Genomic DNA, 57,671 nt, shown 5'->3' on the forward strand with positions numbered 1-57,671 from the left:
TCCGTCAATTCAAAAACGAATTACGCCAAAATGCTGCTTACTTTGGGTTAGCAAATGGCTTATAAGTTTTAACATTTCTTTGTTAAAAATCCCATGTGTATTAGGGCAACTCTAGCGGTTGCCCTTTTTTTATCTTATATGTAAATAAATTGTGTTTATTTTGAGTTTGTTTTTCTTTGTTTTTTAACGTAAAAAATCAAATAATCTTATCATATATGTAAATTAATCTTGCCAAAACTATCCACCCTTTGAGCTCAAATTTCACTTTTTTGACTAGCAAAACCTGCGCAAAGCCCCATTTTTACTATACTTGGAAACGAATGTTAAAAACTGAGTATATAAAAATGGTTCAAAAACTAGGCATATTTAAATAAGTGTTAAAATTGTAATTTTCTTTGACATTTATTAAATAGTAATACTAAAATACCATATACGTTAAAAAGAACGTTAGTATGCAGAATTTATACTCGGCACTAAATTTATTAAATGTATTGAATGAGAGGACACACATGAATAGAACACGAGTAGCTCTCGCCGTACTCGGCCTGCTAGGTGTAGCAGGTTGTGGTACTGACGGCACAAGCAATATCGATCCTAACGCGACTACTGAAGCGCCAGTGATAGTTAAAGAAGCAGCTAAGCCTACTTTGGTTGAAGCTGTTGATTTCAGCACAATTCCTGACATCGGTGTACATGATCCTTCAGTTATTAAAACTGAAGTTGATGGTGAGGTTACTTACTACATCTATGGTTCTCATTTAGCTGCAGCTAAGTCAACAGACTTGCTTACTTGGGAATATATTTCAAACCCAAGTTCACAAGAAGAAACTTTTGCTTTAGCAGATGGTACTTCTTACACGGCCAATACATTACAAGTGGATGACTCTCCACTATTCAACGTTTATACCTCTGAAATTGCTGAAGGTATTGAATGGACAGGCGGCTACCGTGGCAATTGGGCTGCAAATGTAATTCAAGCGCCAAATGGTAAATATTGGTTCTATTATAACCACTGTGCACAAGACAATCCGAACACAGAAGCTGTTGATGAAGTTTGTTGGCATCGTTCTTATTTAGGTTTAGCAGAATCTGATTCACCTGAAGGTCCTTTCGTCGACAAGGGTGTATTTTTACGTTCCGGTCATAGCACAACTGATGCTGATGAGAATGGTATCGCAGATGAGCTCGAAGCTTACCCACTAGACAATGGACAAACTACATATAACCCAGCGGTAGATCCAAACGTAATTGACCCTACAGCTTTCTATGATAAAGAAGGCAAATTATGGATGGTGTATGGCTCATACTCAGGTGGTATTTTCATCTTAGAAATGGATGAAACTACAGGTATGCCAGTGGCTGGGCAAGGTTATGGTACTCATTTAGTTGGCGGTGATTTTCGCTCTATTGAAGGCTCTTACGTAATGTATAGCCCAGAAAGTGATTATTACTACCTAATGTGGTCGATCGCTGGTTTTGATGTGAATGGTGGTTATAACGTTCGTGTAGCTCGCTCTAAAAACCCACAAGGTCCATACTATGATAAAGCTGGTGTTGATGTGTCAACAATTAAAGGCTCTAATGAAATTGGTACTAAGTTGCTAGGTGGTTTTGAGTTTACTCAAGAGTTAGGCGAAACGGCTGAAGCTTGGGGTTATCAGTCACCAGGTCACCACTCTGCATTTTATGATGAAGAAACAGGAAAGCACATTATGGTCACCCATACGCGTTTCCCTTCAACGTCAACTAATTACCCGACAGTCCCTGAAGCTCATGCTGTACGTACGCACGAAATGTTCGTCGACCGTGACGGTTGGTTACATATTTCTCCGCAGCGTTATGTTGAATTAACAGGCGAAAACCGTGTTTCTAAAGAAGAAACTATGGGTTATTACAAACTTATCGTACAAGGTAACGGTACCAACACGTCAGCGATTCGTTCGGTTCATATTGCATTAAATACAGACATGACTGTGACAGGTGATGATCCAGGTGTTTGGTTCTTATTGGACCCAGATACAATTCGATTGGAGCTAGAGTCTGGTGCATACGTTGGTGTGGTTAAATGGCAATATGATGGTGCTAATCAAAAATTAACACCTATTATTTCTGCGGTTGCAAACGATGGCGCTTCGATTTTGGCTACTCAAGTTAACCCTATTACAGCAACTGCAACTACTTTGGTGGAGATACAAGATGCGTTAGTTTTCCCAGAGCAACTAACTATCGATGACGAAGACTTTTCTTTACCAACAAAAGCAAAAGATGGCGCAGTGATCACATGGGAAAGCAGTGATGAATACTATATAGGTACTGATGGTTCTGTATTTATTCCAACGCCAGACCGTGGTAATCAAACAATTGATTTAGTCGCAAACATCTCATTAAATGGACAAACAGCGACGAAAAATATTTCGATTGAATTAATAGCTCGCCCTGAATTTAAAAATGCTGTCGCGCATTACAAGTTTGAAGACAATGTATCAGATAGTTTAGCTGGTTTTGCAGATGCTACAGTGACGACTAACAATATGTTAGTTGCTGGTGGTAACGAAGCTTATGCAGCTGGCCAATCAGGTAAAGCGTTCAGCTTTGATGGTGATACCGGGGTTAAACTACCTACCGACATTATTACATCTGACTCATATACAGTATCGTTCTGGAGTAACCCAACAGCTCTATCCACGCACACTCCTGCGTTGTTTATGTCTCCGATTGATTACTTCGATAGCTGGATTACATTAGCACCAAGTGCAGTGTGGTTCGCAGAAGGAACAACTGTTTGGTCTCGTTGGAAAGTTGATACAGCTTGGAATCAAATTGCTACTGGTCAAGCCGTTACTTATAACGATTGGACGCATTACGCCTTAACTTATGGTCAAGGCACCATGAAGTTATACATCAATGGTACTTTAGCTGGCTCTATGCCGCGTGAAGACTTCTTTGGTGGTGTAAATGGCGACCCAATTGGTGGTGATTTCGCACTTGGTGTTAACTATGGTTGGGATCCTGCTTATCAAGGTACTATCGACGAATTAATCGTTTATGACTATGAGTTGAGTAATCTTGATATCAATGGTGCGGCAATGAATAACTTGACGGACCCAACTCAGTTTACTGGATTTATTGCAGATGCATTAGATTTAGGCGATTTAACCGCAGTTAAATCTAGCTTTACCTTGCCTCGTGTTGGGCCATTTGTATCTGGCATTAGCTGGGCATCTGACAATGAAACCTACTTAAAGGTATTAAACGGCCAAGCAATTGTTACTCAGCCAGCGCCTTCAGAAGGTGACAAAGAAATTACCTTAACTGCAACAATTAAATACAAAGATTTAGTAGACACTAAGGTATTTAATGTAACTGTTAAATCACTTGCACCAGCTGAATATAGCTTTGAAGGTGATTTGTCAGCGAAAGATGGCGTTGCAGCCGATGGTAAAGTGACAGGTGACCGCATTGGCAATACAGGTGGGTCAATCAGTTATACAGATGGCGTAGTTGGTCAAGCATTATTACTTGATGGCACATCTGGTGTACGTTTGCCTGATAACTTGATTACGTCTCGCGAATACTCAATTTCAGTGTGGTTAAAACCAACTGTGATGACTGATTACACAACTGCATTATTCGGTGCATCTGATGCAAACTGGATTAGCTTTGTTCCTCAATTAAACAATACTGCAGCAGGCCCTCTAAATTCATCAGCGATTTGGGCTGCGACAGGCGGCTGGTGGAACGACTTTAACTTTGGTGAAAAAGTATTCGCCAATGGTGAGTGGACCCACATAGTAATGTCTGTAAACGGTAGCAATGCAAATATTTATGTAGATGGTGTATTAACCATTACCCATAACGAAACACCAAACTTCTTCGACACAGGTTTCACCAGTGTTTGGGGTATAGGTGTTAACTATTGGGATGTTCCGTTTAATGGTGCGGTTGATGAGTTGAAGTTCTTCTACGAAGCGGTTAACGCAGACAAAGTTGCAGAACTTTATTCTGAAGCTACGGGCGAATAATACAAGCGGGAGCGATTTTAAGTCGCTCCCTATCGTAAATCACAATTTAAAACAAGTGGTTACACACCAGTTGCAGAAAGAATTTAGGATAAGAATATGTTTAAACCTACATTAATTACTACAGCGGTTGCGAGTGCTTTATTATTCAGCTCGCAACAAGCAATGGCAGAAGAGGCGCAAGCCACTGCTGAAGAACAACAAGACGTTGAAGTTATTCAAGTCTCTGGTATCCGTGGCAGCTTAAGTCGCGCAATTAATAACAAACGTTTTTCCGAACAAATTGTCGATTCGATTGTTTCTGAAGATATTGGTAAATTCCCTGATAATAACGTAGTGGAAGCTTTACAGCGTGTGACCGGTGTTCAGGTTACTGGTCGCGGGGGCGGTGAGATTAGCACAATTTCAATCCGTGGTTTAACTGACGTGCATACAACTGTCAATGGTCGAGACGTGTTTACCGGCACTGGCCGTGCTGTAGCTTTGCAAGATATTCCGGCAAGTTTGTTGAATGCAGTAACAGTGTATAAAACACGTTCGGCTGCGCAAATGGAGCAGGGGATAGCGGGTTCTATCGACATTAAAACGCATAGACCATTTAATTTTGACGACAGCAAAGTTTCATTTGCTGCTCGCGCAAACTATGCAGATCAACCAAAAGAAATCGACCCAAATGTAAGTATGTTAGCGAGTACTCGCTGGGATACTGATTTCGGTGAAATGGGGGCATTAATTAACGTCTCATACGCAGAAACTAACTTCCGCGATGATGATATTATTGCTGGTGCGGCATTCCCGTTTTTCTCGGCAAATCCACCAAGTAATCACCAACCATACAAAATTATGAACTTTGGTGCGGCAAATGGGTATTGGAGCCCAGGTATGACAAACGGCATGCCGTATGCTGCAGGTTCAACTTTATCTGCAAATGGTGAAGATTTTGAATATTTGTTGGCTCGAGACGCGGTATTTGGTCGTGTATTTGAAGCAAAACGTGAGCGCCCGGCAGCAGTAGTTTCCTTCCAATGGGCACCAAGTGATGAGCTTGAGCTATTAGCAGAGGGTTTTTACACTGGTTACCGCCAAGCACAGCAAACTTCAATGTGGTTCACTAACACCTTTGAAGAAGATGGCAATAGCGGCAATCTACAAATCGATACACCAATTCTTTTTGATGGCACTAATATTGTAAAAGAGCGCCAAGTTTACGCGCCAAATGGCTTCCAATCTGGCGATGCAGCGACAGGTAAAACTGATAGCTACTTGTTTGCTGTTGGAGCTAAATGGACACCATCTTTTGATTGGGTTGTTAATGCAGAACTAATCGCTCAGAATAGTAAATTCCACAGTGAGTTTTTTGCGCAACGTTTTGATCGTAAAGCATATGGAATGGACGTTGATTTTAATAACGATGATGGTACTCCTGGTTTAACTTACTGGGATAACCCAGAAACAACAGTAAATGAAGCAGACATGGCCGAACCTGCGAACTGGCGTGCTGGCACAGTATATGACAACAGTGCAAGCTCAGAAGGTGATGCGGTTACTTTTAAGTTAGATGCTGAGTGGGATGCTGAACTAGCATTTCTGCAAAAAGTACGTTTTGGTGTGAAAGCTGAAAAACGCGGTGCAAAAGATTTTGTTCGTGAGCAAAGTGGTACACCGAGTAGTATGTCAGCATTAGAGTTTGCTGATGCATTAATTGCAGCGGGTGCATCTGGTACGAGCTCAGATTATTTCCATAGAATTGACAACTATATGGACGGCAGAGCAGATATTTTTGATAGTTATGTTACAGCGAACGGTTTATACAATATCGCTAATGGTGATGTGGTTCGCAGCGTGTTAGGTTATGAGCGCGCAGCTGAAGATATGCGTTTTGATATTCAAGAAACGTCATATGCCGCTTACTTGACTGCTAAATATAACTTTAATGATGTGGTTACCGGTGAAATCGGCGCTCGTTATGTAAATTACGAACAAGATATGGACTTCATCTCATCAACCGGTGAAGGTTCTGCTGAAGAGTTACTACCTAGTTTCTCGCTAAACTGGAATGTAACAGACGACTTACAAGCGCGTTTTGCGTACACAGAAACACTACGTATGCCAGCGTTTGCGTCATTAAATGCAAATCAGTTCTTCTATGATCCATTAACTGAAGGTGTATCATACGGTACGGGTAATGGTGGTAATCCAGACCTTCAACCTACTACATCAACAAACTACGACTTCTCATTGGAGTGGTACTTTGCGCCTGATAGCTCATTATATGGTGCTATCTTTAAGCGTGAGCTAGAAGGTATTGTTATTACTGGTTCTAAGATTGTGCGTCGTACAGGCGAAGATGATGTAGAACGTGATTATATCTTAACTGCACCAATCAATGATTCAACTGGTGAACTCAGTGGTTTAGAGGTAGGTTTAGTTTACTTCCCTGAAGGTTTACCTGATATTCTAGATGGTATTGGTATGCAAGCGAGCTATACGTCCCTTGATTCTGAGCAGACTACCAATGACTATAACGAAGATGGTACAGTGAACGCTGTTATCAATTCAAAAATGTCAGGTGTATCGGATAGCTCTTACAGCTTAGTTGGTATCTACGCTAAAGATGAGTTTGATATGCGCTTATCTTATACTTGGCGTGACACTTTCTATTCGCACAATGAAGCTCTATTCTTTGCTAACCCACTTCAATTCTGGAGTCGACCTGAGCAAAGCTTAGACTTCCAATTTAACTTGGATGTTACTGAGGATCTATCTGTATCTTTCGATGCGAGAAATATCTTAGATGACAAATACCAAAACCACTATGGTGAAACAACTTCACAGTTGTTCAATTTTGGTACAGCTATCTACTCTCGAGAGTTTGGTATCAGCGTTCGTTACAGCTTGTAATTTAACCTCTTAGGTTAATGTTTAACGAAACCCAGCTTAGGCTGGGTTTTTTACGTTTAATAATGGAATTATTTAATAAAGATGTTTAAACCTTCTTTAGTCAGTAGCGCAATTGTTACTGCTTTACTTGCTCCTTTCATCACTCATGCAGGCAACAACCTTTCCACAGGAATGCAAACTAGTGTAAAAAAAGCCAACATTGATGAAACGGTTAACCTGCATATGGTCGAATTGGTAAATCCAGAATCTACCACGCGATTCTCGGATAATACCCTAGTTGCTTCTTTAAGTAGGTTGAGCGGTGTGCAAACGGTAGACCATCCCAATAGTTTGAGTACAAGGCTAACGATACGCGGGTATGGTGATTTCCATACAAGTATTAATGGCCGGGATATATATGCAGCAAACGGAAAATCTATCGAACTAGCATATATTCCCATGAACCAACTTTCGCATGTCAGTTTGTCAAAAACACGCTCAGCAAGCCAATCAGAAACTGGTTTGGCCGCCAGTTTAAATTTTAATACTTATAGGCCGCTTGATTTTGCGGGGCAAACACTTGTTGTTAGCGGGCAAGCTGAATACCAAGAATCAGCAGAAGAAACTAACCCAAGCTTAAATGTGCTCTACAGCAATCGTTGGCAGCTTGGTAGTGGTGAAATGGGGGCTTTAATTAATGTATCCCATACTAAGAACTCTCAAAGACGAGATTCCGTTATAGTTGGTCCAGCATCTCCTGTAAACAACAACTGGCGTTATGACAAGGTTAATGTTTGGGATTGGAGCGATGATTTAAAAGACAATCCTGAAGCTTACTTTATCGGCCGTTCGGCCATTATCGGCGATTCTACTTATTCGAGTTTTGACACTCCCTCTGCAAACTTATCTATTCAGTGGGCAATAAATGACTCGATTGAATTGTTGTTGGAAGGTTTTTATCTTGGCCAACAAGCTGAAGTAGAAGCTTCTCGTTTCTTATTAGAAACCGAGCAAGGAAACTTTGTAACTAGCGCTAGAGCGCCACAGCAGCCAAATTTATATTCGGGTAGTAATTTTATACAACAACGTCAAATTATAGATCCAAGCGCAAGTGTTTTGGGCTTAGGTCACACTCAAAAAAGCGATTTTTCTCTAATTGCGTTTGCAGTTAATTGGCAAATTAATGACAACTTTTTAATCGAAAATGAACTTGTTGCTCAGCAAGGTACACAAACTCGAAATAGCGCATCACAACGTTTAGGCAGCGAATTTTATCAACTAGACGTCAATTTTAACAATGTGCACGGTATGCCCTCTATTTTGTTGGTTGATAATCCTGAATCGTTAACAATAGATGAATCAAATTTTGCTGCCATCGACAATTGGCAGCTCAGTTCTCTAACTGATTCAGCTTTACGGCAACAAAATAAAGTAACGACTGTTACTTCTAAAGCTAAATGGAAGTTTGATAGTTTTATCAAACAAATTCAATTTGGTATTAAACTTCAGCAGAGTGAAATTGAAGAGCTTTCTTACGATCATAGTGCTAATTATTTTAATGAAGCTATTCTCTCGGCCAGTACTCTAAACTTAACTGAAAATTATTTGGATGGCGAATTGTCAGGAATTGAGAGTTTTATCAGTCCTGATGGTTTGTTTTTGTTTAGTAATATAGACGCAATTCGCGACGAATTTGATTTTGAAACTCCTGTTTTGAGCCCTGTTTATCGTGTGGAAAAGTCACATCAAGCGGCGTATTTAACTGCTAATTATTCCTTAGGGCAACTGACTGGCGAAGCCGGGGTAAGGTATGTAAATTATGCTCAAGATCTATATTTTTTAACCACAGGAGAATCTACTGCATCTGAGTTGTTGCCTAGCTTTGCGTTGAATTGGCAATTGAACGCGGATATTCAGGCTAAGATTATTTACTCCAAAACATTAAAAATGCCGGAGTTTTCCGATTTAAATCCAACTATTTACTATAGCTCACCGTTAACTGATGGAGTAAGTTACGGTACCGGCTACGGTGGCAACCCTGATTTGAAACCAACGACCGCTACTAATATAGATATCGCAGTTGAATGGCAATTCTCTCAAGATGATGCCTTATATGCGAGTGTATTTAAACGTTCGATATCTGACGCCGTTACTCAAGGTATTCGTATGCAGACTCATACAGGTGATGATGGTGTCGAAAGAGGGTATTTGTTGTCGGGGCCGACAAATTATGGGGAATCTAAGGTTAATGGTTTAGAGCTTGGAGTGACATGGTTTTCTGATTTAGTTGATGGAGTTGCGATTGAAGCAAACTATACTAAATTGGATACTACATCTGTAACCAATTTAAGTGATTCTTCTGTAGATATTCGAGACTCGAAACCTAATCCGTTAACAGGCGTTGCTGAATCAAGTTTTAATCTAATTGCATACTATCAGTCTAGCGCTTTTGAAGCTAGGTTGGCTTATAGTCAGCAAGAAGATTCATTCTTAAGCCGAGAATCATCATATTATTTTGGTTCGACTCAAGTTTGGACAAATCCTAAACAACGATTAGATTTCAGGGTGAACTACCACATCAACCAAAACATCACTGTTAGTTTTGCTGCCAACAATATACTGCAAGAAAATGTGCAAACCCGTTATGGTAAAGAGGCTGCTGTTTGGAATAATCAGTCAACCATTAGCACATCTCGAAGTTTTGCTTTAGGTGTAAGTTTTAACTATTAGTTATTTTATATTTGTATCTGACGGCGGCTAACACCTTTATCCGTTAGCCGCCATCAATGATCGCTTAAACCTTGATACTAAAATTCAATATCAAACTTCCAGTGCTCAGCTAATCTTTTCGCTTCTGCTGCCGTTAGCTGAATAACAGCTCCATGTTTAGGTGAGCTGAAGTTAGTTGCTTGCATTACCCCTTCATTAAAACGACCTAAGTCTTTAAAAGTAACAAAGTCTGTGGTTTCTCGAAATGCAAAGTTATGCGGTTGAATGCCATAAACGTCGTACATCAATACCCATTTATTTTCGCCAATGCGTTGCCAAACATTTGGGGCTTCACTGGCTGTCGCTTCGCTGTCGTACCAAGCTGGATCATAGTTATAGTCTGAGTTGATTTTGTTTGAGCTGGCGAGTTTTATCCCAGGTGTGCCGTCATGTGGTGTATAAAACATATGATAGCTATCACCGATTTTGCTGATGTCAGCGTCGATATAAGAGACTTCTTTCGGGTATTGAAATATTAATTTAGGCTCGGTTGTTAAACGATTAAATTCATCGTTTACGTATGAGTAATACATTTTGTTAAGGCCATTGCCAAAACGCATTGTGTAGTACAGCATCATTTTGCCTGCAGCTTGATCATAAATTGTTTGTGGTGCCCAAGCAGCGCCAACTTCATTATAGCCATCGAAGGTTTGATCAATGCGTACTCTAGCGGTGGACCAATTGATTAAATCGTCCGATTTCATCAAAACAAAACCACGATTGTTACCCCAGCCATAATCATCTATTGGTCTTTGCCATTGGCTGTCACGCAACCCCTCGCGTTGAGCAAATATATGTAAATCTGTCATAGCTAGATAAAAGTGCCCATTTGGCCCACGATAAATGTGTGGATCGCGTATGCCGCGCTGTTCGGCGATGTCACCACCATTTATCACAGCTTTACCTTGGTTTATGTCAGTAAATGAATAACCATCTGTGCTCAATGCCATGTGCAAACTATGATCATCATCTTTAAAATAAACCAGCAAATAAGCCTGCATATCAGCTTCTGTGGTGGTTTTGTTAGTCAAAGTTGAACATCCGCTTAGCCCTAAACTAAATAGCGCGGCTAACCCTGTGAATATTAATAAGTGTTTTTTCATAATAAATTTTCTTGTTTGAGTTTATCCAATCTGCCTTCTGGCTAGAACTTTTGCCTATTAATATAAGACGGTGCGTACGTCAAAACCCATAACTATGTTGTTATTTGTTGTTCGCTATCAATAACCCAATGCAGATGGATTAGGCAAAGCTGTGGTTTGAGGTAAGTTGTCGTTAATTCTGCAATTGCTGATAGGTTCAATTGAAATAACACTTTTTGCTCTATCAACATCACCACATTTTTCACTTGAAATATTCGAATACTGGTACAAGTTAACAAAAACATTTGAGGTGAGACTGCCATTCGAAAATTCGTTTACGTTTACAATGAATTTTAAAATAACGTTTATATTAGGATGATAAACATACAGTTCCAATTTACTAAAATCAGGCGAATTTGGATAAGTAGTTTTATTCGCTATCATGCGACCATAAGCATCGTAATAGTAGTTGTATTGTCTTATTTGTTCGCCTACGCTAGTGAGCAAGATTGATTTATCCGCCGTGCCATCAATATGATAGTTAACTGAGGTGGCTAAAAATTCCTCTACATCATCAGTCGATACGTAAACTTCAGATTTTCGACCATTTTCGTTATAAACTAATCTTTCTTTGTAGTTGGACTGGCGGCTAATTTCTCCATTTGATGCCATAGTTCTAAGAAAATTTTCAACTTCTGAAATTCTATTATTGGTTGAATCCCACCCTGCTGTGCTTTCATTTGATTCGTATAAGAATAGGTTGCCGTCAGCAAGAAAATAGCGCTCTAGATAATGTTGTATAGTAGTAACTTTGCCTGATTTTCTTAAGTAATTGTATTCTTCGCCATGTTCTACTTCATATCTAAAGGCGTTAAATCGGATCACCGAGGTTAGGTTGTCATATTTGTCATAATCATAATTTGTTGGAGTCAAATCTGCTATCAACTGTTCTGATATCCATTTAGAATCAAATAAGCGCGAGAGTCCTGAATACGTCGTTTCTTCAGCAACAGAAAGGGTAAAACTTGTGTGTTTGTCGAGACGTTGATAATAAAGTTTGGCTGAAAGGGTTACATCTTGCTCTTCACCATCAGTGGTTGAAATGGTGAATACGTCTACCAGTTCATCCACATTTTGTGTTTTGATTGTTTCGTAGTGAAATTTATTCGGTTGGTATGTCCATTTACCGTCAGCGTTAATTGATAGCTTGCCATATTTACCTTCAACTTGGTTCTGAGCTACAAAGCTTGCTTCTAGATTACTGGTTGATAAACTGCCTGTTATTATGCTGTCTTCATACACCTTGTACGAGCTAGCGGTTTTACCACTTATTGAGCTAGATTGCTTTCCGCTGATTTGTTCTTGGTCTCCATCTTTGCTAGAAGAGCCACCACAACTTGCCACGGAAATTGCCAAAAAAAATACGCAGAATATTTTTAACATGTAAACGATCCTTGTTTTTGTTGGTTATTTATGATTTATTTTGATTGCTTGTGGAATTTTGTTGCAGTTGAATTTAATTGTTAAATTTATTGTTAATTTTTTGTTGCTAAATGAGGGCAGAGGGGAGTAGATGCTCCCCTTTAAAAATTAGAGTCCGAGCTCGGAGGTTGTTGGTAGGCTAGTGGTAGATGGTAATTCAGGTTTTGTACGGCAGTTACCGCGTGGAAATAAATCCATTACCATTAAGTCAAATTCACCACACTTTTCAATATCATCGTATTGGCTAACAGAGACGGTTATATCTTGAATCAACTGACCTGATTTATATTCATCAGCAGTCATCTGAAAGTATGTAATTGTGTCAATCTCGTTGTTATAAATAAAGAAATGAATACTGACAAGTTTGCTTGGTAGAAGGCTGGTTGCAATATCAGCTTGTACTCTGCCTTGGTTATCCCAGTTTCGTTCCACATTCAGAAGTGTCGTACCATCAGGCGCAAAAATTTCTAGAGTGTAGAACTCGGTGTGATCTGTATAAGTATATTCAAACTCTAGATAACCCTGCGGATTTTGTTCGTCTGACCTCGTTACTGTGCTGAGTTGATTATTGTCGTTATAATGAAATGTCTGATCACTTAGTATGTTGTCCAGTTCAGATCCAGAAGTGTCGTAAAAAATGGTTGTTACGGTCGACGTTTCTCGGTTTCTTTTGCTGTTATTCCAAAGCTCTTCTGTATTTGTTTCTATCTTGGAAAGCGTGCTGTCATCTTTATAGCTGACATTCGATATACTGGCAGTTGTGTATTCGCCATCCTGTTTTAGTGATATGGATGTTTGTTGAGATATATGACCTTGTTCGCTCCATTCAATTTGTGCTGTAAGATTACTATCATCTGAATATTGGTATTCGGTGTAAGATTGTCTTGCAGCAATGAGCTGCTGCAATTCACTGGATTGCAACAATTTAGCTATGTCAGCATACTCAGCTAGAGTAAATACACTTCTTGAAATTAATCTTTGGTACTGAACCTCAGGCTCTTTATCCGAGCTAATTTCAACTTCGAAGTCACCACATGCGCTTAACGCTGCACACGTTGCTATCAAGCCAATTCTTTTGAGCATTTAGATATTCCTTTTTGTTGTTTCTTATATTGCTGCGGTTAGTAATCTGCCTATTAGATCTGTTGGCAAGAATACTTGATAAAGCCACACAAAACTAAGCTTTTTAACTTTTTAATAATATGATAGCTTTTGAACCTTGGTTATTTTACTAAGTTTGCAGAAGTATTTTAAAAAACTGTTAAAATTACTAATCTTATTAATACTTATAAAACTATAATAAATAACGGACTTAAACTTTTATACGGACAGCCAGCATTAATATGGGTAAGTTATGCATCAAATAGACTGGCGTCAGCTCGCAGCTGACTTTAATCCTGACACACACTCAATCATTAACGGACAAGCTTATAACCCTAAGTCGGACAACTTATTAACTAAGTTTTCGCCTGTGGATAATCGCAGTTTACAATCTGTATTGTTATGCAGCCAATTGGATGTCGACATTGCAGTAAGTAACGCGCGCCAAGCTTTTAACGACAAACGTTGGCGCGGCAAAAGCATCAATGAGCGCAAAAGCATTTTGTTTAAATTTGCTGATTTAATTGACCAGCATACACAAGAGCTGGCATTAATGGATGCGCTTGAGATGGGAAAATCAGTCGAAAACTTGGTTTTTGACGATATTCCTGTTGGTGCGGCGAGTATTCGTTGGTTTGCTGAAGCTTTGGACAAAGCCTACGACAATTGCGCGCCACCGCGTGATGGTGCTTTAGGTACTATTACTCACGAGCCGTTAGGTGTGGTTTCGGCAATTGTGCCGTGGAATTACCCTATGATTATGGCGGCGTGGAAAATTGGCCCAGCATTAGCCGTTGGTAACTCTGTTATTTTAAAACCTGCTGAGCAGTCTTGTTATTCGGCAATTTTGTTGGGCAAACTCGCTTTAGAAGCGGGCATTCCTGAAGGTGTATTAAACGTCTTACCGGGTGACGAAGTTGCAGGCTCGGCTTTAGCATTGCATATGGATGTTGACGGGGTATTTTTTACTGGTTCAACCCGAGTTGGTAAACTCATCATGCAGTATGCAGCACAATCTAATTTAAAAAAGGTTGCGTTAGAGTGCAGCGGTAAAAGTCCGTTTATTTTATTAGATAGCTCCAAACAACTTGAGTTTGCCGCGCAAACTTTAGCTCGCCACATCTTTTTTAATCAAGGACAAATCTGTTCTGCAGCGTCGCGGTTAATTATAGATAAGTCTATGTTAAACGACTTTTTACCTTTGGTGATTGAACAAACTAAAGTTTATCAACCGAAAGATCCACTGAATATCGAAAGCCGAGTTGGCGCTTCATTCTGCCATTCGCATTTGGCTAATGTGCAAAAACAGGTTGACCACGCAGTCGCCAATGGCGCTGAATTAATTGCCGGTGGTAAAGCTATCGAACCCATTGCTGGTGGTGCTTACTATGCGCCGACAATTTTAACTAACGTGACTAACGATATGTCGATTGCGCGTGAAGAAATATTTGGCCCAGTATTGTCGGTTATTACGGTCGATTCTGAAGCGCAGGCGATTCAAGTAGCTAACGATACACCTTTTGGATTAGCTGCTGGTGTGTGGACTGATGATTTTTCCACTGCACATAGAGTAGCTCGCGAGCTCAAAGCGGGTAGTGTGCATGTTAATTCTTGGGGTGAAGATGATGCAACCGCACCTTTTGGTGGGGTGAAGCAGTCTGGCATGGGTAAAGATAAGTCTATTTGGGCTTTGCGCCAATATGCGGATGTGAAGTCTACTTGGTTTAAATTTGCTTAGTTCGGGTATAAAAAAGCCAGTATTAAGCATTAGCGACTCGATATTAAAAGCCGATTTGAATGCTGATTTTCTAAATTAGAAAATTATGCTTCAAGTCGGCTTTAGATTGATGCCAGCAGTTATTTAGCTGGCTCAGTTACACCTTCAGTCGTCATATGAATACGCTGAATTGTACCGTCTTCATTGTAGTGCATTTCTTCAACCGCTACAGAGCGACGGAAACGACCACCACTTTCTTGACCTGGCTTAGGTGGTAAACTACCAGTGTGATAGAAGAAGTAATCTTTACCTTTGAAAGTAATAACAGATTGGTGATTTGTTTCACTGTTACCAGCTAATTCATTTAACACACCTTTAAATTCCCACGGACCATGAATGCTCTTACTCATTGAGTAACAAATTTTCTCAGGGAATTCACACGCATAAGTTACATAATAATATTCATTTTTCTTATGTACCCAAAGTGCTTCAGTGAAGGTAGGTAGGTCTAGTGTTTTAATTTCGCCGTCTAGCTCAATTAAATTGTCTTTTAACTTAACGTATTTTGGCATTAAGTTACCAAAAAACATATAAGTGTCACCGTTTTCTTCTACCCAAATTGCAGGGTCGATATCGTCCCAATCATTTGGTGTGTGTTTGGTCATGTCGTCAGTAACAAGCGCGCTACCACGAGCATCTACAAATGGACCAAGTGGGCTTTTTGAGGTGGCAACACCAATTGCAAAACCTGGTTTGTCATCTTTGTGGCGCACTGTTGTGTAAAAGTAGAATGTGCCATCACGCTCAATCATGTGCGCAGCCCAAGCATCACCTTTTGCCCATTTAAAGTCAGTCGCTTTCATAATTGGGCCGTGTTGTGTCCAGTTAACCATGTCTTCTGAACTAAATACTAACCAGTCATGCATTTGGAAAAATACATTGTTGCTAGGCGACTCGTCGTGACCTGTGTACAAATACACTTTGCCATCGTGAACCATAGCAGCAGGGTCTGCAGTGAATACGTTGTCGAATAAAGGGTTTTTCGCAACTGCTTGACTACATAATAGCGCAGTTGCCGCAGCAGCTAATGTGCGTTTAACAAATTTCATGTTGGCACCTTACTAAGTTGTTTGAATATTGTTAAATAGTAATACTATATATTTATTTTAATTTGTAAATATTATTTTGCTTTTTATTTATTCTTGAAGCCCATTTATTTATTACCTAGCCAATAGTTCGAAATTCGACCCATAGGCCATATCCATTGGTTTACAGCAGTATTTAGCTAAAATATTTTTTAAATAGTATTACTATATGTTTATATTTTGCAATTGTTGTGTTATCTTTGCTTATTACTAGGATGTTAAAACTAGTTTAACTAACTTTTAATTGGGGTTATGGTTAGTTAAAGGCTAAATTGGTCAATCACTTGCAGTATTTTTAGGTACGGTTTATGAGTTCACATCAACTTTCAAAATTAGAAAAAATAGGTTTTGGTGCGGGAGACATGTCGGTCAACGTCGTAATTTCTTCGATGTTCTTGATCATGACTTTCTTCTATACAGATATTTTTGGGCTCAAACCCGAAGACTTAGCAACTATGTTTTTAGTTGTGCGTTTGTTAGACGGTATAACCGACCCACTAATGGGTATTATTACCGATAACTGCAAAACCCGTTGGGGCCGTTATCGTCCGTTTTTACTCTTCTTATCTATACCTTTTGGTATTTCAGTATTTTTAACCTTTAGTACGCCAGATTTTGACTACAACTCAAAACTTGTGTGGGCGTATTCAACTTATATATTTGTCACCCTGATGTTTACTGGGGTAACCATTCCGTATATCTCGCTAATTGGTGTGATTACAGATAATCCGAAAGAGCGTTTATCTGCTAATGGCTACCGTTTGTTCTGTGCAAAAGTGGCAGCGTTTTTAGTTACCATTATTGTACCTTTATTAGCTAACCACGAAATGTGGGATGGTAACACGGCAGCTGGTTATCAAGCGGCAATGGGCTTAATGGCGATTATTGGCACTTTGTTGTTGTTGTTCTGTTTTGCAACAACTAAAGAGCGTATTGAGCATAAAGTAGACTCACGCAGCTTATTTGAACAGCTAGGTGTATTATTCCGCAACGACCAATGGGTGATTTTAGCTTCAGTTTGTTTATTGGGCACTATTGGTTATGCCGTGCGTTCAGCTGTTGCCTTATATTACGCCAAGTATTACTTGGGTGGTGACGCAGGTTTCCAATCTCTATTTTTATCTATATCTGTTGGTGCGGCTATTTTAGCTATGGTTGCCTCTACTTGGATCACCAAAAAATACTGCAAAGTTCAATTATTCCGCATTAGCCAAATTGCCGTTGGTGTGATTAGCGTTGCTATGTTTGTTTTGGTACAGCCGGGCGACATGATGTTGGCCTTGGTTTTATATTTCTTGTTGTCGTTTGTTGTTGATTTACACGCACCTGTATTCTGGTCAGCTATCGCTGAAGCGGTTGATTATGGTGAAGCGAAAAATAAGAGCCGAGTTTCAGGTATTGCTTATGGCGGTATCACCTTCTTCCAAAAAGCGGGCATGGGTATCGCTGGTTGGATGGTTGGTATTTTGTTGGCGCATTATGGTTATGTTGCCGACCAAGAACAATCAAGCGAAGCTTTATTTGGTATCGCTATGATGTTGTGCATTATCCCGGGTTTCTTCCATAGTTTGGTCGGCGCGATTATGTACAAATATGTTATTACTGACGAATACTACAATGATATGAAAGGGTCATTAGAGGTAGAAGTTCGTTAGAACACGAGTATTTAACCTGCTGTTGTTTGAGGAAGACAACACCAGGTGAGTAAGAATTAACAAAATCCAAGTTGTAATTTATTGGAGTTTTTATGAGTTTGATTAAACCATTGATCGAGCAACGTGCTGATCCTTTTATCTTTAAACACACAGACGGTTATTATTATTTCACCGCGTCTGTACCAGCATACGATTGCATTGAATTGCGCAGAGCAAAAAGCATTGCAGAGTTAAAAAATGCTGAAGGTGTTGCTGTTTGGCACAAGCCAGATACAGGCCCTTATTCAGAGCTAATTTGGGCGCCTGAAGTTCATTTTGTTGATGGCAGCTGGTATGTCTATTTTGCTGCCGCGCCAAGTCGTGAAATTGTTGATGGTTTATTCCAACACAGAATGTACGTAATTCAGTGTGACGATGCTAACCCATTAACAGGCGAATGGAAGTTTATTGGCCAAGTTGATACAGGGATAGATACCTTCTGCTTAGACGCAACTGTTTTTACCCACAAAGGTATACTATATTACTTATGGGCGCAGAAAGAGAACCACATTCAAGGTAACTCAAACCTATATATAGCGCCGATGGAAAACCCAACAAAAATCAGTGGTAAACCTGTGATGATCAGTAAACCCGAATTCGACTGGGAAATTCGCGGTTTTTGGGTAAACGAAGGGCCAGCTGTGTTAAAGAGTGATGAGAAAATTTTCGTTACTTACTCAGCGAGTGCAACCGATGAAAACTACTGCATGGGTTTATTAAGCATAGATCAAGACGCTGACTTATTAGAGCCAGCCAATTGGACTAAAGCGCAGCAACCTATCTTCAGAACTGTGCACGAAGCAAAAATGTTTGGCCCAGGTCACAACAGTTTTACTAAGTCTGAGTGTGGTAGCAAAGATATGTTGGTATTCCACGCGCGCAATTACACAGAAATTGAAGGTGATCCGCTGTGGAACCCTGACCGTCATACTTTTGTTAAATCAATTGAATGGCAAGATGGTGTACCTGTATTTGGTACAGCAGCAGATGCTGAGGATATGATCCAAGGTTAATTTTCTGCCTTGAACGACAAATATAGGCCGAGAAATATACAACATTAAGTATAAAGTGGATTTGAACATGGTAAGCAAGCAGCTAAATAAATGGTTTAAACAAACAGTCGTAATGGGTGCATTAGCACTGGCCAGCACACACGCAAGCGCAGCTAATTTGCAGCTCTACCCATTAGATCAAGTTGAACTAAAAGACAGTGCATTTTTACATGCACAACAAACCAATATTGACTATTTATTGCAACTGGACGCAGATAAACTGCTTGCACCATATCGCCGCGAAGCAGGCCTAGAGCCAAGAAAAGAAAGTTACGGCAACTGGGAAAACACTGGCCTAGACGGACATATAGGCGGTCACTACCTAACTGCATTAAGCTTAAGTTATGCATCAAGCAAAGACCCTCGTTTATTAGAACGCCTGCAGTACGCAATAGACGAATTAGTCATCATCCAAAAAGCCGGTGAAACTGGGTATTTAGGTGGCATACCAAATGGCCCTGCAATGTGGCAAGAGGTTGCTAACGGCAAAATTGAAGCTGATTTATTCTCAATGAATAAACGCTGGGTGCCCTGGTACAATATTCATAAAATGTATGCTGGTTTACGTGACGCTTACCTAATTGGTGGTCAAGCTAAAGCCAAAGACATGTTATTAAAATACGGCGAGTGGACTAAGTGGTTAGTTAAAAACTTATCTCACGAGCAAATACAAACCATGTTGATTACTGAACACGGCGGCATGAATGAAGTATTTGCTGACATGTATGCCATGAGCGGCGATGAAAGTTACTTAAAACTCGCGCGTGACTTCTCGCAATTAAGCATTTTAAACCCACTGCTGCAAAATCAAGACAGACTAAACGGTTTACATGCCAATACCCAAATTCCAAAAGTAGTGGGTTTTGCCCGTGTTGCAGAAGTGGCTGGCGATAAAAAATGGCAAGCCGCGGCTGAATATTTTTGGGATCGCGTGGTTAACCATAGATCTACCGCTATCGGCGGTAACAGCGTCAAAGAACATTTCCATTCGTTAGATAATTTTGAAGCCATGATCACAGATATTGAAGGGCCAGAAACCTGCAATACCTATAACATGCTTAAATTGTCGAAAATGTTGTACCTAACAACCAAAGACAGTAAATATTTAGATTTTTACGAACGTGGTATGTACAACCATATTTTATCTTCACAACATCCAGAACACGGTGGGTTAGTTTATTTCACCTCTATGCGTCCTGGACATTACCGTATGTATTCTGATGTTGATCACGCTATGTGGTGCTGTGTTGGCTCGGGCATAGAAAATCACGGTAAATATGGCGAGTTGGTATATGCACATGATGAAAACAACAATATTTATGTAAACCTATTTGTTAACTCAAAACTGTATTTACCAAAGCGCGGTTTAACTTTAGAGCAGCAAACAAGTTTTCCTGAGCAAGCTAGTTCAAAAATTATTGTCCAAGGTAGTGGCGAATTTAAATTGATGTTGCGTCAGCCTTCATGGTTAAAAGGCGACAAAATGGATGTTTGGGTAAATGGCACCAAACAAAAACATGCCAAAGTTGAAAATGGTTATCTGGTGTTGAACAACCAATGGCAAACGGGTGATTTAGTCGAATTTGAACTGCCAATGCAAACAAAAGCCGAAGCCTTGCCGGGTGATACTAACCATTATGCGGTTGTGCATGGGCCATTAGTGATGGGTTCAAAAGTAAATCCTTTCCCGAATGAACAGCTTAACTTTGTCTCGGATGATAGCCGCATGGGTCATATTGCCCGTGGTGAAATGTGTCCACCAGAAGCCTTGCCGGTTATTTTGGATGATCCTGATAAATTTGTGAAAGGGTTAAAACCAGTTGCAGGTCAGCCACTAGCATTTACAGCAAGTACAAATATTGATAACCCACTAGCTGAGCCGGTTGTACTTGTGCCTTTTTACAAGTTGCACGATACACGTTATCAGGTGTATTGGCCAAATACCTCAACTGCAGATTTAACTGAGTTTAGAAATAAAGCAGCACGCGAAGCGGCCAAATTAGCTGAGCTAGAAGCTAAGACCGTTGATAAAGTTGCACCGGGTGAGCAGCAACCAGAGTCAGATCACTTTTATCAAGGTGAAGGCAGTGAAGCTGGTGTACATATGGGTAAACACTGGCGTCACGCCCATGCATGGTTTAGCTATCAGTTAAACAATACTGGTCATGCCGGTAAATTTATTCGCATCACTTATTTTGGTTTAGACAATGGTCGTAACTTTGAAATTCACCTAGCGGGGCAAAAAATTGCTGATGTAGCGCTTAAAGGTGACAAAGGTGCAGACTTCTTTACCGTCGATTACCCAATTCCAGCAGAGCTATTACAGGCGAAAAAAGACAAGTTAGAAATCAAGTTTGTTGCTAAAGCTGGCTCAATTGCCGGTGGTATTTACGGTGTCAGATTGATGTCTACTAAATAAAACTATAGTAAAATAGTATTACTAATTTGGTTTTTAGGCTATTATTAGAGCATTAGTAATAGCCATTTTATGAAACACATAGGCGTATATAGTGGAGAAGAGTGTTTGAATCCAATAAATATTACGCCGCAAGCTGGTTTAACACGGACCGAAAAGGTAGCTTACGGCGCAGGTGACTTTGCAATTAACGTTGCCTATGCGTCTATGATGTTATTAATTACCTACTTTTATACCGATATTTTTGGTTTAAACCCAACTGATCTCGGTATCATGTTTGTGGTTGTACGCACGCTCGACGCATTGCTTACACCTATAATGGGTTATTTAACTGATTCTTATATCAGTCGTTATGGCCGTTATCGTCAATATCTACTCTATCTAGCTATACCTTTTGGTTTATCAATCATCTTAACTTTCTCTACACCAGAATGGGCTTATTCAGGTAAGTTGGTTTGGGCGTATTTGAGTTATGGTTTATTTAGCTTGATGTTTACCGCTGTGACTATTCCATATATTTCTATATTGTCGGTTATGACAGATTGTCGCAAAGAGCGCCTTTCAGCCAGTGGTTACAGATTACTTATGGCTAAATTAGCCGCTTTTGCCGTAGTATTTTTGGTGCCTATAGTTACAGGCGCGGAATTTTGGCATGGCGATATTCAAAGTGGTTATCAAACCACTATGTTGGTCATGGCGCTACTAGCCAGTGCATTTTTATTGGTGTGTTTTGCTGGGGTGAAAGAGCGTATTCACCACGAGCATCAGCCTATACCTATGCTGGAGCAAGTTAAACTCATATTTAAAAACCAACTACTTGTATTGTTATGCTCTTCTTGTGTGGTCAGTACCATGGGTTTTATGGTGCGTGGGGCGCTCGCCATTTATTACGCCAAGTACTACCTAGAGTTACCAGCACAAGGACAATCTTTATTTTTAGCAACCAATGTAACTGCTTCCATTTTGGCAATGTTAGCTTCAACTTGGATCACTAAACGTTATTCAAAAATTCGACTCTTTTATAAAAGCCAGTGGTTAGCCGGTGCGATAAGTTTAGCACTGTTTTTATTGGTGGGCCCAAGTCAAGTCGGTTTAGCCTTCGCGTTATTCTTCTTATTGAGTTTTGTGGTCGATTTACACGCTCCAGTTTTTTGGGCGTCAATCTCGGATGCGGTGGATTATGGCAATCGAAAATTCGGCAAACGCGTTGCCGGTTTATCTTATTGTGCCGTATCTATGAGTCAAAAAATGGCTATTGGTATATCAGGCGCATTTATTGGTGTGTCGTTATCTTATTTAGATTACAACCCAAGCCATCATCAAGCGTCTCAACATACAATAGAAGGTATTGTTGTACTCTTTACTGTATTGCCAGCAATATTTCATATCGCGGTTGGTTTTATTATGAAGCAGTATAGATTGGTGCAGTTAGCCAATATTCGCCAATCTGCTAAAAAAGAAGCAATTAACGCCAAGTTATCAGTGCGCTAGGGTTGGCACCCTAGCGACTCTTTGTTCGATATCTGCAGCTAGTTAAACAGCTTGTTTTGCACCTTCGTCGGTGACATTTAATAGCGTTAACATTTCAAAATGTGCACGCTCAGCATTACGCGCTTGAATACCCAGCAATACAGCTTTGTGCATAGGTAATGACGCTTGCCAATATTCTTCACCCCTGTGGGTGGTGATATCAAATGAACGATATAAAGCTTCGGCTAACATAGTGCCAAATGCATCCATTAAACCATTGCCAGATGCGGCTAAAATAGATTGGTGGAATTCAACGTCTGAAATTAGAGTTTGCTCAGTACCATACTCAGCTGCTTCCATTTTTAAGTAGGCAGTTTCAATTGCTGCAATTTGCTCATCAGTACCATTTTTCGCAGCCAATAATGCCGCTCTAGGTTCAATTGCTTGGCGTAATTGAAATAAGTCAGCCAATACTTTTTTGCTTTGGGCGCTGGCAAAACACCAGTTTAATACGTCAGGGTCGAGCATGTTCCAATATTTTTTTAATGAAACTTTAGTACCCGTTTTAGGTTTGGATTCTATTAAACCTTTTGCCGACAAAAGTTTAAAAGCTTCACGCAGGGCTGTACGTGAAATTTCAAACTCTTCCATTATTTTAGCTTCTTGAGGTAAATTAGCACCTTGTGCGTAATACCCATCAACAATACGCTCACCTAAAGTGTTCGCAACCTGCCCATATAAACTTCGTTTGTTAACCGTGCGCTTGTTTTCCAACATAAGTTTGAATCCAAATTATTATTCTGACCGCTATAAATTATCGGTATGATAATATTTTATGCAGGTTTGCAAAAGGTTTTGTTGCAATTGAGTGAAAATTAGGCGGGGCGTCCCCCAAAAAGTCGCCTCGGGTACAACCCTTGAACTGTGAAGCTCAAGGCGGGTAACAACACTCTACCGTAGGCTTCTCGGTGCATGCCGAGCCTGCTCAATAGTACAGATGGTGCCACCCTTAATAAAAGTTATCAGCTCTGGGATATAACCCAAAAACGAACATCTCAGGGGAACAAAACTGTTTAGCAAATTATGCTTTATTTGCTTAGGGCGCGCACTTTAACAGACCTATTCGCTATTGCAAGCACTCAACCACTAATGTATCTATTTTAGGTTTTGACTGACGCTTTTTCCAGCTAAGCTTTGATAATTATTAATCACATCCAAATAATCATTGGTTATTTGACTATCTGGTTTGTTGCTATCGTTGGGCGGTGATAACATAGCGTCAGTTTAGTTTGACACAAAGAGTATCCTAATGGCTGAGCCAATTTTACCTGATTACGATTCTTTTGACTTTTTCCTTCATCAAAACGAGTTGCCGTGTACCGCTGCGGAAATTCACGGCATTATTTGTGGCTGTTTAGCAGGTGGTATGCCTTTTCAAAGTGGTCAATGGCGCAAATTTGTTAGTGAGTTTGCTTTGCAAGAAGCTGAGTTGACGGATGAAGTCGCGAGCAAAATGCAAGAAATCTATAAAGCGACTTATGAACAGTTGTTAGATCCTGATTTTGTTTTTGATGTATATATTCCTCGTACTGAAGATATTCCATTAGCTGAACAAGCACAGATGTTAATAGAGTGGTTAGCTGCGTTTATTTCATCTTTTGGCGCAACTGTCGGTGAGCGTTTTGCTAATGTGGATAAAGAAGTGCGCGAAGCGTATCAAGATTTAATTGCGATTAGTCAGATGGATACTGAGATGGAAGAGTCGGAAGAAAACTTAATTGCTTTTGAAGAAGTAGCTGAATATATCCGCATGACCACTATTATGTGTTTTAGTGAGTTAGGGGATAAAAGTGGTGTACAAGCCGCTGAGCCAGGGGCAAAACCAACCTTGCATTAGCAGAGCAACGCCGGAGTATGAAAACTTTAGAGCATAATTATCGCAAAAACGCTGTAAATACGTCCTTGTACGCTTCGCTTTTTCATCCCTGAAAAAGAGATTTTGCTCTAAATTATTGCTCTAAAATTTTCTTCAGCATTTGTGCTCTGCTCAGAGCTAAAAACGGTAGGTAAACAATCACACAACAGGATTAAAAGATGATTGAGCAAGTAGAATTTTACAATCGCCGCCAAGCGGTATTGGCACAAATGGTTGATAACAGCGTTGCAATTATTGAAGCCGGGCAGGAACAAACCCGCAGCAACGATACTGAATATCCATTTAGACAAAACAGTGATTTTTGGTATTTAACTGGTTTTAACGAACCCGATGCGTATTTAGTTTTAATTAAAAAAGCTGATATTGCAGAAGCTTGGGTGTTTTGTCGCGCGAAAGATAAATTAGCGGAAATCTGGAATGGTCGCCGCATGGGGCCTGAGCTTGCGCAAGCAGAACTGGCGGTAGATAAAACCTTTGCAGTTGCTGAGTTTAATCAGCATATTTTACCTGTATTAGATGGTTGTCACGCCGTTTATTGGCCGCACGGACAAAACAAACTCGAAAAAACTGTGTTGGCTTTAGTACAAGATATTCGCAGCAAAGGCAAATTAGGTTGTCCACCTTATCAATTTAACGACTTATCGCGCATTGTGCATGAAATGCGTTTATTTAAAAGCGCGACTGAAATAGAAATTATGCAACAAGCGGCAGACATTAGTGCCAATGCACATAAACGCGCAATGTCTTTTAGCCAAGCTGGCAAGTATGAATATCAATTAGAAGCAGAGATTCAGCATGAATTTGCTATGAATGGTGCCCGTTTTGTTGCTTACAACAGCATTGTTGCCGGTGGTGATAACGCCAATATTTTGCACTACACAGAAAATTCAGACCGACTCAAAGATGGCGATTTAGTTTTGATTGACGCGGGTTGTGAACTGCAAGGTTATGCTGCCGATATCACCCGTACTTTTCCTGTTAATGGTAAATTCTCTCCAGCGCAAAAGGCCGTATATCAAATTGTGTTGGATGCGCAGCTAGAATCAATGAAATTGTTGTTGCCGGGCAATACTTTAAAACAAGCAACCGACAGAGCGGTTGAGGTGATCACCCAAGGGTTAATTGACTTAGGTATTTTGCACGGTTCGCTTGAGGATAATATTCAAGCGCAAGAGGGTCAAGCCCCCGCTTACCGCCAATTTTTTATGCATGGATTAGGACATTGGTTAGGTTTAGATGTACATGATGTAGGTCAATACAAAGTCGACCAACAAGATAGACAATTGCAAAAAGGCATGGCGCTAACGGTTGAACCTGGCATTTATATTAGTATAGATGCCGACGTACCGGATAAATACAAAGGCATTGGCATTCGTATTGAAGACAATATAGTGATCACAGAATCCGGCCACAAAGTATTAACCACATTAGCGCCAAAAAGTATTGAAGACATTGAAGCTTGGATGCAAGGTTAATCTATGCAAACAGAGTTAAATTTTGATTTAGTTATAAACGGTGGTGGCCTTGCGGGTTTAGCCCTAGCTGCTGCTTTGGTTGCGCTGGCAAAACAGCACAAACAAAACTTAATCAAAATTGCCATAATTGAACCCCAGCCAATTGATTTAGCAGCCGACTACCACCCAAGTTTTGACAATCGCGCAATTGCGCTGGCTTATCATTCAGTTCAGTGTTTTAAACAATGGCAAATTTGGCCGTTAATCGAACCATATGCCCATCCAATAAAACAGATAGAAGTATCAGAGCAATCAACCGCGGGTTTTAGTTATATTCATCCAGATAATCAGCACAAATTTTTAGGTTATGTTGCTGAGGCGCAAGCTTTAGGAGCTGGTTTAAAAAAATATTTAAAAGACGCTGACATCAGTTGGTTTTGCCCGAATAAAATAGCTGAAATACAGCAGCATACAGCGCACCTAGAGTTAACTTTAGATGATGGCCAAAAGCTCAACACTAAATTGATAACCAGCTGCGATGGCGCCAACAGTCCACTTAGGCAAAAACTCAATTTGCCGGTTGAACAATTTGATTATCAGCAGGTGGCTGTCACCACGAACGTGCAGTTATCTCGCCCGAGTGAATCTATCGCTTATGAAAGATTCACACAAACTGGCCCACTGGCTATGTTGCCAATGTCGGCAGACAAATATGGGTTAGTTTGGTGTTTAACAGCTGAAAAAGCACAAGAAATGTTAGCTGCAAGCGATGCTGAGTTTATCAGTGCGCTGCAACAAAAATTTGGTTTTCGCGCTGGCAAAATTGAGCAAATTGGTAAACGCGCCAGCTATCCACTCATTAGTTTAGTCATGCCGCAGTTGCACCATCATAGAGTGATTTTTTTAGCTAATGCATCCCATACTTTACATCCAGTGGCAGGGCAAGGTTTTAACTTGGGGGTGCGTGATATTGTTGCTGCCGCTAAAGTGATTCAACAAGCTTCACAAGCACAGCTGGATATTGGTGAATATCAACATTGGTCTGGTTATTTGGCGCAGCGTCAGCAAGATATTCAACAAATGACAGCAGCAACTGACTTTTTAGTGAGAAGCTTTTCCAACAAATATCAGCCGCTGCAGTTAATGCGTAATATTGGTTTATTTGCCTTAGAAAATTTGCCTGTAGCTAAGCGCTATTTTGCAAATTTTGCTATGGGTTTTCGCAATTCTTGAGAGTTAATTTATGCTGAATAAGCACGATGTAGTGATAGTGGGTAGTGGTATGGTTGGCGCAAGTTGTGCGCTCGATTTAGCCCTTGCTGGATTAAATGTGGCAATTGTCTCGCCAGATTTACCAACAGAACCTACTGACATTTCACTAGACGATGAAAAGATAAATAATTCATTACGTTATAGTGCACTTAATCAAGCATCTATTAATGCATTTAGTCGTTTAGGTGTATGGCCATTTGCTGCTGCAGCGTATCAAGATATGTTGGTGTGGGATAAAAATAGCGTTGGCAAAATTCACTTTAGTGCCAGTGATGTTGGCACTGAGCAGCTAGGTTATATTTGTAATAATTTATTGGTGCAGCAGGCTTTGTTAAAACAACTAGCTGAACTGAAAAACTGCCAGTTTTATTCAGCCAAAGTCAGCCAAATTGATAACTCGCAAGATAATCCGTTGTTGCAGTTAGACGATAATAAATTATTACAAACACGTTTTTTGATTGCGGCGGATGGCGCAAATTCTAAGATTCGCCAATGGTTAGATTTACCTATTAGTTTTTCTGATTATGGGCAAGATGCGATTGTTGCTAATGTGCGTGTTGAGCAGCCGCATAACAATACTGCGCGGCAGATATTCACCCCCACAGGCCCGTTAGCTTTATTACCTTTGCAAGACTCAAATTTATGTTCAATTGTTTGGTCGCAAACTCGTGAAACTGCCCAAAATTTAATGGCATTAGATGATGCAGAATTTAACAATAAATTGACTGCTGCATTTGATGCACATTTAGGTTTAATTGAGTTAGCCTCTGAGCGGGTTAGTTATCCGTTAATGGCGCGTTACGCACAAAACTTTATCCAAGGGCAGAGCATAGTGATAGGTGATGCGGCGCATACTATTCATCCATTAGCTGGGCAGGGCGCTAATTTAGGTTTACTAGATGCTTTTGCTTTTGCGCAAACGCTTAAAACGCATTGGCAAGATGAGGATACTAAGTTAGCAGTGGAGCTTAGAAAAACCATGCGTTGGCGTCAGGCAGATGCGCTGGAAAGGCTCGCTGCTATGGAGGTGTTTAAACGCACTTTCTCCAACGATATCGCGCCAGTTAAATTATTACGTGCAGCTGTGATGAACGGGTTAAATCAAATTAAACCGGCGAAAAGTCAAATGAGCAAAGTGGCAATGGGGTTAACGGGGAAACTACCGGATATTTGTTTGCCTGAGTAGTTTTTTTCGTAAAATCGCAGCAAGACGTGTGCTACTAAGTCGAAGCTCAATGGAATATTGTTCGCAAAAACGCTTCAAGCCCGTCCTTGGGTCGCTCGCAAAAGATATCCCTATCTTTTGAAGTTTTGCTCACAACATTTCCATTAACCTTCTTTACAATTGTGTCGCTGCATATTGTACCGATTGGAGGTTTGGCAAAGACAGTGCCAAACATCTTTCACTATATTCAAGGCGTTGTCTGATTTTTTGATAGAGATCAGGAAGTTTGCTCAAGCTATTTCCATTCAACTTTTTGGTGTATGTGTTGTAACCCAACTACTAGCAGCAATATCGGTGCTAGATTAAAGCATGCTCGAATGCTCATTTTCTAAAACTTCAAAAGATAGGGATATCTTTTGGGAGCGGCCATGGATTGGCGAACAGCGTTTTTAGAAAATGATGCTTTGAGCGGGCTTGATTGCATGGCCCTTTTAGCGCTTTTAAACAACTAATCATACAAGTCCAAACTTCCCCCAATAGCAGCAGTATTCTCACAAATCAGTTTTTCATTTAAAAACGCCGATAAATAATTTGGCCCGCCTGCTTTCGGCCCTGTGCCAGACAAATTCATGCCACCAAAGGCTTGGCAACCAACCACTGCGCCAACTTGATTACGGTTAATGTAAATATTGCCAACTTGCGCATCCAGCGCAATTTGCTGCCACAAATGCTGATTACGTGTATGCACTGCCATAGTTAAACCATAACCCATAGTTTGCATTTGTTTTAATACCTGATAGTGATCTTGATATGGGCAGATATGTAGTACAGGGGCAAATATTTCATTCTGAACTTGAGTTATCTTGTCTATCTCTACCAATGTGGGTGGGACAAAATTATGCTCATGTATTTGTTCGGCTAGTTCATTGGGAAGTTTGCTTTGAAAGGCGATTCTAGGCTGGATAAATTCGGAGTTTAAGTAGTGATTTACTGTGTCTTTCGCAGCTTGGTTAATCACAGCCGCAACGTCAGTTGTTTGCTGCTGTGCTTCGCCAACGACTAACTCAGCCATAGCTTGTTGCAGCTTATCTTTAACTTCAACATAAATGGATTGATGAACCACCAGAATGCGCGTGGCTGAACATCTTTGCCCTGCACTTGCAAAAGCGGATTCAATTACATCTCGCACTACTTGTTCGACCAAAGCACTGGCATCAGCTAACATAATATTAATGCCACCAGTTTCGGCAATGAGTTTTACACTATGCGGGTGGCTTAACAACTGTTGGTTAACATGTTTGCTCGCAGAATTCGAGCCGGTAAAACAAACGCCACTTAAATAACATGGGTTATCACTGTAAGTTAAATGATAATTAAGTAACTTATTTGCGATCTGTTTACTCGGGCCTGTCAGTAACTGTAATGCTCCATTAGGCAAACCTGCTTGGCTAAATAACTGTAAACAATAATGACTGATCAGTTGTGTACTTGATGCGGGTTTAGCAATAACTGTATTGCCAGTTATTAATGCAGCAACAACTTGGCCTAAAAATATCGCCAGTGGAAAGTTCCATGGGGAAATACATACAAAAGTGCCTTTAGCTTGGTAAGTTAAGGTATTTTTTTCGCCTGCCGTATGCGCCAATTCTTGTGCAGAAAATCGTTTAATTTGTTCAGTGTAGTAATAACAAAAATCGAGTGCTTCACGCCACTCGTTTAATGCGTCTTGCCTTGTTTTACCCGCTTCATATACCAATAAAAACAACAAATCCTGCTGATGACTAACCAATTGCTTTGCAAAGTTATTAATTATGCGTATACGCTCCTTGGTATTGTTGCGCCATTGCTTTTGCACTTTAGCTGCTTCGTTGAATAACAACGGGTAGTCGTAATCTGTGTTTAAACTGCTGGCGTAATGACATAACAAAGACTGTAACCAAATGTGGCTGCAACCTAGTAGTTTATCTGTTGCAATTTTATGCTCGGCCAACATAGTTTTTATCGGTTTAAAAAAAGGGTCATGGGGTAAGTGATTGAGCAGATTGTCGAAATTGTGTTGCTGCTTGCAGTCAGATAAATCCACACCGCTAGAGTTTTTCCTGTCAGTAAAAATATCTGGTGGATTTTTCACTCTACATTGTGTGTCAGCCAATTGATTAACATTGTTTAATAAAGTGTCCAGCGCAATTGTGTCATCGGCAATTTGATGAACAAAAGATTGATTTGCGCCATTTTCTAATAAGCGCCTAATTAAATAGGGTAGTACGGTTTTATGGTTACCAACAGGTGCATATTGGCGAATAGGGTAACTGGTTGACTTGGCAAATTGACTGAAAAATTCGCTACCCATGCCATAGAGCTTTTGCCATTCAATTGGTTGATTAACCCTACCTACCTGAGTCATCAATTGTTCAATTTGGCTGATAGTAATAATGTTATGCCCAGCAAATTGTGGTTTTAACCAAGCATTGCCTGCGTTTATCAAAAAACGCGCGCAGACCAAATAACTCAAATCCGTATGTTGTTTTTGCCGAAAAACCGGGTAATTATTTAACCCTTGCTGCTGCGCTTGCTTAATTTCACTGTCCCAATAGGCCCCTTTAACCAAGCGTACTGGAATAAAACTTTTATGTTGTCGACCAAGTGCATTTAGCCATAACAAGGTTATCAGAGCGCGTTTGGAATAAGCTTGTACTGCTATACCAAGTTTGTGCCAATTTTCTAGTTTAGGATTGGCGCGCAGGTTGGCAAATATATCCAAGGTGATCATGAGCTTGTCTGCTTCTTCAGCATCAAAAGTTACACCTACATCAGCTTGTTTGGCCGCAAAGGCTAAGGTTAATACACGTTCAAGCAAGATGGGTTTTATTCGACCATACTGTTTGGCACCAAAGCGCCCATGTAATGCCGATAGTTTTATCGACACTGAGTGTTGCGGCTGAGTGGTATTTTGACCAAGTTGATGGATTAAATTATGGTAATGGTCAAAATAATCTTTTGTATCGACTTCCCCTAACGCAGCTTCTCCTAGACAATCGAAAGTGCATAAATCGTGCTGTTGTTGAGCGCGTGCCAGAGCTTTGTGGTTATTTTGCGCATATACGAAATGCTGCGCAAGTTGTTGCATGCTTTCGCGCATACCCAAATAAATTGCTGGGGCAGAAAGCTGTTTTAGACCTTGTTGCAAAAAGTCATGAAGCTGGTGTGGTTTTTCATCAACATAATCGCCAAGTAAATAATGACTTAACTCTAATAATTTATGCAGAGTAACTGCAACTTTGTTTTGACTTTCCGTTGAATTATTTTGGATGTTGTCGTGAGCAATTTGCCAATAATCGAGTTTGTCTTGAATCAGCTGAATTGCACTTGGTTTGTGTTGGATTCGTAAAAATGCTTCGGCAAGACGCATTAGCGCATTGCCCTCGGCGGAAAATAAATCCAGTTGTGAAAAAAACGCTTCAGCAGCAAACAGGCTTTGTTTTAGTTGTTGACGGTTTATTTGCAGGCGCTGTTTAATTGGCTTGATATCAAAATGGCTATCTAACAGCTGAGTTAACTGGAATACTAATTCAGTGTCATCGACTAAATGATATTGATATAAAGCTTGTTTTAATGAATATAAATCGGTGCAAACATCTGGGAGATGTTTGGAAAATATCTGTTGATTGAGCTGCATTACAAACCTCGATAGTCGAGCGTTTGTTATCAAGTATAGTTAAGGTTAGTCAAATTTTAATAGATGACGTAGCGATTTTTTCCGGAGTGTTTAGCTTTGTACAAAGCTGCGTCTGCTTGGTCATAGATTAAATTCGCTTCAGTTTCAAAATCTGGGGTCATAGTTGCAATACCTATACTGCAAGTTACAAAGGTCGCACAATCAGAATGTTTATGTTCCATATGTAAGGTATGTAATTGCTCAAGTATGCGGTCGGCAACTGTCGTAGCGCCTTTTTTATCACTGTCTGGCAGTATAACGGCAAACTCTTCTCCGCCTAAACGTGCGGCTAAATCACTGGGTCTGTTGGCGCAGCGCTTAAGGACTCTGGCGAAAATAGTTAAACAATCATCACCAGCACCATGACCATAATGGTCATTGAAATTTTTGAAGTTATCTATATCTAAAATGAGCAATGTTATAGAGGTTTGATTGCGAATGGCCCGTTTCCATTCTAATTCGAGTAAATCATCATATTTGCGCCGGTTGGCTATTTGAGTCAAAGGATCTGTTGTGGCCATTTGTTCCATGTGATCAAATTGGCGCTTTAACGTCACATGGGTACGGACTCTAGCTTTTAAAACCGGCAGTTCAATTGGTTTAGTAACAAAATCAACCGCACCTAAGTTAAAAGCTTGGGTTTTGTCCGGCAAATCACTTAGGGCAGTAACAAAAATAATGGGGATATTATGTAACTTTGGATTAGCTTTTATCCGTTTGCATACATCAAATCCTTTTAAACCCGGCATAACAATGTCGAGTATGATTAAATCAATTTTCGGATCTGCTTCTACTATATTTAGGCCCGCGAGGCCGTCTGTGGCTACTTTTACTTTGTAATCTTCATTTAACGCACGTGCCATTGTCTGTAGCATGACTGTGTCATCATCAATTAACAACACAGTGCATTCACTCGGAGCTAAATCGGTTAGATTACAGTTTCTCAAGGCTTAATTCTCACTTGGTTGTTTTACATAACGTGACAATAATTTGCTTGCAGCAAAATAGTCTAAACGGTCAACAAGTTCGGTTAGTTGATCTAGCTGTGGTTGGTCTATTACAGCAACTAAACTTGGAGTTAGCATGGTTATTTCTTCAGCTGTGACAAAAGTACCGTCTTTAAATTTAGTCAACAATTGATGAATTGTCGCTATCGGATCGTGTTTTTCATCGCTCATTGATGGTGTGGCTATCATGCGGGATGACAAATTACTCTGCTCAATAGCTAGCATTAGTTGCTGAAGTTTATGATTTATATCAGTAAAATCTAAAGTTTTGTGTGTGTGAATGTTACTTTCCGTTTGTTCAATCAATTTTGCGAGCTCATATGCGCCAATGGTTGCTAACATGCCTTTAAATGTATGCAGAATATGTAAACACCGCATTGTGTCTGACTCTTTCGCTGCTGCATCAAGTTCTCCTAATAAAGACTGGCTATCGTGGACAAATTGTTGAATTGCTTTGGCTAAAATATTCCAATTGTTACCGAGTTTATCAACTGCTTTGTCTAGCTCTAAACCTTCAATGCTAAAACTGTTACTATTAGGGGTTAATATTGCTTCTGCACGTTGTCTGTAACCTTGGGTGTAATTTAGCCAATCTAACATACACAAGGTTAATTTGTTGAAATCGATAGGTTTAGCAAGATGATCATTTACCCCCGCCTCTCGAGCCGCTTTGATGTCCTCTGGCATAGTGGCAGCAGACATAGCTAAAATAGGCACGTGTTCACCTTTGTTGGTATTTCTTATCTGTTTGGTCGCCTCAACACCTCCCATCACAGGCATTTGTAAATCCATCAGAATAATATCAAATTCTCGTTTATTAAATAATTCAACCGCTTCTAATCCAGTGTTGGCAATGACAACATTGGCATTTAGACCTTTTAAAAACTCAACTGCGACTAATTGATTGGTTAAATTATCTTCAACTAATAGTATGTTGGCACTTGATAGTAGCTGTTGTTCGTGTTCGGCCAAATCTAATTTCTGCCGTGATTGTGGATTCGACTGTGTGCCTGTACCATTTATATTTTGGATTAGTTGATGGAGTTTTGACGCCAGAATTGGTTTCTCCAAAATAAATTCTATATGGCGGCCTTCGACTATTTGATGCGCATATTCTACACCGTAAGTGGTCATCATTATCACGTGCAGGTTAGTCAACTTGTCGGTAAATTGTGGATGAGAATACAAATATTCAACCAGCTCTACGCCATTCATTTCTGGCATTTGAAAATCAACCAATAATATATCAAAAGGTTGATTTTCTTGGTTAATTACATCAATGGCCGCTTTTGCCGAATTGACTAACTTATAGTCAAACTTCCAGTTCAATAAGATGTTTTCTATGATAATTAGGTTGTCTTCAATATCATCAACCACAAGTACTTTCATTTTTGTTGGTGGTGTTAAACTGCCATGCACTTGTTCTCCCGATTTAACCCGTATTGTGAAACTAAATGTTGTCCCTACGTTAGGCTGACTGAGTACGGCAATTTGTCCACCCATTAGCTGGATAAGTTTTTGGCTAATGCTTAGGCCTAAACCTGTACCTCCAAAACTTCGGGTGATCGACGGGTCAGCTTGAGTAAATGGCAAAAACAATTTATTGATTTGTTCGCTACTCATGCCGATACCTGTGTCACTAATATTAAAACTCAGCACAATGTCGTTACCATGCTCATCTGCTTCAATTTCTTCTGTGACCAGTATTTTTACTCGACCTGTTTCGGTAAATTTTATTGCGTTGCCGACTAAGTTATGTAGCACTTGACCAAGCCGATGAGCGTCACCAATATAATAACGGTGTATTCGTTCAGGAATATCAACAACCAATTCTATTTGTTTTTTTTCAGCTTGAATGCTGAATAAACCAATGGTGTTGTATAACACGCGCTCAATATCAAAGTTATCAGCAGCAATGGTGATTTTGTCCGCTTCCATTTTGGAATAGTCGAGTATGTCATTGAGGATATTCAATAAACTATTGGAGGCATTTTCTACTTTACTCAAATACTCTCGTTGTTTATGGCCCAGTTTCATTCTTAAAACCAATTGCACTAAGCCTAAAATGCCATTCATTGGGGTTCTAATTTCATGGCTCATATTGGATAAAAATTGGCTTTTGGCTTTGTAAGCGCGCTCGGCTTGGTCTTTTAATTGAATTAAATTTAGCTCTAATTGTTTTTTAGCACTAATATCATTGATGTTGCCTGAAACATATTCAGCCTGCATTTCTTTATCGAAAGAGGTTCCAGCTTTAGACGATAGCCATTTTTCATTGCCGTCAGAATCAATAATTTTATATTCAACTTGTTGCTCGCTCCGAAAGTGAATTTTGCTAAATAATACTCGCTCGACATTTGTGCGCTCTGATTCATCGATTAAATTGAGCCATAGCGACTTGTTCACAAATGATTCTTCGGTGTTTAATCCCAATAATTGCTTGGCTTGTTGTGATAACCATATTTGATCTGTGTTAGTATCCCACTCCCAGATACCGTCGTTACTTGCATTGCTGATGCGCTCTATACGCTTATGTGCTTGTTTTTGTTTCTCATCTGCTGCGAGTTTTTCTCGGACATCAAAAATGGTGGCAAATACTAAATCTTGTTCACCGACGTTACGCTGAATTAAGTGGATTTCAATAGGAATATTGTCACCGTTTTTGGTAATACCATGCACCACTCGACCCAACGCCATAGGTTTATTCATGTCATTATCCTGATAAAACCTACGGACGAAGCTATTGTGTTTGCCTTGTAAAACGTCTGGTATCAATAGATTGACAGATTTTCCTTCTAATTCATCTTTGGAATAGTCAAACATCTTACACAGTGATTGATTTGCTAAATGAATAATGCCATGTTCGTCAATCGCTAGCATACCAACATGTGACGCATCTATAGTTTCACGTACAATGAAACTGTGTTTATTAATGTTTTCCAACTTTACTCTTTCGAGTTTTTCTTTATTGGCAGTTGCTTGTGCATCAAGTAATTGTGCTGGGGTTGGGAGTTTTAATGCCAATGGCATGGCTTTTAAAATATAAATAACAGTGGCTAAAGAAACTGCAGCTGTGATGCCTTTGCTGATACCATGAACGCCATAATATCCTTGCCAGATAACCCATATGCTGATTAGATGGGTGGTACCACAACACAAAATAAACAGAGAAAATAAGGTGAAAACCCCCTTAAACTTAATATCTTCTCTTTGTTTTACAAAGTAATAAATCGCCAGTGGAATTGTGAAGTAAGCTAAGCTAATCACAACATCTGATAATACATTCAACCATAAAATTTCAGGAGTCCATAGATAACAGTGTCCGTGTGGCATAAAGTCGCCACGAAACAAGTTGTCTAGAATGCTATTCATATCTGCGTCTTGTTTAAGTTAAAGTCGTTGAACTGTAGATTAAGAATAGAACATAAATAGCCAGCTAGCTGGTTTTATACTTTTAGAAAAGGAATTGCAGAATTGAAAAAGGCAGCTCGCTCTTGAGCTGCCACAGAACTAGCGCTTAACGGGGAGTGTTTAGAAGAAGTCTGGGTTGCGTTTTTTGCGGCGAGGCATGAGTGCTAACAAATAACCTAAAACTAAACTGCCTAAAGCTAGTGCGCCGCCTTTTATCATCCAATCCATTTTTACTTTTTCTTGAGTTTGCGCATCGTTTTGTTGAATTTGAGCGAGCTGCATTTGGTAATTTTGCACAGAGCTTTCTAATTTCGCATTTGTTTGTTGTTGACGTTCAAGCTGGCTTTCCAGCAACATTTGTTCGCTTTGTTGCGTATTAAGTTTATTCGTTACCTCAGTTAATTCAGCTGTTGTTTTTTCAAGAGCTTGTTGGCTTTGAACAAATTTCTGTTTCAAACTTTGTTCAGTGCTAACGTACTGGCTTTCAATCCAACCTGTTTTATTGTCGTATTCTACTTGGCTGAAACTTCCATCTTCCGATTTTTCAATTAAGCTGATTGGGCTACCTGCTTCTATCGTGCCAACAATTCGATAATTGCGCGTTGGCCCTGAGTGGACAAATACGGTAAGTTGATCAGAAACATAGGCGGATTGTTCGGCTTTTGCGGTTGTTGACCAAGTTGAAACCAACATTAAGCAGACTGTAAGTATGCGTAACTTCATTAATAACTCCAATATGGCTGGAAATAGTTCTTATCCCTGCGCTTAATTAAAACTGATTTAGCAAAATTTGCCACAACTATACTTGAATCGGCTGAGCTGTACAAAGCATAAAGAATACTTGAACTCCAACAATAGGTCGGGTATTTTCGTTCTTCAATTAATTAATCGCGAATTGTGTCGCCATTTATGGAAACTGAGATAGAGCTCAAGTTTGTTGTAGATACGCAAGCTGAGCATGATAGTGAGTCTGTTCTCACCCAAATTAAAACCCTTGTCGAACCTTGGTTACAAAACCAAGGTTATAGCCAAAAGAAATTATCCAATATCTACTTTGATACCCCAGAGCAAAAATTACGAGCATATGACTGTGGTTTGCGCATTCGTTCGGTGGATAATCAAGCTGAGCAAACGTTAAAAACCGCTGGAATTTGTGTTGGTGGTTTACACAAACGCCCTGAATACAATATTGCTGTTGAGCAACAACAGCCAGATTTATCTTTGTTTCCTGTGGATGCTTGGCCGGAACAATTTGATTGGCAAGATGCGCAATCACAGTTAATCGCTTTATTCGCCACTGACTTTGTTCGGCATAAATGGCGTATTCAAATTGAGCAGTGCCAAATTGAGGTGGTGTACGATTTAGGTGAAGTGAGTGCTCAAGGCAATCAGGTCGCAATTAATGAAATTGAAATTGAATTAATTGATGGTGATATGCGCGAATTATTTTCGCTCGCGCACAAACTCACTGAAAAACTACCGTTGCGTTTATCCAACGACAGCAAAGCCGCACGTGGTTATCGACTGTTTTTAAATCAAACCAATCAAATCAAACCAAGTTTGGGTGTGGTTAAACTCAGCGCAGATATGGATGTAGAGCAGGCATTTTCAAATAGCATACAGCATGGTTTAGCCTACTGGCAGTACCACGAAGAGCTGTTTGCTAGTCAATCAGATTTGAAAGCGGTTAGGCATGTGCAACGCGGTGTTTGGCTAGTCCGTCATACTTTTTGGTTGTTTCGCAATTACATCCCGAAAAAAGCTTCTACTGAATTGCGCAAAGAACTTAAGTGGTTAAGTAAAGAGTTTGATTGGTTAGACAATGCTTTGCACGTTAAACAATTAACCTCGAAAAAAGGCCAGTTTAGAAAAAAAGTAGCAGACGATGAAAAACTGCTCGCCTACCTTGAAGACAAAGTGATTGTTGAAGAGTGTGTCGCAAGAGCTCGTAAGTTATTTTATAGCGCTCGTTATAATGCTTTGATATTAAAACTGATGCGTTGGTTAACCGAGCGTGGTTGGCGTTGTTATTCTGAAATTGACGAGCAAGCACTACAAGCGAATATTTGTGCGGTTGCCCGTGCGCTTAATCAAAACAGTTGGATTAAAATTCAGCGGTTAATGCCGCTTAAATCTAGTTATTCTGCAATTGATTATATTCAACTTGAACGCTCAATTGGCCGTGCACTGTTAACTGGTGTGTGTGTTGGCAGTTTGTTTGCCGAAGATGAAAGGTTAGATTTTCGCGCGCCTTGGCTGGATATTATGCAAGGTATCGCCGATTTAAAAACATTGTTTAGTTTTAAATTGTGTATTGAGTTATATCCAGAAGAGAACAAACCTGAGCTTGAAATTTGGGCGGATGCCAAAATTAACAGTTTAGTGAGTATTATGGAGCAGTCGCGTCAGTCTGCTTTGCGTATGGAACCTTATTGGCATTAGTTTTTGCAAAAGGTTGTATTTTGAGGCGTGATTTAGCTTAACTATCACGCCTTTTTTGTATCTGTGATATTGATGAAGATCAGTTAAGGTTGCTTTTCAGCGCATTTTGCACATAAACCATGCGCTTCGATGGTTGGTTTTAAAATGGTAAAACCTGATTTATGCGCTGCTTCACTTAATGCGCTGAAAATTGTTTCGTTATCAATTTCTTCAACTAAGCCACAGTCATCACAAATAAGTAATTGCGCTTTGTGGTGCTCTGCAAAATGGCTGCACAATACATAGGCGTTTTGTGGTTCAACTTTATGCACAAAACCTTGTTCTATTAAAAACTCGAGCGCGCGATAGATAGTTGGTGGTTTAGCTTTGGCATCGGTTTGCTGTAGTTGAGTGAGTAAGTCGTATGCGCCCACTGAACCTTGTGCATCTGCCAATAAACCAAAAACCTGTTCTCTGACTGGGGTAAAGCGTGCGCCGTTTTTTTGGCAAACTAGGCGAGCCTGTTCTAATAAGTTATTTGGCATATTTTTAGGTACGTGGCTTATTTACTTAAAATAGTCATTTTACTGGTTTTAATCAGCAATGCTACCGTTTTGATCCAGTCGCTGTTCGTGAGGTGTATTTAAGCTTATTCGAATTGGCTTTTGATTATGCCAGGGTGTTGCTGGCGGTCGCTGGTAGTCCTGTGGTATTCAAGCCCATTCGAAGCATAATTTTCTAAAAACGCTGCTTCGAAATAAATGCTAATCTTAAGACATAATTCATCCATGAAGCTTGGTTCCTGTCGTCATCCATGACTCCACCTCGCTTAGCTGCGAAGCTGTGCTTCGGTCTTCGCTCGCCCTATCTTTTGAAGTTTTAGAAAATTAGCTTTCGAATGGGCTTTTATCATGTTTGGGAGTTGCTGATAGATCTACTTATAACCTCCTAGATAGTGGTAACTGTATTTGTTGTCCACAACCTGAAGAAAAAGCATAGGAGCAATAACTTAGAGCAAAATTTCTTTTTCAGGGATGAAAAAGCGAAGCGTACAGGGATGTATTCACAGCGGTTTTGCGAAAGTTATGCTCCTGTGATTTTGGGCATATAGCAGTGAATTAGCAGCGATTTTTCACAGATGTTTCAGTAAGCCTGAATATATTGCACATCATGCGCCACCAATTGAAACTCCATTCTCAGACTGATTGAACGAAATTTATCCATTTTTATTGATCTTGTCACAATAACTGGTTACAAATAACTAAGGCTGTAGCAGAGAACCAAGGAGGCTTCATATGCTTAAGCGAACCACGGGTAAAATTCTACCCGGCAAACCGTATCCACTCGGTGCAAATTGGGATGGCAATGGAGTCAACTTTGCACTATTTTCACAAGCGGCACAGCAAGTAGAACTGTGTTTGTTTGATGCAAAAACACATAAAATTACCGCAAACTATTTTCTAACCGAACATACAGACCAAGTTTGGCATATTTACCTGCCCAATTTAAAACCCGGGCAACTGTATGGTTATCGTGTACATGGGCCATACAAACCCGAAAAAGGTTTAAGGTTTAATCCAAACAAACTGCTTATTGACCCATACGCGCGCTCGATTGCTGGCGAATTAAAATGGCATGATTCAATATTTCCGTATCAAGTGGGTGACCCAAGTGATCCGCAGTTAGACCTGGTTGCCAATACTGAAGACAGTGCCCCCTATATGCCAAAAAGCCAAGTAATTGATAGTGGTTTTGACTGGGCGGATGATATAAAGCCAGATATAGATTGGCATAAAACCGTGATTTATGAACTACATGTTAAAGGTTTTACTCAGCTTAACCCGTTATTGCCAAAACATTTACGCGGCACTTATTTAGGATTGGCGCAGCCGCAAGTTATTGAATATTTTAAAAAGCTCGGTGTTACAGCAATTGAATTACTGCCTGTTCATTATTTTTTAAACGATCGTCACTTAGTTGAACGCGGCTTAACCAATTATTGGGGTTACAACTCAATTAACTATTTTGCCCCAGATCCGCGTTACGCCAAACAAGATGCAGTAAAAGAATTTAAACAAATGGTGCAAGCGCTGCACGCCGCTGGGTTAGAGGTTATTTTAGATGTTGTGTATAACCATACGGCTGAGGGGAATCATTTAGGCCCTATGTTGTCGTTTAAAGGTATTGATAATGCTGCTTATTATCGCCTAGTGGATGGTATGCCAAGGTATTACATGGACTACACAGGCACTGGCAATACCCTAAATATGATGACACCAAAAGTATTGCAGCTGGTAATGGATAGCTTGCGCTATTGGATTGAAGAAATGCATGTCGATGGATTTAGGTTTGATCTCGCATCCGCTCTAGCGCGCGAACTACATGATGTTGATAAGCTAGGTGCGTTTTTTGACATCATTCATCAAGATCCTGTGATCTCTCAAGTTAAATTAATTGCCGAGCCTTGGGATGTTGGCGAAGGTGGTTATCAAGTCGGAAATTTTCCAGTCGGCTGGACTGAATGGAATGGTAAATATCGCGATTGTGTACGTTCTTTTTGGAAGGGCGATGATGGCAAACTTGGTGAGCTGGCTTATAGGTTAACTGGCTCAAGTGATTTGTATCAGCACAATGGTCGTAGACCTTACGCCAGTATTAATTTTATTACCGCGCACGATGGTTTCACCCTACACGATTTAGTTAGTTACAACGACAAACACAATCTTGCCAATGGCGAAAACAACCAAGATGGTGACAACCATAACTTGAGTTGGAACATGGGCAAAGAGGGCATAAGTCGCAGTGACAAAGTAAATGCACTAAGGCGCAAGCAAAAACGCAACTTAATGGCGACTTTGTTGTTATCACAAGGTGTACCTATGCTCACGGCTGGCGACGAATACGGCCGAAGCCAACAAGGTAATAATAATGCTTATTGCCAAGACAATGAAATTAGTTGGTTTAATTGGCGCAGCAGTCAAGACAAACAACACTTGTTTGAATTCTGCCAGCAGTTACTCAAAATACGAGATAAACACCCTATATTTCATCAAAGGCACTTTTTCCAAGGTCATGCTGTGCGGGGCAGTGAAGCCAAAGACATTACTTGGTTAGGCAAAAGTGGTGAAGAAATGTCAGATGAAGAATGGCAGAACCCAGACACCAAATATGTAGGTTTGCATTTGCACGGCCAAGCATTAAAAGATGTAGATGAGAAAGGCCAACCGCTGACAGACACAGATTTTGTTATTCTGCTGAATGCTGATCATAAAGATATTAAGTTTGCCATGCCAAATAGCTTAGGTAATGACTATAGCTGGCGGGTGGTGTTTGATACCGCCTACGACAACATCAGCAGAAAGCTGAAAAACATGCGCTATCACGCCGGTAGTTTATATCTGCTGCAAAGCCGCTCTTTCGTGTTATTAGAAAAAGCGCCTGTGCGCAAAAAAGCAATTAAACCACGTTTGTTGCCTTTAGTTGTCGCAGACTAAATTCGACAAAGTGAGTCAATAGCTACTTGCGCTAAAAAGATATCACAACGCGGCACATGTGCTCTGTGCTGATGTTGTGAGTAATAACTAACAAACAGCTTACCTTGTTGGTAACACATACCTGGGTAGCTGTTGTCACCACCGCTGGGTAATTCAAGTAACGGCTTGAGCTTAAAACCTTGGGCCGTTTGACCTAGCTCAAATAACCAAGTGGTTAAACGGTATTTTTTACGCCAAGGTAAAAAGCGTCTGGCAGCAACAATAATACGACCGTCTGGCAATTGCTGTAATTTCGGCCCACCTAAATACTCACCTAAATCAAACCATTGCCATTGAGTGTATGGGGCTTTAGCTATGCCTAACTGCGCGGTGAAACTGTCGGCATCGCGCCTTAACAAACAATAAGCAGTGCCATCATCCAAAAATAAAATATCACTTTCGTTAGGGTAACCTTTGCCATATTTAGCTAAACCGAAAAAGTTATCTAATAAAATTTGGTAATAGTTATTTCTATCGCCAGCCATTAATTTTACTCGGTTGGCTCTGCGATTATAAGCGACGCCTAAACTAGCGACTTGCGCTACAGGTGAAGTAACTGTACGCCACAACCACCAATTGTTTTCGCCCACAACTTTGGCTTGTGAGAAGCTTCGACCGTTTTGACTGACGCTAATGCAGTTTTCATTGGCAATATTGCGCAGTTGGCCATTGTGTTGTTGAAAACGTTTGCGATAGTAAAGTAATTGCAATTGCCCATTTGCATCAATGGACAACTTTGGATCGCGTAAATCTGCTAAATATTCTGCAACTGTGCAGCACACTTGCCAGTTTGTCGCATCGTTTGAGCTTAAAATAATAATGCGCCCATCGGCACTGACATGGTTACTCGCTTGGCGAAAACAGCAGAAAAATTTGTCTTGGTAAAAGACTAAATCGGTAAAAGCGTTGTGTTTGTTGTTACTGTAGATACAGCTGAGCTGTTCAAGTTTCATTTGTGCTTCTCAAAAACAAAAAAGGATGCAAACGCATCCTTTTGAATATCTAGTTACTTTATCAATACTAGCTTAGTATTCGAAATTAAAACCAAACTCTTTGAGCTTTTCGTACACGTGTACGTCGAAGCGATACAAGGTCGCAGCTCTATGTGCAACCGCCGTTTGTTTCTCTTTGCAGTTAATTAATAAATTCATTTTTTGAATTTTACGACGGAAGTTTGGTTTATCTAATTTTTTATCCAAAATTGCTTCGTAAATTTCTTGCAGCTGTAACAGTGTGAATTTTTCTGGCAACAAACTAAAACCGATTGGTTCGTGGCGAACTTTGTATTTAAGTTGCTCTAAACACTTATCGAGTATTTCTTTGTGGTCGAAAATTAACTCAGGTACGTCGTGTACATTAAACCAAGCAACCTCATGGGTGTTTTCCCCTTGATGTATATTGGCTTCGTCAAAACGGACTAAAGCGTAATAGACCACAGTAATAATGCGTCTCAATGGGTAGCGATTTACTTTACCAAAAGCACCAAGTTGGTCTAAATGAAAGTTTTCAACGCCTGTTGTCGCGGAAATAACCCGTGAAGCGGCATCTTCTAAGTTTTCGTCGGTATGAACCCAATGGCCAATCAGACCCCATTTGTTGGCAGCCAAACCTTGTTTGTATTTTACCAGTAAAACTTTTAATTTTCCGTCTTGCATTGCAAATATCAGGTTATCAACAGAGATATTTGGCATGGATTTTTCGGGCAGCTGTTCTTCATTATCCATTTCAGCGGCCATTAAATTGATAGTGTGTGTCATATTGTTGTTTTGAATATTTTATTTAAGGGTCAAAAATAATTGTGCTCAAGCCTTTTGTATACAAATTTGTATACAGATTGCTCAGAGTTTACTCGCTTTTCTTACAAAATAGAACACATAATGCGTGGGTGTATTCGCTGGTAAGACCTTCTAATTACTAATTAATTTTGCCTTTATTGTATAAAGGTGACATAAAACAGAGGTTTAGGCTTTTTATATATGGATATTGATTTTAGTTTTCGCATATTTTGTCAGACGCTTTTTAAACTAAATTGTTGTGCAAGCTTTTGTTGAAAGCGCATGCACAAAGTCACTTTTGGTGTTTTTCATATAGTATGACTGAATATTTCAAGCTTCAGTCATAGTAATCAAATATATCTCCTTATGATAACATTTGCAGAAAACGTTTACATTAATTGCGATTTTGTGCCATCCTATATAAATATTTCAATCAAACATACAAAACGGTGAGGCTATGTTTAATTTAAATCAACAAAAAGTAGCTTTAAGGATGAACTTAATCAAGGCATTGGCGATTGGCGCAACTGCTGGTTTGCTTGGTGCTTGTTCTGCAGCAAATGACGACGACACTGCAACTGATGGCGCTAAAAAGCAAGCGCTTTCAGATACCAGTGTGGCTAAAGTAACTTGGCCAAATGCCAATACAAAACTTAAACGCGATCCTGCGGTAGAAAAACAAGTTGCTGAAATTTTAGCTGGCATGACGCTTGAACAAAAAGTTGCGCAAATGGTTCAGCCAGAAATTGGTTATTTAACCCTAGAGCAAATGCGTAAATATGGTTTTGGTTCGTATTTAAATGGCGGTAATACTGCGCCATATGGCAATAAAACTGCGACCCCGCAGGAATGGCTAAAATACGCGGATGAAATGTATGAAGCTTCTACCGACGACTCAATAGATGGCAGCACTATTCCTGCTATTTGGGGCACAGATGCTATGCATGGGCATAGTAATGTATCCGGCACCACCTTGTTCCCGCACAACATAGGTTTAGGTGCGATGAACAACCCTGAGTTGATCCGTAAAATCGGTGATGCTACCGCTAAAGAGGTATCTGTAACTGGTATTGAGTGGAGCTTTGCACCTACTGTGGCAGTGGTTCAAGATGATAGATGGGGTCGTACTTACGAAAGTTACTCGGAAAAACCTGAAATAGTTAAAGCTTATGCGACCGCTATGGTTGAGGGGATTCAAGGCGAAATAGGTGTAGATTTTTTACAAGGTTATCGCCGAATTGCCACAGCTAAACACTTTGTGGGTGATGGTGGTACATTAAATGGCATCGACCGTGGTGACACCATTGCTAGCGAAGAGCGCATGCGCGATATTCACGCAGCGGGTTATTTCACTGCAATTGAAGCGGGTGTGCAATCGGTAATGGCTTCGTTTAATTCGTGGAAAGGCAAGCGCCTGCACGGTCATAAATACTTATTAACTGACGTATTAAAAGAACAAATGGGCTTCGACGGTTTTGTTGTATCAGACTGGAACGGTCACAAATTTGTTGATGGTTGTGATTTAGAGCAATGCGCTAACGCGATTAACGCTGGTGTTGACGTACTTATGGTACCAGAGCACTACGAAGCTTTTTACCACAATACTATCGCGCAAGTGAAAAGCGGTGAAATTCCGATGGCGCGTATTGATGACGCGGTTACGCGTTTTTTACGCGCCAAAGTGCGTTGGGGATTATTTGAAAAAGGCAAACCATCTACCCGCATTCTTGCGAATGATTTATCTGTATTTGGTGCAAAACCACACAGAGAAATAGCCCGCCAAGCGGTACGCGAATCGCTCGTTTTACTAAAAAACAATCAGCAGATTTTACCGCTAGATCCTAAGCAAAAAATTCTAATCGCCGGGGATGCTGCCGACAATATGGCAAAACAAGCAGGTGGTTGGAGTGTCTCATGGCAAGGCACTGACAATACTAATGAAGATTTCCCTGGTGCAACAACCGTTTATGCAGGTTTGAAAACCGCTATTGAAAACGCAGGTGGTAAAGTTGAATTTGATGTAGCAGGCAACTATCAAACTAAACCTGATGTAGCAGTTGTGGTCATAGGTGAACCCCCATATGCTGAATGGTTTGGGGATATCCAATACATTGAATACCAAAAACAAAATAAAGCTGACTTAGCTTTATTGAAAAAACTTAAAGCAGATGGCATACCTGTTGTAACCGTGTTTATTACGGGTCGTCCACTTTGGATGAATAAAGAAATAAATATGTCGGATGCATTTGTCGCTGCTTGGTTGCCAGGCTCTGAAGGCCAAGGTGTTGCCGATGTTATTTTGACAAAAGCCAATGGTGAGATTAATTACGACTTTAAAGGCAAACTTTCATTCTCATGGCCTAAGTTTGATAGCCAAGTTGTGTTAAATCCACATGATGAAAACTATGATCCATTGTTTGCTTACGGATTTGGTTTAACCTATCAAGACAAAGTTGAATTAGCCAAATTGGATGAAACCTCTCGTGTTAAAACACAAAAATCAACTGATATGGGCTATGCACTTTTCTATCGTCAATTAGCGCCAGAATTAAATTGGGTGTTGGGTGACAAAACAAATTGGTCAGTGATTGTTAATGGCCCAGCTGGTACCACTGAAAAGAGTGAAAACTTAACAGTTCAAGGCATTAACTTAGCTTACCAAGAAGATGCGCGTAAGTTTGTATGGGCAGGTGGCGCAGACGCCGCGGCTAAATTGGCTTACAACGGCCAGCAAGATATGGCTGAATTTGTTGAAGCTGACAGCGTATTTAACTTTGACTTGCGCATTGATAAGTTTGCTTCTGCTAAAGTGACCATGGGGTTATTCTGCCAGACTGAACAAACGGGCTGTGCAAGTGAACTGGATATAACTGATTTTATCAACCAACAAAAAGTCGGCCACTGGGTTAATGTATCAGTTGATGTAAGTTGTTTAGCGGGTACTGATAAAGTTAGCTCAGTTAAAACCGCATGGAAAGTACAAACTGCTGGTGAATTAGGTTTAGCTGTATCGAACTTGGCTATTCAAAAAGCGGATGGCAAAAAAGCACAATTTAGCGTGTGTAACTAGTAATATAGACGAATCGCAAGGATGCGAATGTTTCAGTGCACTATAGACGCAAATCACTAGAGCATAACTTTCGCAAAAACTCTTCAAGTACATCCATGTAAGCTTGGACTTTTCATCCATGAAAAGTACATTTTGCTCTAAGTTATCGCTCTAGCACTTTGCTCGATATCTTGTGAAAAACACCCAGGCAGTCATCTTTGTCGACGACGGTTTTAGCAGCAATATAAGTGTTTGATAGAGTTAACTCGAATGCTGATTTTCTAAAACTTCAAACGTCTTGGATGACGTTTGGGAGCGTCCAGGACGGATTTACTGCGTTTTTAGAAAATTATGCTTCGAGTTAGCTTGATTGCACATAGCTGAAGCACTTCAGATTCAGTGCTCTATAAACGCAAATTACTAGAGCATAACTTTCGCAAAACCGTTTTTCATATTTTATAAATCAATGTCGCCTGTTCATCCGTGAAGGTGAGGCCCTGTCGTCATCCCTGACTCCACCTCTTTCAGCTGCGAAGCGGTGCTTCGGTCTTCAATCGCCCCTGAAAAGTACATTTTGCTCTAAGTTATCGCTCTAGCACTTCGCTCAATATCATGTGTATCCTCACCTAAATGGTCGTCTTTTTTTGAGATGGTTTCAGCAGCAATATAAGTGTTTGATAGAGCTGACTCGAATGCTGATTTTCTAAAACTTCAAACGTCTGGGATGACGTTTGGGAGCGTCCAAGGATGGATTTACCGCGTTTTTAGAAAATTATGCTTCGAGTTGGCTTGATTGCACATAGCTGAAGCGCTTTAAGTAAATGCTCTATATATGGTCGAGAATTGGTGACCAAGCAATAGTTTGTTGTGCCGATGTTAAAGCCATTGTTGGTTGCTCTTGTGCATAGGTATTTAATAACTCTTGCGCCACTTCATCAGCTGATTCGGTATTACCTAAATTGATTAACAGTGCATGTTGCATGTTTAATAGATTTTGTCGTTCACCTGCTTTGTTTAAAAACAAGCGGGCTTCTACTATTTGTAGCGCTTGTTCATACTGATAGTTTTCTGCATATACCAAAGCGACAAGTTGTAAGGTCCCAAGCTTGGAACGAGGGGAGACTAAATCAAAAGTATTGGTTATTTCGAGTGCTTTCTCTGGATTGTCTAATTTTAAATAAGCCGTCGCTAAATGATGACGATAAAATAATGGAATCACATTAATATCTGTACCGTATCGATTAGAAATCAACTCGACTATCTGTTGATTTTTTCCTTGCTGCTGCAACAAAAAATGCTGGATTGAAGTTACTTGCATCAAGAGTCGGCGTTCTTGTGAAGGTGATAAACTAGGTCGATTGCTTAGCCATGTTTCGATATCTGTGTAAGTTTGGTCAAGCTGGCTAACATCAGGATTAAGTGAATTTTTGCTTAATTCAACTAATGTTTTTAATTGCTGATTGTAAGCCCTGTTTTCCGCAACATCTTCCAAATAAATAGACATTAATTGATTCGGTTGTTTTTGCGCTTTTAATTGGATAGCTAGTTGCTGCAGTGCTTGGTAACTAGACTCAGCAGTTGTACTATTTATATGCGCACTTGCCAGCGAACAGATAAATATACTGGCTGATGCAATACCTAAGTATTTCACTTTCATGGTTTTCTCCTTGTTAAGCGACTTCAGCCGCTGAATGTTGTTACTGCGGTTGCTTTCAATGGTTGAAATGTAGTTCAGGCTAGTGTTTGACCCTACGGGTGAAGATTGCACTAACATGATTTGGGCTAAATCTAAGCTATATCTTTCGTTTTTTATTTTGTAGCAGGTTTCATCGCAGCTGAACTCAATGAGTAATGTGATTTGTTGTACCAGCAGTTGTACTAACGGGTTCCAGAAAAATAATCTTGCACTAAATGCACAAACCCATTTCTTTGCTGGATCAAAATGGCGTATGTGCGTCAGCTCGTGCAGTAAGATGCTATGAATTTGCTCTGACTGAACGGATTTTTCATTTAACCAAATAACTGGGTGTATAACGCCTGTTGTCATCCCTGCTGGGGCATCTGGGCTCACCGATAGTTTGATCTCTCTGCGACTGAAACTAGTTGATGTAAAGTTATGTAAGCTTAATAGTTCATCAGCGTTGTGCGCGCCGTAACTTAGTTTGTTCAAGTAATTACGATAATTAATCAGGTCAAGTACAAATAATGCAGTACCAATGGTGAATAGAATTTTTAGTACCAGCTCAAGATTTATAATATTGACGAGCTGCCAGCCATCGCTTTGAACTGTGTGTGATAATTGCGAATTAGCGCTGCTAGTCGAATTATCGACCGGTAAATAGCTATAGATATTTAGTGGTTCAGGCACTGCTAATATAGGTTGTTGCAGTGGTAACTCAATTAAACTCCATGGGATAAACCAACTTAGTAAAGCGACCATCAGTACGGCTAGGCGTAATTTAGCTGGAGATTGCGTTAGTAGCTTAGCTGTTAGTAATAGCAAGATACTGATAATCGAATTAGTGATTAAATAGTCCATTATTTTTTATCCAATTTAGCCTTCTTTTCATTTAAATACTGCTGTAAATATTCGATGTCTTCAGCCGACAATTTGTCATCTTCAATTAGGTGCGTGATTAAGTTGCCGGTTTTGCCTGCAAAGAAGCGTTTAATAAAATTAGGTAAAACTGAAGACGTTAAAGATTCCTGCGTCACAGCTGCTTCGAATACTAAAGCCCGTCCTTGTTTACCCGTACGTTTAATTGCTTGTTTTTCTTCGAGGCGATCAATTATGGTTTTAACTGTGTTGTAAGCTACGTCTTTATCTTGGCAGATCCACTGATGGATTTGTTTGGCGGAGCATTCGCCTTGCTGCCAAAAATATTTCATTACATCTAATTCGAAATCACTTAATTTCATTATGTCTCCTATATAAAACTACATTTGTAGTTAATAATTAACTACAAATGTAGTTTTATATAGGAGCAGTGTCAATAGAAATGTTCGAAATATATACAATTTTTTACTTGGGCTTTTATTCACTGGTAGCGTTAGTATATCTTTTGTACTAAACTGTACGACAGTTCCGTACGAAATATTGGGTTGGTTATGAATAGCATAAGCATTAATCAGTTTAGAGATAACTTAAAATCTTGTGTTGATAAAACTGTTAGTGAGCATGAGCCTTTGCGAGTAACAAGGCGTGCGGGTGATGACTTTGTTGTAATGAGTGCAGACGATTGGGAGCGAGAGCAAGAAACTTTACACGTGCTGCAAAGTAGCAGTTTAATGCAACAAATAGCGGAATCGCTGCAAACTCACAGCAATAAACAAGGTTATAAACCAACTAAAGAGCAATTAGATGAGATCACTAATCTTTGAAGGCAAGACTTGGTTGGTTTATGAGCAATTGAGAGAAAAAGACAAAAAATTACACAAGTCTTTGTGCAAAGTATTAAAAGAAATGCTCAGATCCGACCCCCCCCGCCACAGGACTAGGCAAACCAGAACCTTTAAAGCACAACTTGACTGGCTTGTGGTCTAAACGCATCTCACAAAAAGATCGACTGATATATAAATTTGACGACGAGTATATCTATATTTTCGCCATCGGCGGGCATTATGACGACCATTAAAGCGTTATTGTTTGTAAATTTCTGCGGTGTTTTAGGTTCACTGCACTATACACGCAAATCACTAGAGCATAACTTTCGCAAAAACGCTGTAAGTACATCCATGTAAGCTTGGACTTTTCATCCATGAAAAGTACATTTTGCTCTAAGTTATCGCTCTAGCACTTTGCTCGATATCTTGTGAATAAACACCAAGCAGTCAAATTTGTCGACGACGGTTTCAGCAGCAATATGAGTGTTTGATAGAGCTGACTCGAATGCTGATTTTCTAAAACTTCAAACGTCTTGGGTGACGTTTGGGAGCGTCCAAGGATGGATTTACCGCGTTTTTAGAAAATTATGCTTCTAGTTAGCTTGATTGCACATTGCTCTAGTGCGTTGTTTTACACAAACAAAAAAGCCGAATCTTTCGATTCGGCTTTTGCAGCATTAAATAACTGAAAATTAATTATTTAGCTTGTTCACGCTCAATTGCACGATAAGCAATGTCGTCACGATATTGAACATCTTGCCACTGAATTTGTTTAACTAATGCATATGCACGTTGTTGTGCTTCAGTCACGCTGTTACCTAATGCTGTCGCACACAATACGCGGCCACCGTTAGTTACAACTTTACCATTTTGCATTTCAGTACCCGCGTGGAATACTTTCTCGCCCGCAATTTCTTCTTTTGGTAAACCAGAAATTACATCACCTTTGTTGTATTTAGCAGGGTAACCGCCAGCGGCTAATACCACACCAACAGAAGCACGAGGGTCAAATTCAGCAGTTGCTTGGTCTAACTTACCTTCAGCACCAGCAATACATAACTCAACTAAATCAGACTGCATACGCAACATAATAGGTTGAGTTTCTGGATCGCCAAATCGACAGTTATATTCAATCACTTTAGGTTGACCATCTTCAGTGATCATTAAACCAGCGTATAAGAAACCAGTGTACTCGTTATCTTCTTTCGCCATACCTTCAACTGTTGGCAAAATAACTTGATCCATAATGCGTTGGAAAACTTCATCCGTTACAACTGGCGCCGGAGAGTATGCACCCATACCACCAGTGTTAGGGCCTTTGTCACCGTTTAATGCACGTTTGTGATCTTGGCTAGTTGCCATAGGTAGCACGTTTTTGCCGTCAACCATAACAATAAAGCTAGCTTCTTCACCAGTTAAAAACTCTTCGATAACAACACGGTTACCCGCATCACCAAAAGCATTACCCGCAAGCATATCTTTAACTGCTGCTTTAGCTTCTTCAAGCTCCATAGCAACAATTACACCTTTACCCGCACACAAACCGTCTGCTTTGATAACAATTGGCGCACCAACTTTATCTAAATAAGCTAACGCTTGCTCCATATCAGTGAAAGTTTGATATTCAGCTGTAGGAATATTATGGCGAGCTAAAAAGTCTTTAGTGAAAGATTTAGAGCCTTCTAACTGAGCTGCTTTTTCAGTTGGGCCAAATACTTTTAAACCGGCTTCGCGAAACGCATCTACTACACCAATAACTAATGGTGCTTCTGGGCCAACAATAGTTAACTCAACGTCATTGTCTTGAGCAAAAGCGACTAAAGCTTTGATGTCTTCAACCGCAATTGAAACATTGGTTAATTTTGGCTCTAACTCAGTACCTGCATTACCAGGAGCAACAAAAACTTGTTCAACTTTAGGAGATTGTGCGGCTTTCCACGCTAGTGCATGCTCGCGGCCGCCGCCACCAATTACTAATACTTTCATTTAAATATTCCTTTGTGCTTAGTGTCTGAAATGACGCATACCAGTGAAGACCATAGCCATGCCATGTTCGTCAGCTGCTGCAATAACTTCTTCATCACGCATTGAACCGCCAGGCTGAATAACTGCAGTGATACCTGCTGCTGCCGCTGCGTCAATACCGTCACGGAATGGGAAGAATGCATCAGATGCCATAACTGAACCTGCAACTTCTAGGTTCTCGTCGGCCGCTTTAATACCAGCAATTTTAGCACTGTATACACGGCTCATTTGGCCTGCGCCAACACCAATAGTTTGGTTGCCTTTACAATAAACAATAGCGTTAGATTTAACGTATTTAGCCACTTTCCAGCAGAATAATAAATCTGTTAATTCAGCTTCAGTTGGTTGACGCTTAGAAACTACTTTAAGATCTGCTTGTTCAACCATGCCTTGGTCGCGATCTTGTACTAATAAACCACCGTTTACGCGCTTATAGTCGTAACCTGTAGTTTGCGCAGACCACTCACCGCATACTAATAAACGTACGTTTTGTTTAGCTGACACAACTTCGATTGCTGCTTCAGAAACTTTAGGTGCAATAATCACTTCAACAAATTGACGGTCGATAATTGCTTGTGCAGTTTCTGCGTCTAATTCTTGGTTGAACGCGATAATGCCGCCAAACGCAGAAGTTGGGTCAGTTTGATAAGCTTTGTCGTATGCTTCTAATAGGTTTGCACCTAAAGCAACACCACAAGGGTTTGCATGTTTAACAATAACACAAGCTGGTTGAGTGAATTCTTTTACACACTCAAGTGCTGCATCTGTATCAGCAATGTTATTGTAAGAAAGTGCTTTACCTTGAATTTGAGTCGCGCTTGAAACAGACGCTTCTTCAAGGTTCTTTTCAACATAAAAAGCCGCTTGTTGATGGCTGTTTTCACCATAACGCAAATCTTGCTTTTTAATAAACTGGCTGTTGAAAGTACGTGGGAATTGGCTATCTTCAGCTTTTTCACCGTGGTAATCAGGTACTAATTTACCAAAGTAGTTTGCAATCATGCCATCGTATGCTGCAGTATGCTCAAACGCAGCAATCGCTAAATCGAAACGAGTTTGGTAGCTTAATGAATTTGCGTTGCCGTTCATTTCAGCTAAAACGCGGTCGTAGTCAGACGCGTTAACTACAATAGTTACGTCTTTATGGTTTTTCGCTGCAGAGCGAACCATAGTTGGACCACCGATATCAATGTTCTCAATTGCATCTTCTAATGTGCAATCAGGCTTAGCAACAGTGTTGGCAAATGGATATAGGTTTACTACAACCATATCTATACCTTGAATGCCATGCTCTGCCATTACAGCATCGTCTTGACCACGACGGCCTAAAATACCACCATGCACTTTAGGGTGTAATGTTTTTACACGGCCGTCCATCATTTCAGGGAAACCTGTGTAGTCAGAAACTTCAACGGCAGGAACATTGTTGTTTTGCAACAATTTAAACGTACCACCAGTAGATAGAATTTCAACACCAGCTGCAGATAATGCTTGTGCAAATTCTACAATACCAGTTTTGTCTGAAACGCTAATAAGCGCGCGCTTAATTGGGCGAGGCTGATCCATTATTTGTATAACCTTGAAAAAATTAATAGTGAGATTAGTCTAGTATCAAAATGGAAAAAGCACCCTTAGGTGCTTTTTCATTCAACAAAAATATGGCTTAGTTCATGCCGTATTTTTTTAATTTTTTACGTAAAGTACCACGGTTGATACCTAACATGTTTGCAGCACGTGTTTGGTTGCCACGTGTGTACAACATAACTTCTTCTAATAAAGGCGCTTCAACCTCAGATAAAACGATATCGTAAAAGTTGTCGATATCTTGTCCGTTAAGTTGAGACAAGTAGTTGGTCACAGCTTGCTTAACAGATGCGCGTAATGGCTTTTGAGTTTGTTCTTGAGTTGCGGTTACTGTACCAGTCACTAATTCAGGAGAAACATTTTGTTCGAACATATTAACTACTCTTCTCTTTTAAAAGTTTGTCAAAAAATTCAACTAGGCTGTCAATTTGCCCAGTAGCACCTTCGATAGCATTAAATGCACGGCGATAGCTTTTACTATCTGGGATATGATTTAAGTACCAGCTCACATGTTTGCGGGCGAGGCGATATCCTTTCTGGTCACCGTAAAAAATATGAATGTCTTTAACATGCTGAATTACAGTGTCTGCAATTTCAGCTAGTTGTGGACCTGCTGGCGTCTTGCCATATCTTAATAAATGGACAATTTCTTGAATTAACCAAGGATTGCCCTGAGCGCCGCGGCCAACCATAATGGCATCGGCGCCGGTAAAATCTTTTACTGTTAGTGCCTTTGCTGCTGTGGTGATGTCACCATTAGCAATAATAGGAATACTAACCTCTTGTTTAATTGCCGCTATGGTGGCGTATTCAGCTTCGCCTTTAAATAAACATTCGCGTGTGCGGCCATGAATAGCCAACGCTTGAATGCCTTCACCTTCAGCAATTTTAGCAATTTCAATTCCATTTCTATTTTCAGGCGACCAACCGGTTCTAATTTTTAACGTAACAGGTACATCCACCGAATTAACCACAGTGCGCAATATGCGCTGGACTAATTCTGGATCTTGCAATAACGCAGAGCCTGCTAGTTTTTTGTTCACCTTTTTAGCTGGGCAGCCCATGTTTATGTCGATAATTTGCGCGCCATTTTCGACATTAAACTGCGCAGCTTGTGCTAATAATTCAGGCTCGCAGCCTGCTATTTGCACAGAACGTATACCTCGTTCGTTGGTTAAATCCATGCGTGCTTTTGACTTGTCAGTATCCCAGACTTCTGGGTTGCTTGACTGCATCTCACCCGTTGTTAGTCCAGCCCCCATGGCTTGGCATATATGGCGAAATGGTTGATCCGTCACCCCAGCCATTGGCGCTAAAAATACTGGGTTATCTATAGTGTAAGGACCAATTTTCAACATAAACTAACTTGGTTAAAACACGACCACCTGAAAAAGGGCGGCTAGTGTACGGATTTTTTATCGCCTTGGAAAGCTTATTTTTTAAACAATTTAAATTTTTTAAATGTCAAGATATCGCAGCACATTTATCCTTAAAAAAACTGCCATGGTTGATCTAAGTTTGTAAATAAAATGCAGCAATTTGATTACGCAACCGGATCTAAACCTGAATGACTCTCTAATTTACAAGTCTAACGTCTAGCTAATATATTTAAGTTAGCCGAGTTCATGTGTGGCAAGTGCTAGAGAGCAAATAACTTGTTGGTTATAAAAAAGTATTTTTTGTAATAATGATGTGTTTATTTGATGTTTTATTTGTTTTTTATCGTTTATTATATCGCGTGTCCAATTATCAAGGCTTCTAATGTAGATCTTGAACTGGACAGAAAATTGCTTTCGATGTTTCATCGGAAGACAACAATAATAAATTTTGACTTCAAATAGGACATAAAAATGTTAACAAGGTTAATAATAATAATTACCGCGCTAGTCATATCTGGCTGTGCTTCTTTTCCTAGCGAAAAGCTAGCGAAAGTTGAATCATTACCAGATGTAAGCAGTTACAAGCAAAAACCGAAAGTAGTAATTGATCTAAAGTTATTTTCTGGCAAACCTGGTACTGAAAATGCGATAGAAATCGCACAAGCTCAACCAGAATTGCAACGTATAACTTCTAAAGTAATAGATGACGCCCAGTTGTTTGCCGATGTAAGTTATGATTCATTTGCACAAGCTGATGCTGATTATGTTATTAAATTGCACTTATATAATCACGGTGATCAAGGTGCAGCTGCAGTCATGGGCTTCTTATCTGGTTTTACATTTGGCGTTATTCCTGCCGCAGCAACAGATAAATATACGTTACAGGCAGAAGTATTCCAAAATAAGCAGTCGTTAACTACTTTGGAAAATAATGATGAAATGACGACTTGGATTGGAATTTGGTTTATTCCTATGATGGGAAATACACCACAAAAAGGATTTGAAGCAGTCTTCTCTAACATGGTTAAAGATGCATTAAATAAAATGGTTGCTGAAAAACAAATTAAATACGCTTTGTTACCGTACCCATTAAGAACTGTTAGTTAGTATTGCTGTATTAGCTTGATTAATACCAACAAAAACGCCCAGCAGTGCTGGGCGTTTTTGTTTTCAAACTAAATTTTTGGCTGAGGTTTAAATTAACCAGAATACCAAAAAGGCAACCAAGCTGCTGATGCCAAAAAATGCATATTCAATGCGTGCCATAACTAATTGGTCGCGGTCTTCTTTGCGCTCAATTGCACCTAAAACCACAAAAGTGATAAACATGGCAAGTGCTAATAACATAGCATTTACTTCTAACGCACTTAGTAAATTTTCCATCTCAATTCCAACTTAACTTGTGTTCAATCGAACGATTGAAAATTATCAATTCAAAAAACTGGCTATATTGTAATTAAGCAAAGACGTAAATGACAAGTTTTTCTCCAAAATTCAGCTGATTTAGATCAAATTAACTGCAAATGTTGAATTTTCACCTTAAAGGCGTGATCATTAACCGTTTGATTTAACACTGTGGTTGTTTGATATGGCAAAAGCGAAAGCTCAGGTAGAAATAAAAAGTTTTGGAATTTATGACCAATGGGACAAAGATGATAAAAAATTGCCCAAGGTACAAAAATTCACTACCCAAGTGCCAGCTGAAGTAGATATCGAATTTGGTTTTGTCATTAA

Annotated in this window: 38 protein-coding genes and 1 other RNA gene (1 of these 39 running past the window's edge); 19 read left to right on the plus strand and 20 right to left on the minus strand. The window is 40.0% G+C overall.

Annotation, left to right across the window (positions count from 1 at the left end):
* The first annotated feature begins 509 nt into the window (after positions 1-509).
* The 3 genes from WSC_RS0101300 to WSC_RS0101310 all read left to right on the plus strand — a co-directional run bounded on the left by WSC_RS0101300 (position 510) and on the right by WSC_RS0101310 (position 9,629).
* Positions 510-4,022, plus strand: a complete 3,513-nt coding sequence (locus tag WSC_RS0101300) for a LamG-like jellyroll fold domain-containing protein (protein ID WP_016954107.1) — start codon at positions 510-512, stop codon at positions 4,020-4,022.
* Positions 4,023-4,118: 96 nt separating this feature from the next.
* Positions 4,119-6,920: a TonB-dependent receptor gene (locus WSC_RS0101305; protein WP_016954108.1), complete on the plus strand. Its 2,802-nt coding sequence runs from the start codon at positions 4,119-4,121 to the stop codon at positions 6,918-6,920.
* An 81-nt stretch (positions 6,921-7,001) separates the two neighbouring features.
* Positions 7,002-9,629 (plus strand): TonB-dependent receptor, encoded by a 2,628-nt coding sequence (locus WSC_RS0101310; protein ID WP_016954109.1) that lies wholly within the window; start codon positions 7,002-7,004, stop codon positions 9,627-9,629.
* A gap of 77 nt (positions 9,630-9,706) precedes the next feature.
* On the opposite strand, the gene WSC_RS0101315 is transcribed toward WSC_RS0101310, so the two are convergent.
* From WSC_RS0101315 to WSC_RS0101325, 3 genes are all read right to left on the minus strand, one after another.
* Positions 9,707-10,771 (minus strand): glycoside hydrolase family 43 protein, encoded by a 1,065-nt coding sequence (locus WSC_RS0101315; protein WP_016954110.1) that lies wholly within the window; start codon positions 10,769-10,771, stop codon positions 9,707-9,709.
* A gap of 117 nt (positions 10,772-10,888) precedes the next feature.
* Positions 10,889-12,193: a VCBS domain-containing protein gene (locus WSC_RS0101320; RefSeq protein WP_016954111.1), complete on the minus strand. Its 1,305-nt coding sequence runs from the start codon at positions 12,191-12,193 to the stop codon at positions 10,889-10,891.
* A 147-nt stretch (positions 12,194-12,340) separates the two neighbouring features.
* A complete protein-coding gene (locus tag WSC_RS0101325) occupies positions 12,341-13,315 on the minus strand; it encodes a hypothetical protein (RefSeq protein ID WP_016954112.1) in 975 nt (324 codons plus the stop codon).
* Positions 13,316-13,586: 271 nt separating this feature from the next.
* On the opposite strand from WSC_RS0101325, the gene WSC_RS0101330 reads away from it, so the two are divergent.
* A complete protein-coding gene (locus tag WSC_RS0101330) occupies positions 13,587-15,071 on the plus strand; it encodes an aldehyde dehydrogenase family protein (protein WP_016954113.1) in 1,485 nt (494 codons plus the stop codon).
* A 119-nt stretch (positions 15,072-15,190) separates the two neighbouring features.
* On the opposite strand, the gene WSC_RS0101335 is transcribed toward WSC_RS0101330, so the two are convergent.
* On the minus strand, positions 15,191-16,159 hold the full coding sequence (locus WSC_RS0101335; RefSeq protein ID WP_016954114.1) for a glycoside hydrolase family 43 protein: 969 nt from the start codon (positions 16,157-16,159) through the stop codon (positions 15,191-15,193).
* A gap of 344 nt (positions 16,160-16,503) precedes the next feature.
* On the opposite strand from WSC_RS0101335, the gene WSC_RS0101340 reads away from it, so the two are divergent.
* The 4 genes from WSC_RS0101340 to WSC_RS0101355 all read left to right on the plus strand — a co-directional run bounded on the left by WSC_RS0101340 (position 16,504) and on the right by WSC_RS0101355 (position 22,848).
* The gene (locus WSC_RS0101340; RefSeq protein ID WP_016954115.1) at positions 16,504-17,850 is read left to right on the plus strand and encodes an MFS transporter; all 1,347 of its coding nucleotides are present in this window, start codon (positions 16,504-16,506) and stop codon (positions 17,848-17,850) included.
* A gap of 92 nt (positions 17,851-17,942) precedes the next feature.
* Positions 17,943-18,902 (plus strand): glycoside hydrolase family 43 protein, encoded by a 960-nt coding sequence (locus WSC_RS0101345; RefSeq protein ID WP_016954116.1) that lies wholly within the window; start codon positions 17,943-17,945, stop codon positions 18,900-18,902.
* Between the two features lie 67 nt (positions 18,903-18,969).
* Entirely contained in the window at positions 18,970-21,360 is a 2,391-nt protein-coding gene (locus WSC_RS0101350; protein ID WP_016954117.1) for a glycoside hydrolase family 127 protein, read from the plus strand.
* Positions 21,361-21,465: 105 nt separating this feature from the next.
* Positions 21,466-22,848, plus strand: a complete 1,383-nt coding sequence (locus WSC_RS0101355) for an MFS transporter (RefSeq protein ID WP_237716265.1) — start codon at positions 21,466-21,468, stop codon at positions 22,846-22,848.
* Positions 22,849-22,890: 42 nt separating this feature from the next.
* On the opposite strand, the gene WSC_RS0101360 is transcribed toward WSC_RS0101355, so the two are convergent.
* A complete protein-coding gene (locus WSC_RS0101360; protein ID WP_016954119.1) occupies positions 22,891-23,604 on the minus strand; it encodes a FadR/GntR family transcriptional regulator in 714 nt (237 codons plus the stop codon).
* A gap of 107 nt (positions 23,605-23,711) precedes the next feature.
* Positions 23,712-23,892: non-coding RNA, 6S RNA (gene ssrS / locus WSC_RS24560), on the minus strand.
* A gap of 244 nt (positions 23,893-24,136) precedes the next feature.
* Between ssrS and WSC_RS0101370 the strand changes: the two genes are divergently transcribed.
* From WSC_RS0101370 to WSC_RS0101385, 4 genes are all read left to right on the plus strand, one after another.
* Positions 24,137-24,724 carry a UPF0149 family protein gene (locus WSC_RS0101370; RefSeq protein ID WP_016954121.1) on the plus strand — a complete coding sequence of 196 codons (588 nt, stop codon included), beginning with the start codon at positions 24,137-24,139 and terminating at the stop codon, positions 24,722-24,724.
* A gap of 197 nt (positions 24,725-24,921) precedes the next feature.
* Positions 24,922-26,238: a Xaa-Pro aminopeptidase gene (gene pepP / locus WSC_RS0101375; protein ID WP_016954122.1), complete on the plus strand. Its 1,317-nt coding sequence runs from the start codon at positions 24,922-24,924 to the stop codon at positions 26,236-26,238.
* A 3-nt stretch (positions 26,239-26,241) separates the two neighbouring features.
* A complete protein-coding gene (gene ubiH, locus WSC_RS0101380; RefSeq protein ID WP_016954123.1) occupies positions 26,242-27,450 on the plus strand; it encodes a 2-octaprenyl-6-methoxyphenyl hydroxylase in 1,209 nt (402 codons plus the stop codon).
* A gap of 10 nt (positions 27,451-27,460) precedes the next feature.
* On the plus strand, positions 27,461-28,675 hold the full coding sequence (locus WSC_RS0101385) for a UbiH/UbiF/VisC/COQ6 family ubiquinone biosynthesis hydroxylase (RefSeq protein ID WP_016954124.1): 1,215 nt from the start codon (positions 27,461-27,463) through the stop codon (positions 28,673-28,675).
* Positions 28,676-29,162: 487 nt separating this feature from the next.
* Here the strand turns inward: WSC_RS0101385 and putA are convergent, their stop codons facing one another.
* The 4 genes from putA to WSC_RS0101410 form a co-directional block, all read right to left on the minus strand.
* On the minus strand, positions 29,163-32,330 hold the full coding sequence (putA, locus tag WSC_RS0101395; RefSeq protein ID WP_016954125.1) for a bifunctional proline dehydrogenase/L-glutamate gamma-semialdehyde dehydrogenase PutA: 3,168 nt from the start codon (positions 32,328-32,330) through the stop codon (positions 29,163-29,165).
* A 56-nt stretch (positions 32,331-32,386) separates the two neighbouring features.
* Positions 32,387-33,316: a GGDEF domain-containing protein gene (locus WSC_RS0101400; protein ID WP_026016602.1), complete on the minus strand. Its 930-nt coding sequence runs from the start codon at positions 33,314-33,316 to the stop codon at positions 32,387-32,389.
* 3 nt (positions 33,317-33,319) lie between these two features.
* Positions 33,320-36,748, minus strand: coding sequence for a response regulator (locus WSC_RS23815; protein ID WP_016954127.1), 3,429 nt, complete (start codon positions 36,746-36,748; stop codon positions 33,320-33,322).
* A 159-nt stretch (positions 36,749-36,907) separates the two neighbouring features.
* Positions 36,908-37,510: a TIGR04211 family SH3 domain-containing protein gene (locus WSC_RS0101410; protein WP_016954128.1), complete on the minus strand. Its 603-nt coding sequence runs from the start codon at positions 37,508-37,510 to the stop codon at positions 36,908-36,910.
* Positions 37,511-37,696: 186 nt separating this feature from the next.
* Here WSC_RS0101410 and WSC_RS0101415 point away from each other — a divergent pair, with 186 nt between their 5' ends.
* Entirely contained in the window at positions 37,697-39,229 is a 1,533-nt protein-coding gene (locus WSC_RS0101415) for a CYTH and CHAD domain-containing protein (RefSeq protein ID WP_016954129.1), read from the plus strand.
* Between the two features lie 83 nt (positions 39,230-39,312).
* Here the strand turns inward: WSC_RS0101415 and WSC_RS0101420 are convergent, their stop codons facing one another.
* Positions 39,313-39,753, minus strand: coding sequence for a transcriptional repressor (locus WSC_RS0101420; RefSeq protein WP_016954130.1), 441 nt, complete (start codon positions 39,751-39,753; stop codon positions 39,313-39,315).
* A gap of 750 nt (positions 39,754-40,503) precedes the next feature.
* Between WSC_RS0101420 and glgX the strand changes: the two genes are divergently transcribed.
* On the plus strand, positions 40,504-42,702 hold the full coding sequence (gene glgX / locus WSC_RS0101430; RefSeq protein WP_016954132.1) for a glycogen debranching protein GlgX: 2,199 nt from the start codon (positions 40,504-40,506) through the stop codon (positions 42,700-42,702).
* Here glgX and WSC_RS0101435 read toward each other — a convergent pair.
* Positions 42,699-43,694 (minus strand): hypothetical protein, encoded by a 996-nt coding sequence (locus WSC_RS0101435; RefSeq protein ID WP_016954133.1) that lies wholly within the window; start codon positions 43,692-43,694, stop codon positions 42,699-42,701. The genes glgX and WSC_RS0101435 overlap by 4 nt on opposite strands.
* 72 nt (positions 43,695-43,766) lie before the next feature.
* A complete protein-coding gene (locus WSC_RS0101440; protein WP_016954134.1) occupies positions 43,767-44,498 on the minus strand; it encodes an NUDIX hydrolase in 732 nt (243 codons plus the stop codon).
* A 475-nt stretch (positions 44,499-44,973) separates the two neighbouring features.
* Here WSC_RS0101440 and WSC_RS0101445 point away from each other — a divergent pair, with 475 nt between their 5' ends.
* Entirely contained in the window at positions 44,974-47,586 is a 2,613-nt protein-coding gene (locus WSC_RS0101445; protein WP_016954135.1) for a glycoside hydrolase family 3 protein, read from the plus strand.
* A gap of 805 nt (positions 47,587-48,391) precedes the next feature.
* Here the strand turns inward: WSC_RS0101445 and WSC_RS0101450 are convergent.
* Both WSC_RS0101450 and WSC_RS0101455 read right to left on the minus strand, forming a co-directional pair.
* A complete protein-coding gene (locus tag WSC_RS0101450) occupies positions 48,392-50,104 on the minus strand; it encodes a M56 family metallopeptidase (RefSeq protein ID WP_016954136.1) in 1,713 nt (570 codons plus the stop codon).
* Positions 50,104-50,484 (minus strand): BlaI/MecI/CopY family transcriptional regulator, encoded by a 381-nt coding sequence (locus WSC_RS0101455; protein ID WP_016954137.1) that lies wholly within the window; start codon positions 50,482-50,484, stop codon positions 50,104-50,106. Before WSC_RS0101455 ends, WSC_RS0101450 begins: the two co-directional genes overlap by 1 nt.
* A gap of 189 nt (positions 50,485-50,673) precedes the next feature.
* On the opposite strand from WSC_RS0101455, the gene WSC_RS0101460 reads away from it, so the two are divergent.
* Positions 50,674-50,946, plus strand: coding sequence for a type II toxin-antitoxin system Phd/YefM family antitoxin (locus tag WSC_RS0101460; RefSeq protein ID WP_016954138.1), 273 nt, complete (start codon positions 50,674-50,676; stop codon positions 50,944-50,946).
* Between the two features lie 152 nt (positions 50,947-51,098).
* Positions 51,099-51,200, plus strand: coding sequence for a type II toxin-antitoxin system YoeB family toxin (locus WSC_RS25200; RefSeq protein WP_237716267.1), 102 nt, complete (start codon positions 51,099-51,101; stop codon positions 51,198-51,200).
* A 445-nt stretch (positions 51,201-51,645) separates the two neighbouring features.
* On the opposite strand, the gene purD is transcribed toward WSC_RS25200, so the two are convergent.
* The 4 genes from purD to dusB all read right to left on the minus strand — a co-directional run bounded on the left by purD (position 51,646) and on the right by dusB (position 55,913).
* Complete coding sequence (gene purD / locus WSC_RS0101465) at positions 51,646-52,935, minus strand: phosphoribosylamine--glycine ligase (RefSeq protein ID WP_016954139.1); 1,290 nt, start codon at positions 52,933-52,935, stop codon at positions 51,646-51,648.
* Positions 52,936-52,953: 18 nt separating this feature from the next.
* Positions 52,954-54,540 carry a bifunctional phosphoribosylaminoimidazolecarboxamide formyltransferase/IMP cyclohydrolase gene (purH, locus tag WSC_RS0101470; protein WP_016954140.1) on the minus strand — a complete coding sequence of 529 codons (1,587 nt, stop codon included), beginning with the start codon at positions 54,538-54,540 and terminating at the stop codon, positions 52,954-52,956.
* A gap of 97 nt (positions 54,541-54,637) precedes the next feature.
* On the minus strand, positions 54,638-54,931 hold the full coding sequence (gene fis / locus WSC_RS0101475) for a DNA-binding transcriptional regulator Fis (RefSeq protein WP_016954141.1): 294 nt from the start codon (positions 54,929-54,931) through the stop codon (positions 54,638-54,640).
* A 1-nt stretch (position 54,932) separates the two neighbouring features.
* Complete coding sequence (dusB, locus tag WSC_RS0101480; protein ID WP_026016603.1) at positions 54,933-55,913, minus strand: tRNA dihydrouridine synthase DusB; 981 nt, start codon at positions 55,911-55,913, stop codon at positions 54,933-54,935.
* Positions 55,914-56,408: 495 nt separating this feature from the next.
* Between dusB and WSC_RS0101485 the strand changes: the two genes are divergently transcribed.
* A complete protein-coding gene (locus WSC_RS0101485; RefSeq protein WP_016954143.1) occupies positions 56,409-57,044 on the plus strand; it encodes a hypothetical protein in 636 nt (211 codons plus the stop codon).
* Positions 57,045-57,131: 87 nt separating this feature from the next.
* Here WSC_RS0101485 and WSC_RS0101490 read toward each other — a convergent pair whose 3' ends face one another.
* Positions 57,132-57,320 (minus strand): hypothetical protein, encoded by a 189-nt coding sequence (locus tag WSC_RS0101490; protein WP_016954144.1) that lies wholly within the window; start codon positions 57,318-57,320, stop codon positions 57,132-57,134.
* 205 nt (positions 57,321-57,525) lie between these two features.
* Between WSC_RS0101490 and WSC_RS0101495 the strand changes: the two genes are divergently transcribed.
* On the plus strand, positions 57,526-57,671 hold the beginning of the coding sequence (locus WSC_RS0101495) for a DUF3859 domain-containing protein (RefSeq protein ID WP_016954145.1). The gene runs 286 nt beyond the window's last position; 146 of the gene's 432 nt are visible here — the first part of the coding sequence; it begins with the start codon at positions 57,526-57,528; its stop codon lies beyond the right edge, outside the window.

Source organism: Catenovulum agarivorans YM01, from assembly GCF_000281085.1.
Lineage (GTDB): Bacteria > Pseudomonadota > Gammaproteobacteria > Enterobacterales > Alteromonadaceae > Catenovulum > Catenovulum agarivorans.

Excerpts from the sequence above, each read along its gene's own strand:
- WSC_RS0101385 (WP_016954124.1), top strand. The coding sequence starts at position 27,461 with ATGCTGAATAAGCACGATGTAGTGATAGTGGGTAGTGGTATGGTTGGC.
- ubiH (WP_016954123.1), top strand. The coding sequence starts at position 26,242 with ATGCAAACAGAGTTAAATTTTGATTTAGTTATAAACGGTGGTGGCCTT.
- WSC_RS0101440 (WP_016954134.1), bottom strand. The coding sequence starts at position 44,498 with ATGACACACACTATCAATTTAATGGCCGCTGAAATGGATAATGAAGAA.
- WSC_RS0101330 (WP_016954113.1), top strand. The coding sequence starts at position 13,587 with ATGCATCAAATAGACTGGCGTCAGCTCGCAGCTGACTTTAATCCTGAC.
- WSC_RS0101455 (WP_016954137.1), bottom strand. The coding sequence starts at position 50,484 with ATGAAATTAAGTGATTTCGAATTAGATGTAATGAAATATTTTTGGCAG.
- pepP (WP_016954122.1), top strand. The coding sequence starts at position 24,922 with ATGATTGAGCAAGTAGAATTTTACAATCGCCGCCAAGCGGTATTGGCA.
- WSC_RS0101410 (WP_016954128.1), bottom strand. The coding sequence starts at position 37,510 with ATGAAGTTACGCATACTTACAGTCTGCTTAATGTTGGTTTCAACTTGG.
- fis (WP_016954141.1), bottom strand. The coding sequence starts at position 54,931 with ATGTTCGAACAAAATGTTTCTCCTGAATTAGTGACTGGTACAGTAACC.
- WSC_RS0101300 (WP_016954107.1), top strand. The coding sequence starts at position 510 with ATGAATAGAACACGAGTAGCTCTCGCCGTACTCGGCCTGCTAGGTGTA.
- WSC_RS0101360 (WP_016954119.1), bottom strand. The coding sequence starts at position 23,604 with ATGTTGGAAAACAAGCGCACGGTTAACAAACGAAGTTTATATGGGCAG.
- WSC_RS0101420 (WP_016954130.1), bottom strand. The coding sequence starts at position 39,753 with ATGCCAAATAACTTATTAGAACAGGCTCGCCTAGTTTGCCAAAAAAAC.
- purH (WP_016954140.1), bottom strand. The coding sequence starts at position 54,540 with ATGGATCAGCCTCGCCCAATTAAGCGCGCGCTTATTAGCGTTTCAGAC.
- WSC_RS0101445 (WP_016954135.1), top strand. The coding sequence starts at position 44,974 with ATGTTTAATTTAAATCAACAAAAAGTAGCTTTAAGGATGAACTTAATC.
- WSC_RS0101345 (WP_016954116.1), top strand. The coding sequence starts at position 17,943 with ATGAGTTTGATTAAACCATTGATCGAGCAACGTGCTGATCCTTTTATC.
- WSC_RS0101490 (WP_016954144.1), bottom strand. The coding sequence starts at position 57,320 with ATGGAAAATTTACTAAGTGCGTTAGAAGTAAATGCTATGTTATTAGCA.
- WSC_RS0101325 (WP_016954112.1), bottom strand. The coding sequence starts at position 13,315 with ATGCTCAAAAGAATTGGCTTGATAGCAACGTGTGCAGCGTTAAGCGCA.
- WSC_RS0101370 (WP_016954121.1), top strand. The coding sequence starts at position 24,137 with ATGGCTGAGCCAATTTTACCTGATTACGATTCTTTTGACTTTTTCCTT.
- WSC_RS0101485 (WP_016954143.1), top strand. The coding sequence starts at position 56,409 with ATGTTAACAAGGTTAATAATAATAATTACCGCGCTAGTCATATCTGGC.
- WSC_RS0101350 (WP_016954117.1), top strand. The coding sequence starts at position 18,970 with ATGGTAAGCAAGCAGCTAAATAAATGGTTTAAACAAACAGTCGTAATG.
- WSC_RS23815 (WP_016954127.1), bottom strand. The coding sequence starts at position 36,748 with ATGAATAGCATTCTAGACAACTTGTTTCGTGGCGACTTTATGCCACAC.
- WSC_RS0101305 (WP_016954108.1), top strand. The coding sequence starts at position 4,119 with ATGTTTAAACCTACATTAATTACTACAGCGGTTGCGAGTGCTTTATTA.
- WSC_RS0101415 (WP_016954129.1), top strand. The coding sequence starts at position 37,697 with ATGGAAACTGAGATAGAGCTCAAGTTTGTTGTAGATACGCAAGCTGAG.
- WSC_RS0101310 (WP_016954109.1), top strand. The coding sequence starts at position 7,002 with ATGTTTAAACCTTCTTTAGTCAGTAGCGCAATTGTTACTGCTTTACTT.
- WSC_RS0101320 (WP_016954111.1), bottom strand. The coding sequence starts at position 12,193 with ATGTTAAAAATATTCTGCGTATTTTTTTTGGCAATTTCCGTGGCAAGT.
- WSC_RS0101340 (WP_016954115.1), top strand. The coding sequence starts at position 16,504 with ATGAGTTCACATCAACTTTCAAAATTAGAAAAAATAGGTTTTGGTGCG.
- WSC_RS0101460 (WP_016954138.1), top strand. The coding sequence starts at position 50,674 with ATGAATAGCATAAGCATTAATCAGTTTAGAGATAACTTAAAATCTTGT.
- WSC_RS0101435 (WP_016954133.1), bottom strand. The coding sequence starts at position 43,694 with ATGAAACTTGAACAGCTCAGCTGTATCTACAGTAACAACAAACACAAC.
- WSC_RS0101450 (WP_016954136.1), bottom strand. The coding sequence starts at position 50,104 with ATGGACTATTTAATCACTAATTCGATTATCAGTATCTTGCTATTACTA.
- putA (WP_016954125.1), bottom strand. The coding sequence starts at position 32,330 with ATGCAGCTCAATCAACAGATATTTTCCAAACATCTCCCAGATGTTTGC.
- WSC_RS0101335 (WP_016954114.1), bottom strand. The coding sequence starts at position 16,159 with ATGAAATTTGTTAAACGCACATTAGCTGCTGCGGCAACTGCGCTATTA.
- purD (WP_016954139.1), bottom strand. The coding sequence starts at position 52,935 with ATGAAAGTATTAGTAATTGGTGGCGGCGGCCGCGAGCATGCACTAGCG.
- WSC_RS0101315 (WP_016954110.1), bottom strand. The coding sequence starts at position 10,771 with ATGAAAAAACACTTATTAATATTCACAGGGTTAGCCGCGCTATTTAGT.
- glgX (WP_016954132.1), top strand. The coding sequence starts at position 40,504 with ATGCTTAAGCGAACCACGGGTAAAATTCTACCCGGCAAACCGTATCCA.